Below are 56,477 nucleotides of genomic sequence, written 5' to 3' on the forward strand. Positions count from 1 at the left end.
ACCTCGACGCGTTGGCGGGCGCGTTCGCCACGGACGCCGAGCTCATCGACGTCGGACGGCGCTTCACCGGCCGCGCCGCCATCCGCGCCTGGGCCGAGGCCGAGGTCATCGGCGGTCGCCTGACCGTCATCAGGGTCGCCGAGAACCGCCCCGGCCACCAACGCCTCCTGGTGCGCTTCGCCCCCGGCGGACAAGGGGGCTTCGAGGCCTACTACGCCTTCACCGTGGACGGATCGTCCATCACCAGAGCCGAACTGACCTACGCGAACTGATCGAAGGAGCCGAACGTTCATGACCTCCAGGAAGAAGGTCGAGTTCCCCGCCGACGGTGTCACGCTGACCGGCAACCTGTTCCTGCCGGACGGCGCCGACCCGGCGCCGGGCATCGCCGTGGCGGGCACCTGGACGAGCGTCAAGGAACTGATGGCCGACCGGTACGCCGAACGGCTCGCCGACCGCGGGTTCGCCGCACTGTCCTTCGACTTCACCGGCTACGGCGAATCCGAAGGCGAGCCGCGCGACTACGAGTCGCCGGAGCTGAAGGTCCGCGACATCGAGCACGCGGTGACCTTCCTCGCCGGACATTCCGCCGTGGACGCCACCCGTCTCGGCGCCCTCGGCGTCTGCGCGGCCGCGATGTACATGAGCGGGAATGCCGTCCGCGACCCCCGCATCCGGTCGCTGGCACTCGTCGCGCCGTGGCTGCACGACCCCACGATCTGCCGGGACGCGTACGGCGGAGAAGAGGGTGTCGCGGCCAAACTCGCCGAGGCCGAGCGGGCGCGCGAGCAGTACGAGAAGACCGGCGTGGTCGAGTACGTGCCGGTCGTCAGCGGTTCCGACCCCCGCGCCGCGATGCCGTTCGACATCGACTTCTACCTGAACCCCGACCGCGGCGGCCTGCCGCAGTGGCCCAACCGCTTCGCGGTGATGGCCTGGGAGGGCTGGCTCCGCTACGACTCGATCTCCCTGGCGCCGCGCCTCACCCAGCCCGTCCTGCTCGTCCACAGCGAGGACGCCGCCATCCCCGACGGCGCCAAGCGCTTCCACGCCGCACTGGCCGGCCCCAAGGAGTTCGTCTGGACGGAGGGCGACCAGTTCGACTTCTACGACCAGGAACCACAGGTCACAACGGCGACGGACGCCGCGGCGGCCCACTTCACCCGCACGCTGTCCGCCGACTAGCCTGACGCGTCCGGACGACGTTCCGCCGCACACCGAACACCGGGCACGCGCACCTGGACGCCGGCGCTGTCCGGTTTCGGGGCGGTCGGCGTGATGGACGCCCCGCGGTAGACGTGTCAACGAAGGTCGACGGTGATATCCGCGTCGGTGAGGAACTCGAGGATGTCCCGCAGAGTGGTCCTGGGATGCCAGCCGCGGATGTCGTAGGACGGGCGGTCGTAACCCGGGACGAGGTGGCGGCGCGCCACGTCGGAGTGGTGCCAGCGCAGACGGAACGGAGGGGTCGCACCCCACTCGCCGCGCAGGCATTCACCAAGCCCTTGCGGATCCCAGCCGAAGTAGCCGCCGGGTCCGTTGACGGCCTCGCCGAGGGCGCAGTAGAAGCCTTCGAGGTCGGTGACGTAGCGGCCGTCCAGGTCGTAGGTGCGTCCCGGCGGCCGGTCCGGCTGGTCGTGGAGATGGTGACTCACCGCCGCCCGGCACCATTCGTTGCGCAGCGCCCGGTCGTAGCCGGACCACAGGTTCGGCCGGGTGGGACGGCCCTCGTGCCAGAGATCCCAGATCTCTCGGGCGCCGTGCGGAAGGGGATCGGCGAACCCGCTGTCCAAGTCGATGTCGACCAGTCCGACGCCCAGGGGGCTGGGACGCGTCCCGGTCACGGTCACCGAGAGCATGTGACTCGTGGAGACGACGTTCCCACCCCGGTCCACAGCGTGGATCATCGCCCGGAAATGGCTGCGCCGGGCTGATCTCCGTTCCAGCATGTCCTGCAGCGGAGGTGCGGGACGGCAACCGACGAGCGTCACCGGCCGGATGGGCGGACGAGCACGTTCCCGGAAGATCCCATCGGTCCTGTGACAGCGTCCCAGAGCACTTCCGTCCGTGTCGGAGAGCACGAACGCCTGCGCGGCCGGTGGCCGCGCGGGAGGCCAGTGGTCCTCGGGCAGTATTCGCAGATACCCGCGCAGGTCGATATCCATGAGCCCGGACCCGGCCGGCGAGGGGCGTTGGCCGATGACCGTGACGTCGCACAACTCTTCCATGCACGAGCAACCATGCGAATAGCGTTGGCAGCCGCGCGGGAGCGGCCGCTCCGGATCGTGTACCGGATCCAGAATGATGCTCGCCAGCCATGCCTGATCGGTTCCGATGAGGGATAGGACGTCCCGCAAGGTCCCCGCCGGCTCGCAGCCGATCAGCGTGTACAACTCCGCGACCGGAGCCGGCGCGGGCTCAACGAACAAACCGTCGATGTCGACGCACAACGCCAGAGATCTCTCTTGAGCGCTCTCCTCGTCACGTTCGTCGTCGACCAGCAGCCACCTCGGCGCGACGGGCTGCTCGACCCACTCCGACATGATCACGCCGCCAAGGCTAACCGCCGAGCCGCTCGCGCTTCCGGGCCTTCCTCACATGCGGCAGGTCACCGGCTCCACAGCGGCGGATCCGGCTGCGGGTTGACGCCTTCGCGAAGTGACTCTCGGGTGATTCGCCAGCGGACACCTCCACACGGCTGTGGCGGCCCGAGCGTTGCCGCGCGACCGTCGGCGGTCTGGGCGAACAGGTAGTTTCCCTCTCTGGGAATTCGATAACGACGTTTACAGTCATCTCCACCATCGACCGGCCGTTCTGCTCCGGGGGCGATCTCCAAGGGCATGGCGGTAGTTCGAAATCCCGTGGTCGCGTCGTAATGAGCGATGCGCACCGGACTACGGGTCTCATTTATTATGGTGACGTTCGTGTCAGGGAAGGCGTCCTCCTCTCTCCCCACCGGAAACATGGCGTAAAAGAATACAATAATGGCCAAGGCTGTAACAGAAAATAAAATGATCGATAATACGCACCCTATATCCTTCAGTGTTTGATACATGACTTTCCCTGCATGCCGGGTGACCAGGCCCCCGGAGGTCGCGTGTCATGGGTCCCCGTCGGGGGTCTTCGTCCGTCTGGTTTCGCACGAACTCTAGCGTTCCGCTCCGAAAACGGTCAGCCAGTCGGTCACGGTAATGGAATAGGGGTGGGCGTTCCTCAGACGAGCCCGATCCCGAAGTCGCGCCTGGGAGTGCACCGGTGCGGGGACCCATACAGCGTCCGCGTAATTCCAAAAATCTCGATCATCAACAGCGTGCGTGGCAGTGGCGATGGCCAGCCGCACCGCTGAAGAGAATTCCTCCTCGGGGCAGACTCGGAGCCTCCCGCATAGGGTTTCGGTCCGCGGAGGTGAACCGGGCGGCCGACGTCGACGGTCCGCGGGGGCTGCTGCATGTGGTCACCGACTGCCCGGCCCCTACCCGAAGGTCCACAGAGCGTCGGCGGGGTGAAGTCCGCAGGCGCGCGTCGGTGACGGCCGCATCGCCGGCCCACCCCACGCCGTCCCAAAAAACCCATTACGTCCCTGCCGACGGTCGGAAATCGACTGCGACCGATGAGTTTGCGGGACTGGGACGGTCAGTCCGTCCATGACGACAGAACCCAAGATCGAGGAACGGGCCGCGCAGCCGTACGTGGCGATCAGACGCCGGGTCACCATGCAGGCCATCGGCGAGATCGCCGACCGCATCCCGGAACTCTTCGGCTGGCTCGGCGCGCACGGGATCGCCCCGGCCGGAGCGCCCTTCCTCAAGTACAACGCGTTCGCCGCGGATGGCGAGATGGAGATCGAGGCGGGAGTTCCCGTCCTGACGCCGATCGAGCCCGACGGCGAGGTCCTCGCGGGAACACTGCCCGCCGGGCGATACGCGACCGTCACCTACATCGGCCACCCCGACGGGCTGCTGAAGCGCACCACCGAGTTGCTCGACTGGGCCAAGGCCGAACAGTTGACCTGGGACGTCACCAACGACCGCTGGGCCTGTCGCCTCGAAATCTACGAAACCGACCCCACCCGAGAACCCGACCTCACCAAGTGGGAGACCGAACTCGCCTTCAAACTCGCCGACCACTCCTAGCAAACCCGCCCCGCGACCACAGAGTCTGGGAGACGCCCCCATGGGCCTAATGGTTGTCCCCAGGCCAACTCCACGAAGCAGGAGTAGCGCGAGCGTGCAGCCCTTGGGCTGAGGGCCCGTCCGAACGATTGCGTCTCATCCGGGCCATCGGGCCGATATCGAGTTCCGGTGGCCCGTGGGCCGCATGCCGTGCAGGCGCTTGAACGCCACGCTCAAGGCGTATCCGTAGGAATAGCCGACCATTCAGACGATGGTGTCCACCGTGTGGCCGGCGCCGGAGCAGGTCCGCGGCCAGGGCGATCCTCCAACTCACCAAATAGGCCATCGGCGGCTCACCGACCAGCGCGATGAACCGCCGGGCGAGTACCGCCCGTGAGACCCCACCCTGACCGCCGGGTCCGCCATCGTCCCACCGGATCGTCCAGCGCACGGCACCATCCCGGAGCGTAGCCATCCGGGCGTCGAGCCGGCTACGCAGTGCCGACACCAACATCAGGTTCGCCCGCCGTTTTCCTCGTAGGTACCGCCCCATGTTCAGCACCAGGGGTCCAGTGATGCCCCCGTCACGATCAAAGATCGTGCGGGGATTACCTCCCGGGCACGCCGGAGCACCTCACCGCGCCCGCTCCTGCCGGTCATGCCGGTGACCAGTAGGAATCTGGCGGTAAATCGTTGAAGTTTGGCAGTTTCCCGGCTGTGCTCGGCGACTCATTGTGGCAATAATCGTGTTCACCGAAACGCGCGGTGCGCGTATTACCGGGACGGGGACCCTGATGAAACGTCGTATGTTCACGCTGCTCAGTGCCACCGGATTTCTCATGCTCGGGGCGCTGCCCGCCCATGCCGGATCACCTTCTCCGGCTCCGAGTAAAGAGCCGCAGGTATCGGCGTTCGCTTCGGTGGACGCTACGGATCTGCAGCGGAAGATCGATCGGCACATCGCCAAGTACAGCGGCAGGCAGAAGGGCAAGAACCAGATCGAATGGGCTGGCGGCAAGGTCGTCATGACCTTCCCCCTGCCGCAGAAGACCGATGACGTGTCCGCCTACGCTCGAATCCACTGCAGGTACGGATACTACTGCGTTTACGAGCACGCCCTTTGGGACCGTGAAGGCGGCGCGATGATCAACTTCTACGACTACGGTAAGTACAACCTGGAGCACTACGGCTGGTCCCGCCGGGCCAGCGCGCTTGAGAACAACCAGTCGGGCGCGGCCATAGGGGCGCTGACCGACGAGTATGACTCCACCGGGCGGTATCTGATCCACTGGTCGAACGCCTGGTACAAGGCCGATGCGCTGGCCGACTGGAGAAACGATAAGGCGACTTCGGTGACGCTGACGTCCTGAGCTGAGAAACTGCCGGGCCTCGCTGCTCGATGGGGTCGCTGACCCCGCCGGGCAGGATCGGGTCTGGGAGGAACTCATGGACGGAGCCCTGGAGGGCTAGAGCCTGCCCACACTTGGCACGCGCCCACCGTCATACGCGTCCCGTAGTGCACCCGATGCCACACGGCGGATGAACGAAATCGGCCGGTTTCCGCAGGCCAAGCGCGGAAACCGGCCGATCGTTCAGCGGTGCCCCCTGCAAAATTCGTACTTGCGCACCCGGCTCCGGGAGCCGCTGACCTGTTGTTGAGGGCTCTGAGGCCCTTGAACTGTCCCGATCTTCCTACTTCAAAATCACCTATCGTCTTTGTTCCGCGTTTGCTCCGGATCTTGATCAGTGTGCTGGTCATCCGTCTCGGTAGTGCGTGCCATCCTCCCGATCTCGAACGCTCGGGCACGCTCGCCTGTGTTCTCCGAGATTTGTTTGGCCAGGCACGCTCGGTGAGAGATGAACGTGCCGCTTCCTGGGCCGTCGTTGCTTCGAACGTCCAGGACAAGGCCGTCGCCTCCCGGGCTCAACGTGGCCTTCTCGCCGCAGAAGTCGCACGGCCAGGCGAAGCTCTCCAGGTCCGCGGATCGTATGCTGAGCCGGATCCAGGCAGGTGGGTGCAACCGACGAACCTGTTGAACCACGGCGTCAATCTCTGCGCCGACCGGATAAAGATTCAGCAATTCGTCACGACTGGTCGGAGTCCTACGAAACTGCTCCATCATGTCGATTGAGGCACCAAGATCTTCGTGCCCGATCAGCTTGACCATCACGCCCCATGGCTGATGACTGACTACCTCGGCTCGGACTCGCTCACCGGGGATGAGGGCAAGACTCGCGGTCTCAAAACGCTGCACGGCCGACATCATCTCAATACACAGGCTCCCGCTGCCTCGCCGTCCACCGACCGCCATAGACGCGCCGACCAGTCCGAAGGGCGCTCCCGCGCGAACGGAGCGCAACCCCGAGACGGACCGTCCCGCGCGCGAGGGCCCTCCCGGGCCCGGAGAACCACGGGGTTCCCAGTCGCGCAGCCAGTCGGCGCGCTAGACCCGATGCCCCATGTGGAACGGACCGCCATTCAGGAAATCCTCGGGCGAGATTTTTTACTTTTTACCATGCCGCTTAATCTAAGGAATCTAGATACCTTTTTATTAAGGATGGATGCGGCCTCTGGGGCGAGGGCGGCAAGTGGATGGCTTCGGAGGTTCCAGTGCCTGGAGATATTTCGGGCCGGATCGCTCCATGCCTAGCGATCGTAAGGTCTCTGACAGGCCTCGCTGAGCACATGGCTCTACGCCGGCGTCTCATCGGCGGGCGGCGCCGTCAACCAGCGTATCGAAGGACGGCAGACGGCTGATCATGCCGGTGTTTGACAGGCTTCACCGAGAGGGCGTCCGACCTGCGGATACTCGATGAGACGCCACGGGTGTATGTCCAATTCTTCCGAACTCGCCCATTTTGTCGTGCGTGCGGCATACGCTTAGCCGCATGGCGCTGGCAGACATCTCTCGCGACGACGTGCTCAAAGCAATCGCTGAATATCGAGAACTCGGTCGTGAACAATTCCTTGCCCGATACGGCTTTAAAGAGGCGCGTACGTATCTGCTTGTCCATGACGATGCCTTCTATGACTCCAAGGCCATCGCAGACGTTGCGCACCGGTACAGGACCGGTACGGCGCTCGCGGCCGGAGAGTTCTCAGGTGGAGAGAAGCACGCTGTCCGGGTGCTTAACCAGCTTGGCTTTGAGGTTCGCAGTACGCGCAACCCTCCGTGGGCGTGGGATGAACTCGTCCTCGCTTGCGACCTCGTTGCTTCCAATGGCTGGCGCTGGCTCAGCTCAACCGACAAGCGCGTACTTGAACTGTCTGACCTTCTTCAGCGCTTGCCGATCCATCCGCTCGCCGAGCGTGGTGCCAAGTTCCGCAATCCCAACGGGGTCGCGCGCAAGACGGCCGACTTGGCCACGCATCACCCCGGCTACAACGGCAAATCGACCAAGGGCGGCGCTCTGGACCTTAAAGTTCTGCAAGCGTTCCTCGATGAGCCAACGCGCATGAAGGCGTCGGCTGCACTCATCCGCGCAGGCATCGACTCGGGAGCGCTGCTTGATCTGGCTTGGGTAGAGGATCCGGGCGATGAAGATGTCAGTGCCCCGGAAGGGCGTCTCCTCCTGCGCAACCACTTCGTTCGGGAGCGAGACCGGAACCTGCGGAAGAAGCGAATCGATCAGGCTCGCAAGGAACACGGCGAACTCGCGTGTGAGGTCTGCGGCTTTAACTTCGAACGCACCTACGGACCTCGCGGAGCGGACTACATCGAGTGTCACCACGTCGTTCCCCTGCACGTCTCCGGCGAGACGAAGACACGCCTGAAAGACTTGGCCCTCCTGTGCGCCAACTGCCATCGGATGATCCACCGGGCGTCCCCATGGCCGACACCGGGACAGTTGCGCGCCCTCGTAGTGAAGCAGCGGAGCGGCAGGCCTGCCGAGGCACCTTGAGCCTGTCCGAGGAGCTCTCTCGTGGGTTGTGCCAGACATTGAGATGGGCGGGACTCAGGTGGACTGAGGTCCCGCCCGATTCCTTGGTGTCCGTGCTGGTCAGCAGTTAGTTCTCGCTGATCATTCGAGGGTGCCCCCGCAGGATTCGAACCTGCGCACACGGCTCCGGAGGCCGCGTACCTGATTACGCAGGGCAACCCGGTTGACCTGCGCACGAGCAACGTCAGTTCGTGCGTGCGTCCTCCTTCATTCCGCACATGTTCCGGATTTTGGAGCGCAGTGCCGAAGGGCTCAGGGGTGACTACAGTGCGGCCATGGCAGTACCGGATGTGATTCCGATCAAGCATGACCCTGGTTACCACACCGACACGATTGGCAGGTGCCGGGACGGGCAGTTCTTCGGCTCTGTGACCGGTGTTTACCCCAAGGACTACAAGGTCGGTCCGGACTGGCAGAGGCAGATGCGCTGGTATGCCGTCCTGCACAGCTTCGACGTCGAAGGCTTTCACAGCGGGTCGAAAATCTGGCTCGCGGGCACCAACAGGCAGGGCGCACGCGACGCGACGCAGCGCGCAGAAGCGAAGCTCCGCCAGTGGTTGGACGACGTGCCTGACCGCACGTACGGGGACGTGGCGGTGCGGCCCTTCCAGGTCGAGGTCGACGAGATCGTGTTCGGCCTGGTGGTCGAGAGGCGGCGGGGGCGTCGAAACTGGGCGGAACTGTATCCCCAAGAACTTGGGTTCGGCCCTCCCTGGGACGGCTTGTACAGCACGTGACCACGTGGTGCGCTTCGGACGCCAGATCGACGCCCAGGGCGTCATGGCCGACTCCGCCGACTCCCGCAAGCTTTCGGCAAACCCCCTCGACGGCACCGACGAACGGGACTGGAAGCCCCCGGAAGTCGTCCATGCGGTCGACCGGCGGCGGGTCCCTAACCCCAAACAAGTCGGTGCGCTGCTGGATGCCGTCCGCCAGGTCGGAAGGACACAGGGGCCTCGCCTCGTCGCCGTGTTCGGCTGCATGTACTACGGCATGCTCCGGCCGTCTGAGGCGGTGAACCTGCGTAAGGACGACTGCACGTTGCCCGCGTCCGGTTGGGGCCTGCTGGAGGTCGCCGAGGTGAAGTCCGCGGCCGGAAAGCAGTGGACGGACGACGGGGAAGTTCACGAGCACGCGGTCTCAAGGGCCGACCCTTCGACACTGTCCGGCCGGTGCCGATCCCTCCGGAACTTGTGGAGCTGCTCCGCGCACACCTGGACGAGTACGGCACTGGGCCAGAAGGCCGGCTGTTCCGCACCTACAAGGGCGGCGTGTATCAGCCGTCGACCCTCTGGCGCGTACTGGAAAGGGCACGAGAGAAGGCGCTCTCAGCCACACAGGCAAAGACGCCACTCGCGCGCAAGCCATACGACTTCCGCCACGCTGGCGTCTCGTGGCGGTTGAACGCGGGTGTCCCGGCCACACAGGTCGCCGAGTGGGCGGGCCACAGTGTGGAGGTCCTGCAACGGATCTACGCACACTGCCTGGACGGCGAGGACGGCCACTGGTTCCAACGGATGGACGCGGCCCTACGCCGCTAACCTGAGCCCCGGTTCCGTGCCGGGGCTCTTTTGCTGGGGGTGACCTGCACAGATGGCCTCAAAGCCGTTCCGCGTATGTTCCGGAAACGATGACAATCGGCGGCCTTCGCTGACACATGGCTGCATACGCAACAAACCCCGGCGACCGACAAACAGCCCGGTCAACCGGGGTTTTCGCAGATCTTGGAAGGTGCCCCCTGCAGGATTCGAACCTGCGCACACGGCTCCGGAGGCCGTTGCTCTATCCCCTGAGCTAAGGGGGCCCTGCGGCCTTGGTGGCGCGCGGTAGAAGGCTACCAGGGTTGGCGGGGGGACGCGCACGTGGACGTTCGCCGTGCGTCACGGGGGTGAGTGGGCTAACTTCGTGGCCGTGACCGAGCCACTGGGACGCGTGCTGGTCGTCGATGATGACGAGGTGATCCGCCAACTGATCGCCGTGAACCTGCAACTGGAGGGGTTCGAGGTGGCGACCGCGGTGGACGGTCAGGACTGTCTGGAGAGGGTCGCCGAGGTGCGGCCGGACGTCGTCACGTTGGACGTGATGATGCCCAGGCTGGACGGGTGGGTGACGGCGGTCCGGCTGCGGGAGGATCCGGAGACGGCGCACATTCGGGTCGTGATGATCACGGCGCGGGCGCAGGAGCATGATGTGCGCAGGGGGCATGAGATCGGGGTCGACGCGTACGTGACCAAGCCGTTCGACCCGAATCAGCTGATCCAGACCGTTCGGAAGCTGGCGGCGGTGTCCGGATAGTCTCACCGGTGTGACTCCAGCCGAGGTGGGCGATGCCCTGGTGGGCGCGGTGCGGGATGCCGTGGCCGAGGGTGAGCTTGATGTGGCGGTGCCGGGGGGTGTGGTTGTTTTCAGTCGGGGCGCGGGGGTTTTCGAGAGTCCTGTGGCGTTGCGGTTGGGGGTTGATCCGTGGGTGATCGCGCGGCGGGTCGGGGGGGCTGTGAGTGGGCCCGGGTTCGTGCGGGTCGTTGTGGGGGTGGAAGAGGTTGTGGAGGGGGTTTTGCGGGAGGAGTTCGGGGGTGTGCGGGTGCCGGGGGGGTGGAGTGAGTGGCCTCGGACGTTTGGCAATCCTGGGTTTTCGGTGCGGTACGCCTATGCGCGGGCTTGTTGGGTTGGGCGTTGGGCTGTGGAGCTTGGGGTGCGGCAGGGGCCGTTGGTGGGGGTGGGGGCGGAAGAAATCGAGTTGGTCGGGGCGTTGGGGGACGTTCGGGGGAGGGTGCTTCAGGCGGAGCGGGAACGGGATGCCAGGCCGCTGATGTTGTGTTTGGAGAGAGTGGCCGGGGCGTACCACGACGTCCATGAGCGTTGCCCGGCCGTGCCGAAGGGCGATGAGGAGCCCGAGGCGGTGCACGGAGGGCGGGTCCGGTTGGCCGAGGCGGTGAAGGTCGCGCTCGGCAACGGACTGAATGTGATCGGTGAGACCCCTAGAGAGCGGATATGAGTCGAGTACATCCTGCTGGGCCGCGGCATGCCGATGTTCTGCCGGAGGATCATCCGGCCGGGCCCGCGGACGACCTGAACGCGCTGGCGCCGGTGGTCTGGCCGAGGAACGCCAAAAGGGACGGCGGTGTTCTGACGGTCGGTGGCGTCGATGTGCGGGATCTCGCACGGGAGTACGGGACGCCCCTGTACGTCTATGACGAGGAGGACGTGCGGAGCCGTGCGCGGGAGTACGCGGCGGCGTTCCATGACGGTGACGTGCACTACGCGGGCAAGGCGTTTCTGTGTACGGCCGTCGCGCGTTGGGTGAAGGAGGAGGGGCTCGGCCTGGACGTGTGCAGCGGGGGTGAGCTCGCTGTGGCGTTGGCGGCGGATTTCCCTACCGAGCGCATCACCCTGCATGGGAGCAACAAGGCGACCTGGGAGATCGAGAAGGCGCTGGAGGTCGGGGTCGGACGCATCGTGCTCGATTCGTTCGAGGAGATCGCCCGGGTCGGGTATCTCGCCCAGGAGATGGGTGTGCGGCCCAAGGTGATGGTGCGCGTCACGACGGGTGTCGAGGCGCACACTCATGAGTTCATCGCGACCGCGCACGACGACCAGAAGTTCGGGTTCTCCAGGAGTTCGGGCGCGGCCTTGGAGGCGGTGCGGCGGGTTCTGGCGCTGCCGCAGTTGGAGCTGGTGGGGCTGCACAGCCATATCGGGTCGCAGATCTTCGAGGTGGACGGGTTCGAGGTCGCGGCGCACCGGCTGGCGGAGTTGCTGGTGGCGATCCGGGACGAGCACGGCGTCGAGCTTCCGGAGCTGGACCTGGGCGGCGGATACGGCATCGCGTACCTGCCGGACGAGGAGCCGCACGATCCGAAGTCGATCGCGGACGGGCTCAGGAACATCGTGGCGCGCGAGTGCAAGGCGTACGACCTGTCGATGCCGCGGCTGACGGTGGAGCCGGGGCGGGCGATCGTGGGGACGGGCGGCGTCACGTTGTACGAGGTGGGAACGGTCAAGGACGTCGAGGGCCTCCGGACGTACGTGTCCGTGGACGGCGGCATGAGCGACAACCTGCGGACCGCGCTGTACGGCGCCGAGTACACGGGCGTGTTGGCGAGCCGGTCGTCCGACGCATCCCCCATGCTCAGTAGGCTTGTCGGCAAGCACTGCGAAAGCGGCGACATTGTGGTGCGGGACCTCTGGTTCCCCGAAGATATTTCGGCGGGGGACCTGGTGGCGGTGGCGGGGACCGGTGCGTACTGTCGGTCGATGGCCAGCAACTACAACCACGTCCCGAAGCCCGCCGTGGTGGCGGTGAGGGACGGCAGGTCGCGCGTGATCGTTCGCCGGGAGGGCGCCGAGGACCTGCTGCGGCTCGATGCGGAGGTCGAAGCGTGAAACCCGCACTGCGCGTGGCGCTGCTCGGATGCGGAGTGGTCGGGACGGAGGTCGTCCGGCTGCTGAACGAGCAGGCGGCCGATCTGGCCGCGCGGGTCGGGGCTCCGCTGGAGCTGGCCGGGATCGCGGTGCGGCGCCCGGACCGGGTGCGGGAGGGCGTCGACCGGAGTCTGCTGACCACGGACGCGCAGACGTTGGTGACCAGGGACGACGTCGACATCGTCATCGAGGTCATCGGCGGGATCGAGCCGGCCAGGTCGCTGATGCTGGAGGCGATGAAGGCCGGGAAGTCGGTCATCACGGCCAACAAGGCGCTGCTGGCGGAGGACGGCGCGACGCTGTTCGCGGCGGCCAGGGAGTACGGCGCCGATCTGTACTACGAGGCCTCCGTCGCGGGCGCGATTCCGTTGCTGCGGCCGTTGAGGGAGTCTCTGGTCGGCGACCACGTGCATCGGGTGCTCGGCATCGTGAACGGCACCACGAACTACATCCTCGACCAGATGGACACGCACGGCGCGGGGTTCAACGACGCGCTGGAAGAGGCGCAGTCGCTCGGTTACGCGGAGGCCGATCCGACCGCCGATGTGGAGGGTTTCGACGCGGCGGCGAAGGCGGCGATCCTGGCGCAGCTCGCGTTCCACACTCCGGTGACGGCGGCGGACGTCCATCGTGAGGGCATCACCGAGGTGACCGCCGCGGACGTGGCCGGTGCCAAGGGCATGGACTGTGTGGTCAAGCTGCTCGCCATCTGTGAGCGGGTCCCTTCGGAGGACGGTCGGAACGGCCGTGGCGTATCGGTTCGCGTGTATCCGGCGATGATTCCCCGGTCGCATCCGTTGGCGAGCGTCCGTGAGGCTTACAACGCGGTGTTCGTCGAGGCGGAGTCGGCCGGTTCGCTCATGTTCTACGGCGCGGGGGCCGGGGGTGCGCCGACGGCGTCCGCCGTACTCGGCGATCTGGTGGCGGTGGCCCGCAACGTGGCCGGTGGTACGCCCGGTCCGGTGGAAGTGACGTACGCGAAGCTTCCAGTACTGCCGATGGGTGGGACGGTCACGCGCTACTACATCCAGGTGGACGTGACCGACGAGGCCGGTGTTCTGGCCACGGTCGCCGAGGAGTTCGCCAGGCACGGCGTCTCGATACAGGCCGTCCGGCAGGTCGGCCTGGGTGAAGAGGCACAGCTCGTCGTGGTGACGCACCGGGCCCCCGACGCGGCCCTCGCCGCGACGGTCAAGGGGTTGCGTGAACTCGACATCGTCCGAGAGGTCACGAGCGTCATGCGCGTCGAGGGCGAGGAGTAGAACGTTCTCTTTGCCCGAGTGGCGAGAAGAGCGTTCCTTTCGACACCGGTAGACTCCGGACAACATCGCAGGTCATTCAGGGAGACCGAACGTGAACGCGAACGCCCGCGCGTGGCGTGGCCTTATCGAGGAGTACCGTGACCGGCTTCCGGTGACGGACGCGACGCCGGTCGTGACGCTGCTGGAGGGCGGCACGCCGCTGCTGCCCGCCGGACGGCTGTCGCAGCTCACCGGCTGTGAGGTGTTCCTCAAGGTCGAGGGCGCGAACCCGACCGGTTCGTTCAAGGACCGCGGCATGACCGTGGCGATCAGCAAGGCCGCCGAGGACGGCGCCAAGGCCGTCATCTGCGCCTCGACCGGCAACACCTCGGCGTCCGCCGCCGCGTACGCGGTGCGGGCCGGGATGACCTGCGCGGTCCTCGTCCCCGCCGGGAAGATCGCGATGGGGAAGCTGGCGCAGGCGCTGGTGCACGGCGCGCGGCTCCTCCAGGTGGACGGCAACTTCGACGACTGTCTCGAACTGGCCCAGAAGCTGGCCGTCGACTATCCGGTGGCGCTCGTCAACTCCGTCAACAAGTACCGGCTACAGGGCCAGAAGACGGCCGCGTTCGAGATCGTGGACGCGCTCGGCGACGCCCCCGACGTGCACTGCCTGCCCGTGGGCAACGCGGGCAACATCTCCGCGTACTGGATGGGCTACAAGGAGTACGCCGCCGACGACGTCGCCTCGAAGACCCCGCGCATGCTGGGGTTCCAGGCGTCCGGGGCGGCGCCGTTCGTGAAGGGCGAGCCCGTCCTGAAGCCCCAGACCATCGCGACCGCGATCCGGATCGGCAACCCCGCGTCCTGGGATCTGGCGGTCGCCGCGCGGGACGAGTCGGGCGGCGCCATCGCCTCGGTCACCGACCGGCAGATCCTGGCCGCGTACCGGCTGCTCGCCCGGGAGGAGGGCGTCTTCGTCGAGCCCGCCTCCGCGGCGAGCGTCGCGGGTCTCCTCCAGGCGAGCGAGCAGGGCGGGGTCACGCCGGGGACGAGGGTCGTCTGCACGGTGACGGGCAACGGCCTCAAGGACCCCGACTGGGCGATCTCCGGCGCGCCCGCCCCGACCACCATCAAGGTCGACGCGCACTCCGCCGCGTCGGAACTCGGTCTCACCTGAGGTGGGCTGGACGGACGGCCCGGTCCTGGTACGGACCCCGGCCACCAGCGCCAACCTCGGTCCCGGATTCGATTCCCTCGGCCTCGCGCTGTCCCTGCACGACGACGTCGAGGTCGAGTTGACCGGCGGGGGGCTGTCCATCGAGGTGGACGGCGAGGGCGCGGAGGTCGCCGACCGGGGCGAGCGGCACCTCATCGTCAAGGTGGTGCGCCGGACCTTCGACCGGCTGGACGACCTGGCCGGAACCGGTCCGGGCGGGCGGCCCGCGGGCCTGCGGCTTCGGTGCCGCAACCGGATCCCGCACAGTCGCGGCCTCGGTTCGTCGTCCGCGGCGATCGTCGCGGGAATCGTCGCGGCACGGGCGTTGCATCCGGCGGGGGAACTCCTCGGTGACGACGAGGCGCTCCGCCTCGCCACCGAGATCGAGGGGCACCCCGACAATGTCGCGCCGTGCCTCGCGGGCGGCCTGACCGTCGCCTGGACGACCCCGGACGGGCCACGGCTCGTCCGCCTGGAATCACAGGTCACGCAGGTCACGGCCTATGTGCCGGAGCAGCGGCTGGCGACCGAGCGGGCGCGTGGGCTGCTGCCGGAGACCGTCCCGCACGGGGACGCCGCCGCCAACGCCGGACGCGCGGCGCTGCTCGTCGCGGCGCTCACCGGCGGACTGGGCGCGGACGTCCTGCTCGACGCGACAGAGGACCGCCTTCATCAGAATTACCGCGCCCCCGCCATGCCCGACTCCGCCGAACTGGTCGGGCGGCTTCGCGCGGCGGGTGTCCCGGCGGTGATTTCCGGGGCAGGACCTACTGTCCTGGCCTTCACAAGCGCATCACAAGTTGATTCGATAGCTCCCGAAGTGGGTAATGGGTGGCTCAAGCACCCGTTGGACGTCGCGACCCGCGGCGCACGCGTCGTGACCGGAGAATCGACGCTCCGGCCCTGATGGCGGCACCGCGGGCGGGGGCACACGCGTCGCGGCGGCCGGTGCGGGTTCCAGCGCGTTCCCGCTAGGTAAAATGCGAAGACATCGACCTCTGGGGAATAGCAGTGCGCCCTGGTGATGTTAGGCTGAATGCCGCACCAGATGCCCCGTTCGGGGCAGCGTGCTCGTCAGCCGCGCGTCATCTGATCGGCCTTCCGGCCGTGTCGGTTCCGCGTACTAGGCTTCCCGACACCGTGACTTCCCGTTGTCCGGCATTCCAGCGAAACTTCGGACGTGGCGGTAGCGGGGACGCCTGCGAGCGAACCGTCCCGTACACCATCTGGCTGTGCCCAGAAAACGCAGATCCCGGCCCCACCGTGATCAGCGGAGCCCGTCCCGGCGCCCCCGCCGGGCCGCACTACCGGGTCGGCTGGCCGAACACCGGCCAACGCCCGCTCCCTGGGAAGGACCCTTAGTGAGCGAATCCAGCGAACTCCTTACGGACGCATCGAGCACGGGACCCGTCGACGCCGCACAGGCCGCCGACGCCGCGCCCGCCACCCCCCGGCGCCGCCGGTCCGGCACCGGCCTGTCGGCCATGGTGCTGCCCGAGCTCAAGGCGCTCGCGTCCAGCCTCGGCATCACCGGTGTGACCGGGATGCGCAAGAGCCAGCTCATCGCCGCCATCCAGGAGAAGCAGGGCGGCGGCGTGCAGGGCTCGGCCGGGGGCGAGCAGGGAGCCGCTGCGACGGCCCAGCAGGAGCCGGCCAAGACCGAGCGTCCCCGGCGGACCCGCACCGCGGCAGCCAAGCGCCAGGTGTCCGACGAGCAGGTCGCGCTCACCGACGTCGCTCCCGCGGGCGAGCAGCCGGCGGCCGGCGGGCAGTCGGAGGCCCAGCCCCAGACGGAGCAGGCGGACAAGCCCGCCGACACCGAGACGACCGACAAGGCCGACAGGGCCGACAAGACCGAGCGGTCCGACAGGGCGGACCGCGGCGAGCGTCACGGGGGCCGGCAGCGCGGCGACCGGCAGGGCCGCGACCGCGACCAGGGGCGCGATCGTGACCAGGGCCGCGAGCAGAACGCCGAGGACGGCGAATCCCAGGGCGGACGTGACGGGCGCGAGAACCGCGACGGCGGGCGCGACGGCCGGGAGGGGCGCGAGGGCGGCGGGCGCCAGCGCCAGCGCGGCGGCCGTGAGCGCGGCGAGCGTGGTGACCGCGGAGAGCGTGGCGAGCGCGGCGAGGGCCGTGACCGCGGCGACCGTGGTGACCGCGGAGACCAGGGCGGCCGTCAGCGGGGCCAGAGCCAGGGCGGCGGCGGCCAGCACGACGACGAGGACGGCGGCGGCCGGAGCCGTCGCGGGCGCCGGTTCCGCGAGCGCAACCGCGGCCGTGGCCGTGAGCGCTACGAGGAGCCGGTGATCACCGAGGACGACGTCCTGATCCCGGTGGCGGGCATCCTCGACATCCTCGACAACTACGCGTTCGTCCGCACGACCGGCTACCTGGCGGGCGCGAACGACGTGTACGTGTCGCTGGCCCAGGTCCGCAAGAACGGGCTGCGCAAGGGCGACGTCATCACCGGCGCCGTCCGGCAGCCCCGCGAGGGGGAGCGGCGCGAGAAGTTCAACGCGCTCGTCCGGCTCGACACCGTCAACGGGATGGAGCCCGAGCAGGCCAAGAACCGCGTCGACTTCTCCAAGCTGACCCCGCTGTACCCGCAGGAGCGGCTGCGGCTGGAGACCGACCCCGGCATCCTGACGACCCGGATCATCGACCTGGTGTCGCCGATCGGCAAGGGGCAGCGCGGTCTGATCGTGTCGCCGCCCAAGGCCGGTAAGACGATGGTGCTGCAGGCGATCGCCAACGCGATCACCAAGAACAACCCGGAGTGCCACCTGATGGTCGTCCTCGTGGACGAGCGTCCGGAGGAGGTCACCGACATGCAGCGGACGGTGAAGGGCGAGGTGATCCACTCGACCTTCGACCGTCCCGCCGAGGACCACACCACCGTCGCGGAACTGGCGATCGAACGTGCCAAGCGGCTGGTGGAGCTGGGCCACGACGTCGTCGTGCTGCTCGACTCGATCACCCGGCTGGGCCGCGCCTACAACCTGGCGGCGCCCGCGTCCGGCCGGATCCTGTCCGGTGGTGTCGACTCGACGGCGCTGTACCCGCCGAAGCGGTTCTTCGGCGCGGCTCGCAACATCGAGAACGGCGGTTCGCTGACCATCCTCGCGACCGCGCTGGTGGAGACCGGGTCCCGCATGGACGAGGTCATCTTCGAGGAGTTCAAGGGCACCGGCAACATGGAGCTGAAGCTCAACCGGGGCCTGGCCGACAAGCGGATCTTCCCGGCGGTGGACGTGGACGCGTCCAGCACCCGCAAGGAGGAGATCCTCATGGCGCCGGAGGAACTTCGCATCGTGTGGCAGCTCCGCCGCGTCCTGCACGCCCTCGACATGCAGCAGGCGCTGGAGCTCCTCATCGAGAAGATGAAGGAGACCAAGTCGAACGCCGAGTTCCTGCTCCAGGTGCAGAAGACCACGGTCTCCGACGACCGCTGAGCGGCCTCCCGGCCCTGGCTTGACGGTGTCGGCGCCCCCGTCCGGAACGGTCCGGGCGGGGGCGTTCGTCGTCCCTCCCCGCGATGGTGGGGTTAGCCCCACCCCCGAATGGGCGGCGCACATCATGGTCCCTCCACCTGGGCCGGGGCACGCTTGGACCGTAGGTTGGAACGGGCATGGAGGGACGTCGTGAGCGAGCTGAGCAGGAAGGCCGAGGGCGGGGGAGCGACCGCCGCCGGGGCCGCCGCGCGGTGGGCGGCGGCGCGATGGGCCACGGTGCTGAACGCCGGGGGAGACGCGGCGTCGACCGTCGCGAACGGCCCGTGGACGCCGCTCGGCATGCTGAAGTCGTCGCTGACCTGGCGTTCGGCGGTCTATCTGGCGGCCGGACTGGCCTTCGGGCTCGGCTGGCTCGTCGTGCTGGTCGTCGGGCTCGTCGCGTCGGTCAGCCTGCTGATCATCTGGGTGGGGCTGCCGCTGCTGGCGCTGCTGATGGTGGCGTGGCGGTTCGGCGCGGTGCTGGAACGGCAGCTCGTCCGGGCGGCGTTCGGTGTCAGGATTCCCAGCCCGTACCGGCCGCTGCCGGAGGGGCGCAACCCGCTGTTGAAGCTGAGGAGCATGGCGGCCGACCCGGCCACCTGGAAGGACCTGGTCTACCTCCTGGCGCTGTTCCCCATCACGCTGCTGGAGTTCGTCGTGTCCACGGTGGTCTGGGCGGGGTCGGCCATGCTGCTGTTCATGCCGGTGATCGTGGCGGGGGACGGAACCGGCGCCGAGGTCAGCGCCGGGTTCGTCTCGTACTGGGCCGGTAACCCGATCGAAGCGCTGCCGATCTCCCTGATGGGGCTGTTCGGCCTGGTCGTGGCGATGTACGTGACGCGGGTGATGGCGATCGCCCATTCGGCGTTCGCGGGGCTCATGCTCGGCCCGAGCCCGGCGCAGAAGGAGAACGTGGAGTTGCGGAAGCGGACGGAGCATCTGCGGGCCAGCCGCGCCCGCGGCGTCGACGCGGCGGAGTTCGAGCGCCGCCGTATCGAGCGCGACCTGCACGACGGGGCGCAGCAGCGGCTGCTGGCCGTGGCCATGGACATCGGCCGGGCCCGCGCCAAGCTGGAAGAGGACCCGGAGGGCGCGCGGGCCCTGATCGAGCAGGCCCACGCCGGTACCAAGGAGGCGATCTCCGAGCTGCGCGACCTGGCCCGCGGCATCTACCCGGCGATCCTCACCGACCGGGGCCTGGACCCGGCGCTGTCGGGTCTCGCGGGCCGCGCGCCCGTCCCGGTGGAGGTCGATGTGGATCTGCCGGAGCGTCCTCCGGCGGCGGTCGAGAGCATCGCGTACTTCATCGTCGCGGAGTCGCTCGCGAACATCGCCAAGTACGCCCGGGCGACCCGCGCGTCCGTCCGGGTCGTCCGGGAGGACCGGTGGGTGGTCGTCGAGGTGATCGACAACGGGGTCGGCGGCGCGTCCGCCCGGCCCGGGGGCGGTCTGGCGGGCCTGGCCGACCGGGCCGCCACGATCGACGGGATGCTGATCGTGGACAGCCCGCCCGGCGGTCCGACGATCATTCGCGCGGACCTGCCGTGCACCTGGTGATCTTCGACGTCCGGTGAACCAAGCCCGTTCCCGCTTCCGAATGAGGCCGTCCGCGACCGCGGGCGGCCTCATTCCGTCGTCACAGGCCCGATAATGGGCTGATGCGGGTTGTCATCGCCGAGGATTCGGTGCTGTTGCGCGAAGGGCTCGTCCGGCTGCTCGACGACGCCGGGATCGAGACGGCGGGGACGGTCGGGGACGGCCCCGGCCTGCTCGGCATCGTCGAGGAGCACGAACCCGATCTCGCCATCGTGGACGTGCGAATGCCGCCGTCGTTCACCGATGAGGGCCTGCGGGCGGCGCTGGCCGTCCGGGAACGCCGTCCGGGCACCCCGATCCTCGTCCTGTCGCAGTACGTGGAGGAGCGGTACGCGACCGACCTGATCGGCGGCGGCGCCGAGGGCGTCGGATACCTGCTGAAGGAGCGGGTGGCGGACGTCGCCGAGTTCATCGACGCGGTCCGCCGGATCGCCGCGGGCGGGACGGTCATCGACCCCGAGGTGATCGGTCAGCTGTTGGGCCGCCGCCGCAACGGCGACCCGCTGGACGCGTTGACCCCGCGGGAGCGGGAGGTGCTGGCGCTGATGGCGCAGGGACGGTCGAACGGCGCCATCGCCAAGGACCTCGTCGTCACCGAGGGCGCCGTGGAGAAGCACATCTCCAACATCTTCATGAAACTGGACCTGCAACCCGCGCAGGGCGGCCACCGCCGGGTCATGGCGGTCCTGACCTACCTGGGCCGCGCCGAGGTCTGAGCGGCCGCCCCGGGACGTCGAAGATCGGGAATGCCCGGTGACGTCGGCACGTTCACGTATCTGGCACACTTGGGGCCGAGTGGTTCTGAGAACCGCTTGGAAACCCAACCGCTCGGAACCAACCGCTGCGGCACCGGTTCACGTTTCCACTTCTCTCATGGCTCCGCGGCTGCGCGAACGGCCATGCGAACCATGCGAGGCGGAGCGCCCGGTACCGCCAGAAGCGAGGAGAACCCGTGAAGCCCGACATTCACCCGAACTACGTCGTCACGACCGTGACGTGTACGTGCGGCAACACGTTCGAGACCCGCAGCACCGCCGAGAACGGCGTGATCCACGCGGACGTCTGCTCGAACTGCCACCCGTTCTACACGGGCAAGCAGAAGATCCTCGACACCGGCGGTCGGGTGGCGCGCTTCGAGCAGCGCTTCGGCAAGAAGAAGGCCGACAAGTAGGACGAGCGCCGCATCCAGCGACCAGATGACGGCCCGGGGACTCACCAAGGGTCTCCGGGCCTTCCGAACCGGCCAGGACACATCGTGAATCTCGACGAACTGATCAGCGAATACGCGGGCATCGAGGAACGGCTCGCCGATCCGTCCGTCCATGCCGACCAGAGCCTGGCGCGCAAACTCGGAAAGCGCTACGCGGAGCTGCGGCCGATCGTCGAGACGCACCGTGAGTTGGCGTCGACCGAGGACGACCTGGCCACCGCGCGGGAGCTGTCCAAGGAGGACGAGGCGTTCGCCGCCGAGGCCACCGACCTGGAACGGCGGCGCGGGGAGCTTGAGGGGCGGCTGCGGCGGCTGTTGGTGCCGCGCGACCCGAACGACGCCAAGGACGTCATCCTCCAGGTGAAGGCGGGGGAGGGCGGCGAGGAGTCGGCGCTGTTCGCCGGCGATCTGCTCCGCATGTACCTGCGGTACGCCGAGCGCGCCGGCTGGAAGACCGAGATCATCGACTCGCACCCGTCCGACCTCGGCGGGTACAAGGACGTCACCGTCGCCGTCAAGGCCAAGGGCGGGCAGGACGAGGGCGTCTGGACGCGGCTGAAGTACGAGGGCGGCGTCCACCGGGTGCAGCGCGTTCCCGCGACCGAGTCGCAGGGCCGCATCCACACCAGCGCCGTCGGCGTGCTCGTCACCCCCGAGGCCGAGGACGTCGACGTCCAGGTCGACCCGAACGACCTGCGCATCGACGTGTACCGCTCGTCCGGGCCCGGCGGGCAGAGCGTCAACACCACCGACTCCGCGGTCCGCATCACGCACCTGCCGACGGGCGTGGTCGTCTCGTGCCAGAACGAGAAGAGCCAGCTCCAGAACAAGGAGCAGGCGCTGCGCATCCTGCGGTCGCGCCTGCTGGCGATGGCGCAGGAGGAGGCCGACGCCGCCGCGGCCGCCGAACGCAAGAGCCAGGTCCGCACCGTGGACCGCTCGGAGCGGGTGCGCACCTACAACTACCCGGAGAACCGGATCTCCGACCACCGGGTCGGCTACAAGGCCTACAACCTCGACCAGGTCCTGGACGGCGACCTCCACAACGTCACGCAGGCGCTCGTCGACGCCGACATGGAGCGCCGTCTGGCCGAAGCCCAACAATCATGAGCGCAGCGATTCGGGGGGTGTGTGGGGTCGTCTCCCCACATGAGGCTCGCCTGAGCGGAGCGAACCGGGAGGTGTGTGGGGTCGTCCCCTCACATGAGGCTCGCATGAGCGGTGTGAACCGGGGGGTGTGGGGAGTCGACCCCTCACTCAGGGCACGCATGGGCGGAGCGAATTCGGGGGGCGTTCCCCCTCGAGAGGCAGGGTCATGAACCTGCTGCTCGACGAGATCGCCAGGGCGACCGCGCGGCTCGCGGACGCGGGTGCCGCCTCGCCGCGCGCGGACGCCGAGGAGCTCGCCGCGGCCGTGCACGGGGTGAAGCGGTCGGAGCTGCACAACGTCCCCGACAGTGCGTTCGACGCCCGGTTCTGGGAGTTCGTGGCGCGCCGGGAGGCGGGCGAGCCGTTGCAGCACATCACGGGCCGCGCGTTCTTCCGCTATCTGGAGTTGAAGGTCGGGCCCGGCGTGTTCGTCCCGCGCCCGGAGACCGAGGTCATGGTCGGGTGGGTGCTGGACACGTTGCGGGACATGGACGTCCGCGACCCCCTGGTCGTCGATCTCGGTACGGGCTCGGCGGCGATCGCCCTGTCGGTCGCGTTGGAGGCGCCGCGCGCCCGCGTCCACGCCGTGGAGAAGGATCCGACGGCGTTCGTCCACGCCACCCGTAACGTCGAGGAGTTGGACGAGCGGGGCCGTGTCCGGCTGCACCTGGACGACTTCGCCACCGCGCTGCCGGAGCTGAACGGCACCGTCGACCTGGTCGTGTCGAACCCCCCGTACATTCCGATGAGCGAGTGGGAGTACGTGCCGCGCGACGTTCGCGACCACGACCCCGCGGACGCGCTGTGGGGCGGCGGTGACGACGGTCTGGACGCCATCCGCGTGGTGGAGCGCACGGCCCGGCGCCTGCTGCGTCCCGGCGGTTACGTGGCGGTCGAGCACAGCGACCTCCAGGGCAACGACGTCTACTGGGTGTTCGCGGAGGAGAACGGTTGGCGGGACGTCCGCAACCGCCGCGACCTCACCAACCGGGACCGGTTCGTCACCGCCCGGACGGCGTCCGACTAGCGCCCCGCACCGCGCCGACCGGCTCCGACCAGCGTTGATCATGGGCGCAGACGGGGCGCGCCGTGGCGCGGCTATCCTTGGCGGTGCCATACCGGACGAGCGCTGCGCAGATGGGAAGACGGGCGACCGTGAGCCGACGTTATGACTGCTCCGATCCGATGGAGCGCACCCGCGGGATCGCCGAGGCCGTGTCGGCCGTGCGGCGCGGCGAGTTGATCGTCCTCCCGACCGACACCGTGTACGGCGTCGGCGTGGACGCCTTCCTGGCGTCGGCGGTGGAGAAGCTGCTGACCGCGAAGGGCCGGGGACGGGAGATGCCGCCGCCGGTCCTGGTCGGCTCGGTGCGGGCCGCGACCGCGCTGACCGATGACCTCGGCGTGTACGGGCAGGACCTCATCGAGGAGTTCTGGCCGGGTGCGCTGACCCTCGTCGTCCGCGCGAACCCGAGCCTCATGTGGGATCTCGGCGACACGAAGGGCACCGTGGCGCTGCGGATGCCGATGCACGATCTGGCGGTGGAGCTGCTGAAGGAGACCGGCCCGATGGCGGTCAGCAGCGCCAACCTCAGCGGCCGTCCCGCCGCCCGCGACGTCGAGGAGGCCGAGAAGATGCTCGGCGACTCCGTCTCCGTCTATCTGGACGGCGGTGTGGCCGGGCACGTCGAGCCGTCGACGATCGTGGATCTGACCGGCTCCGTGCCGCGGTTGCTGCGCGCGGGCGCCATTCCCGAGGACAAGATCCGCGCGGTGGTGGGCGTGCTCCTGACCGACGAGGACGACGAGGACGGGGAGCCCGCAGAGCCCCCGTCGAGCGCCGACGTTCCCAGGCCTTCCCTCACCAAGGAGTCGCGGTCCGGATCCCCGGACGAGCCCGCTGAGGCCCCCACCGACCCCACCGGGCGCCCCTCCGGCTCCGCCGACGAGCCCGCGACCCCCGCCACGACCAACGACGCCTGACCCGACGCCGACGAACGTCGCCCGACCCGCGGGTCGTTCCGGACCGGAAGTGGTCTGTGACCTGGGGGGAGTATCGGCGTCGTTACACGGGCCGTTGGGCGGCAACGGTGAAAGCATGCCTGACGTGCGTGGCCGTGTCCGGGGGCCCGCGATCGTCGCGGGTGTGCTCGTCCTGTTGACCTTTGGGCTCGCGACGCCCGTCGGCGCCGACGGGAGGTCGCGGGAACGCATCCCGACGTACGACGTGGTCCTGTCCATCGGCGTGGACGGCGTCCTGTACGTCCGGGAGACGATCACCTATGACTTCGACGAGGAGGGCGAGCACGGGATCGTCCGGAAGGTGCCGTTCCGGCAGGGCGACCGCCTGTACGACGTGCGGGGCGTGCGGAGCAGCTCGTCCACCGGCGCCCCCTCCCGGGTCCGGACGACGAAGTTCCTGAACGACGTGCGGATCAGCGTCGGCGACCGGGGCCACGAGGTCAGCGGGCGGCAGGCGTACGTGATCGAGTACGAGGTGGCGTGGGCGTTCACCCCGCGCGACCGCCATGACGAGCTGGTCTGGGACGCGATCGGCACCGGCTGGAACGTGCCGATCGGGCATGCGGCCGTCCGGGTGGAGGCGCCGGTGCCGCTGCGGCACGCGACCTGCCGGGCGGGCGTCCCCGGGGCGACGACCCGGTGCCTGCGCGACCGCGACGGGCCGTTCGCCGTGGACTTCCTCCAGGGCGGGCTCGCCCCGCGCGAGGGCATGACGATCAGGGTCAGGCTGCCGAAGCGGGCGATCGCCGTGCCGCCGCCGCGGTACGTCCCGCCGCGCTGGACGGGCGACTGGACGGGCACTGCGCTGCTCACCCTCTCCCTCGCGGCGGTGGCGCTGCTCGCGCGCCGCCCGGCGCCGCCCCGGCAGGTCGGGACGGGCCTCGGCGCGGCCGGGTTCGTGCTGCTCGTCGCCGACGCGGTCGACGATGTCGCGACACACGGGCCCTGGGCGTTCTCGCTGGGAGACCATTCCCTCGCCGGCCTCGCGCTCATGATCGTCGGAGCGGGGATCGTGTGCGGGCGGCGGCACGGGTTCGGGTGACCGGCCGCGTCCGGTCCATCGGGGGACTACAGTTGATCGGTCCCGATGTGAACAGATCGTCCCGGCGGGCCGTCTACCAAGGTGACGACCCGAGCGGACGGGGTACGGGGCGTGCGCGGGCGACGGCGACCGGTGAGGGGAGGCGCGGGGGAATGCGGGAGTACCTGCTCAGCATCCTGGTCGCCGCCCTGGTCGCCTACCTGCTGACCCCGATCGTGCGCGTGTTCGCCGTCTGGTTCGGCGCGCAGGCCGTCCCCCGCGACCGCGACGTGCACGTGATCCCGACGCCCCGGCTCGGCGGGCTGGCGATGTTCGGCGGGATGGTGGCGGCGCTGGTGGTGGCGACGGGGCTGCCGGAGATGCGCAAGGTCCTCGCGGACGGCGACATCAACGTGACCCGGGCGCTGCTGCTGTCCGGTGGGCTGCTCGTGCTGATCGGCATCGCGGACGACCGCTGGGAGGTGGACGCCCTCACCAAGTTCGCCGGCCAGGTCGCCGCGGCCGGGATCTTCATCATGCAGGGCATCCAGATCTATGTGATCCCGCTGCCGACGGGCGAGTCGCTGACGTTGCCGCCCGCCTACGGGGTGCCGCTGACCGTCCTCGTCGTCGTCGCCACGATCAACGCGGTCAACTTCATCGACGGTCTGGACGGCCTGGCCGCGGGCGTCGTCGGGATCGCCGCGCTGGCGCTGTTCTCCTACGCCTACCTGCTGTCGCGGGAGGAGGGGCTGAGCACCCTGACCGCCGCGACCCTCATCGCCGCCATCCTGTTCGGGATGTGCCTGGGGTTCCTGCCGCACAACTTCAGCCCGGCCAAGATCTTCATGGGGGACACCGGCTCGATGCTGATCGGGCTGCTGCTCAGCGCGTCCACGATCATGCTGACCGGCCAGTTCGACCCGGCCATCCTCGCCAACGGGCTGTTCCCGTTCTTCGTCCCGGTGCTGCTGATCCCGGCGGTCGCGGCGGTCCCGTTCATCGACATGCTGCTGGCGGTGTGGCGGCGCACCAACCAGGGCAGGTCGCCTTTCGCGCCCGACAAGCAGCACCTGCACCACCGGCTGCTGGAACTCGGCCACTCCACCCGCCGCGCCGTGCTGATCATGTACTGCTGGGTCGGTCTGCTGGCCTCCGGACTGGTCGGGCTGGCCGTGTTCGACGCCGGTTGGGTCACCCTCGGCATCACCCTGGTCGTCGCGGTCACCGGTGTGCTGCTCATGTTGACCAAGCCCCGGCGCCGACCCCGGCGGGGCGTCGCCGCGGAGCCGTCGCCCGCGGACCACTCCTCGCGGCACCGCGCGGGCGTGCCGTGAACGCGTCGCCGTGAACGCGCCGACCCTGTGCGCGCCGACCCTGTGCGCGCCGACCCTGTGCGCGCCGACCCTGTGCGCGCCGACCCTGTGCGCGCCGACCCTGTGCGCGCCGACCCTGTGCGCGCCGACCCTGTGCGCGCCGACCCTGTGCGCGCCGACCCTGTGCGCGCCGACCCTGTGCCTATCGACCATGCGCCTATCGACCATGGACGCGCGATGACCATGAACTCGCGCTGACCATCGGGTGAACTCGGTTAGAGTCCGTGGTGCCGACCACGAGGTCGGTACGATCCGGAGTTCGCATTACCTCTAGGGTAATTGTGGACATTCCGGACGCTTGTGATACCTTTCACGAACAAGAGCCGACCACTCAACGTGACCAGCCGGAGCCCTCATGCACACCTCCGACGCCCGGATGCTCCGCGGCGCCGCGATCCCGGCGGCGGCCGCCGGGGTGGGCGCCGTCCTCATCGGCCTGCTGACCGCGGGCGGCAAGGGCGCCCTCGCCGCGGCGCTGGCCTCCGTCGTGGTGATCGCGTTCTTCTCGATCAGCGCGCTGGTGGTCTCCTGGGCCGCCAAGATCTCCACCCAGACGATGATGCTGGCCGCGCTCGCGAGCTACGCGGTGAAGATCCTCGCGGTGATGGTCCTGGTCAGGGCCATGGACGAGGTCACGATCTGGAACACCACGGTCTTCGGCTGGACGGTCATCGCGCTCGCGCTGCTGTGGATCGCGGCCGAGTTCCGCATCGCCATGCAGCAGAAGCTGTACATCGACGAGCCCGAGAACGTCCTGGACCGGAGTCCGTGATGACTCCTCCACGGACGGTGCCGGTACCGCCGGACTACTCCAATATGACCACTGCCTGGATGGCCTGCTATCGTCCGGAGCGCGATGAGCGAGCAGAAGCGTCGGCCGGAGGACGGCCAACGGGAATTCGCCGATGCCGCCTGGTCCGTGCCCAGCTACCTTCTCTCCGGGATGATCATCTGGGGCGGTCTCGGGTGGCTGCTGGCCGAGTGGACCGGCCAGAGCTGGCTGATCCCCATCGGTGTGATCATCGGCGTCGGGCTCGCCATCTACCTGGTCTACGTGAAGTACGGTCGCCACTCCCTCTGAGCGGCCCCGCCGTCGAGGAAGCCGCCGAGGAAGCCTTCGTGAAACATCACCACATTGATGAAGGGAACGCCGCGTGAACGCGCAGACGGTTCTCGCCTCCTCCGGGGAAGAGTTCAAGGCCCCGGGGCCGGAGCTGTTCGAATTCCCGCCCCTGTTCGCCGGTGGCCCCGAGTGGCTGACCAAGCCGGTCGTCTTCGCGGTCTTCGGCTCGCTGGTCGTGGTCGTGTTCTTCTGGAGCGCGTTCGCCAACCCGAAGCTGGTGCCGCGGGGCGTCCAGAACATCGGCGAGGTCGGCTACATGTTCGTGCGCGACCAGATCGGCCGCCCCTTCCTCGGTAAGAACACCGACCAGTGGATGCCGCTGCTCATGTCGGTGTTCTTCCTGATCTGGGTCTGGAACATCTTCGCGGTCGTCCCGATCATCCAGTTCCCGATCGCCTCGCACATCGCGTTCCCGGCGGTGCTGGCGGCGTCCATCTACATCATCAAGATCTACCTGGGCATCAAGCACCAGGGTCCGGTGAAGTACTTCACCAACATGATCCCCCCGGGCCTGCCGTTGCCCGTGTACTTCCTGCTGGTGCCGATCGAGTACCTCTCGACCTTCATCCTGGCGCCGTTCACGCACGCGGTCCGGCTCTTCGCCAACATGTTCGCCGGACACACGATCCTGGCGTTCTTCAGCCTCGTCGGCTTCTGGTTCCTGTTCGAGAAGCCCACGGTGGCCGGGTTCAGCGTCGGCATCATCGGCGTGCTCGTCACGATCGTCATGACCGCGTTCGAGCTGCTGATCCAGTTCCTGCAGGCGTTCCTGTTCACGATGCTCGCCGCCATGTACATCCAGAGCGGTCTGCACGCGGAACACTAAGCCCGCGGCGGCGCCTCGGTGATCCGCCCGCGTCGAACCATCTCGTCAGCCGAGACCGGCGAACACACTCGCCGGCCGACAGTAAAGGAATGAAAGCAATGGGAGTCCTCGCCGCCGAGCTCAGCGGTAACGTCACCTCGATCGGCTACGGCCTCGCGGCCATCGGCCCGGGTATCGGCGTCGGCATCATCTTCGGCCAGGGCGTGAACGCCATCGCCCGCCAGCCCGAGCTGACCGGCGTGATCCGCACCAACATGATGCTGGGCTTCGTCCTCACCGAGGCGCTGGCCCTGATCGGTCTGGTCGCGCCGTTCATCTTCCAGGGCATCTGACCCGGATCCCATCTGAGGAAGGGCTGCAGACATGATCCAAGCAGCGTCCGTCCTTGCGGCGGAAGAGAACAACCCTCTCGTTCCGCATGCGTTCGAGCTCGTCGTCGGCATCTTCTCGTTCGCCGTCGTCGTCATCTTCCTCGGCAAGGTCCTCACCCCGCGTATCCAGAAGACGCTGGAGGAGCGCACCGAGGCGATCGAGGGCGGTCTCCAACGGGCCGAGCAGGCGCAGCAAGAGGCCCAGCAGGTACTCGACGAGTACAAGGCCCAGCAGAAGGCGGCCGCGCTCGAGGCGTCCAACGAGCGGCGCAAGGCCGAGGAGCAGGGCGCGCAGATCATCGCCCAGGCCAAGGAGCAGGCTCAGGTCGAGGCGCGCCGGATCGTCGAGAACGCCAAGGCGCAGATCGAGGCGGAGCGGCAGCAGGCGTTGCAGTCGCTGCGCGCCGAGATCGGTGCCCTGTCGGTCGAGCTGGCCGGACGTGTCGTGGGCGAGTCCCTTGAGGACAGCGCGCGGCAGAGCCGGGTCGTCGACCGGTTCCTCGAGGAGCTTGAGGAGCGCGCTCGCACGCAGGAGCAGATCACATCATGACCATCACGGGAGCGGTGAGCAGGGCGTCGCTGGCCGAGGCCAGGGAGCGGTTCGAGGCGGTCGTGCCGTCGGCCGACCTGGCGCGGCTGGGCGGCGACCTGTTCTCGGTGCTGCACCTGTTCGACAACGAGCACGGCCTGCGCCGGGCGGTCTCCGACCCGGCGCGGGACGGTGCCGACAAGGCGCAGCTCGTCCAGATCCTGCTGGAGGGCAAGGTGTCGTCGGCCGCTCTCGGGCTGGTCGCCGATGTCGTCCGGCTGCGCTGGTCGAAGCCGTCGGAACTCGCCGACGCGTTGGAGACCCTCGCGGTGACCGCCGAGGCCGCACGCGCCGAGGCGGACGGCAGGATCGACGACCTGGAGGACGAGCTGTTCCGGTTCTCCCGGGTCGTCGAGGGCGAGGCCGAACTGCGCGGCGCGCTCGCCGGTCCCGGCCTGCCGGACGAGCGCAGGCTCGGCCTGGTCGAGGCGCTGCTGGACGGCAAGGTCACGGCGTCGACGCTGACGCTCGTCACCGAACTGGTGCTGCGCCCGCGAGGACGTAGCCTGGAAGGCGGGCTGGCCGAATACGGCAGGATCGTCGCCCAGCGGAGGCAGCGGCTGGTCGCGCTCGTGCGCACCCCCGCCGAACTGCCGGAGGCCCAGCGCACGCGGCTCGCGGCGGTGCTCGCCGCCGCCTACGGCCACGAGGTACACCTGAACATCGAGATCGACCCCACGGTGATCGGCGGACTGTCGATCCAGCTCGGGGACGAGATCATCGACGGCACGATCGCCGGACGGCTGGACGACGTCCGTCGGCGGCTCGGCACCGGCTGAGGCCGGCAGAGCGGACTTCTGAGGGAGCAAGAGAGGAATCATGGCGGAGCTGACGATCCGTCCGGATGAGATCCGGAACGCGCTGGAGCGCTTCGTCCAGTCGTACGAGCCCGACGCCGCCGCGCGCGAGGAGGTCGGCACCGTCGTCGATTCCGGCGACGGCATCGCCCACATCGAGGGGCTGCCGTCCGCGATGGCGAACGAACTCATCGAGTTCGAGGACGGTACCCGGGGTCTGGCTCTGAACCTGGACGTGCGCGAGATCGGTACCGTTGTCCTGGGTGACTTCAGCAAGATCGAGGAGGGCCAGAAGGCCCGGCGGACCGGCGAGGTCCTGTCGGTGCCCGTCGGCGACGCCTTCCTCGGTCGCGTCGTGGACGCGCTGGGCAACCCGCTGGACGGCAAGGGCCCGATCGAGTCCACCGAGCGCCGCGCGCTCGAACTGCAGGCCCCGACCGTCGTGCAGCGCCAGTCGGTGAGCGAGCCGCTCCAGACCGGCATCAAGGCCATCGACGCGATGACCCCCATCGGCCGCGGCCAGCGGCAGTTGATCATCGGTGACCGGCAGACGGGCAAGACGACCGTCTGCGTGGACACCATCATCAACCAGAAGGAGAACTGGGAGTCCGGCGACGAGAGCAAGCAGGTCCGCTGCATCTACGTCGCGGTCGGCCAGAAGGGCTCCACGATCGCGAACGTGCGCCGCTCCCTGGAGGAGGCCGGCGCGCTGGAGTACACGACGATCGTGGCGGCGCCCGCGTCCGAGCCGGCGGGCTTCAAGTACATCGCCCCCTACACCGGGTCCGCGATCGGGCAGCACTGGATGTACCAGGGCAAGCACGTCCTGATCATCTTCGACGACCTGTCGAAGCAGGCGGAGGCCTACCGCGCGGTGTCGCTGCTGCTGCGCCGCCCGCCGGGCCGCGAGGCCTACCCCGGTGACGTGTTCTACCTGCACTCCCGGCTGCTGGAGCGCTGTGCGAAGCTGTCGGACGACATGGGCGGCGGCTCGATGACGGGTCTGCCGATCATCGAGACCAAGGGCAACGACGTGTCGGCCTACATCCCGACGAACGTCATCTCCATCACCGACGGGCAGTGCTTCCTGGAGACCGACCTGTTCAACCAGGGCGTCCGGCCGGCGATCAACGTCGGTATCTCGGTGTCCCGGGTCGGTGGCGACGCGCAGATCAAGGCGATGAAGCAGGTCGCCGGTACGCTGCGCCTCGCGCTGTCGCAGTTCCGTGACCTGGAGGCGTTCGCCGCGTTCGCGTCCGACCTGGACGCGGCGTCCCGCGCGCAGCTCGACCGCGGTTCGCGGCTGGTGGAGCTGCTGAAGCAGCCCCAGGGGTCGCCGTTCCCGGCCGAGCAGGAGGTCGTGTCGGTGTGGGCGGGCACGTCCGGTGAGCTGGACGACGTGCCGGTCGAGGACATCCGCCGGTTCGAGCGCGAGTTCCTCGACTTCGTGGAGCGCGAGCACGGCGGCGTCCTGACCACGATCCGCGAGACGGGCAAGCTGTCCGACGACGAGCTCACCCACCTCAAGAACGCCATCACGGAGTTCAAGAAGGGCTTCCAGACCAGCGAGGGTGAGATCCTCGCGGAGGAGCCGGTGGAGCCGATCGACAAGAAGGCCGTGGGTCAGGAGACGATCACCCGCGTCAAGAAGGACTGACGGCGATGGCCGCACAGCTTCGCCAACTCCGGCAGCAGATCAAGTCGGTCAAGTCGACCGCCAAGATCACGCGTGCCCAGGAGATGATCGCCACGTCGCGGATCGTCAAGGCCCAGCAGGCGGTGACGGCCTCCAAGCCCTACGCCGACCAGATCACCCAGGCCCTGACCGCGCTGGTGAGCCATCATGTCGGGATCGACCATCCGCTCCTCCAGGAGCAGCCGACCGACCGGCGCAGCGCCGTCCTGGTCATCACCAGTGACCGCGGGTTCTGCGGCGCCTACAACGCCAACGTGATCCGCGAGTCCGAGGCGCTGATGAGGCGGCTGCGGGACGAGGGCCGCGAGCCGATCCCGTACGTGATCGGCAACAAGGGGATCACCTGGTACCGCTTCCGGGGCCGGGAGGTCGCCGAGACGTGGCACGGGTTCAGCGACCGGCCCGACTTCGCGAACGCGGAGCGGATCGGGCGACGGCTCACCGAGGACTTCCTGAAGACCGACGCGGAGGGCGGGGTCGGTGAGATCCATGTGGTCTACACCGAGTTCGTCTCGATGCTGACGCAGGCCGTCCAGGTCAAGCGGCTGCTGCCGCTGGAGATCGAGGAGACCGAGTCCGGGAAGGTCCCCCCGGCCTACGAGTTCGAGCCGTCCGCGTCGGCGGCGCTCGACCTGCTGCTGCCGAACTACGTCGAGAGCCGCATCTTCCACATGCTGCTCCAGTCGGCGGCGTCGTTCCAGGCGTCCGTCCGGCGGGCGATGAAGTCGGCGACCGACAATGCCAACGAACTGCTCGGGGTCTACACGCGCCAGATGAACCAGGCGCGGCAGGCCGCGATCACCCAGGAAATCAGCGAGATCGTCGGTGGCGCTGACGCGCTCGCCGAGTCTGGCGGGGAGTGATAATGACTGCTCAGGTAGAGACGGCGACCGCGACCGGGCGCGTCGCCCGTGTCATCGGCCCGGTCGTCGACGTGGAGTTCCCCGCCGACGCCATTCCGGAGATCTACAACGCGCTGCACGTGCAGGTCACGTTGGGCGGCGAGGAGAAGACCCTGACGTTCGAGGTCGCGCAGCACCTCGGCGACAACATGATCAGGGCCATCTCGATGCAGCCGACCGACGGCCTGGTCCGCGGCGCCCCGGTGGTCGACACCGGTTCGTCCATCACGGTCCCGGTCGGTGACATCACCAAGGGCCACGTGTGGAACACCCTCGGCGACGCGCTGGACGTTCCGACGGCCAGCCTGGAGGTCACCGAGCGCTGGGGCATCCACCGCGGCGCCCCGCCGTTCGACCAGCTGGAGTCCAAGACCGAGATGCTGGAGACCGGCATCAAGGTCATCGACCTGCTGGCCCCCTACGTCAAGGGCGGCAAGATCGGTCTGTTCGGCGGCGCGGGCGTCGGCAAGACCGTGCTGATCCAGGAGATGATCCGCCGGGTCGCGCTGAACTTCGGTGGCACCTCGGTGTTCGCCGGTGTCGGCGAGCGCACCCGTGAGGGCAACGACCTCTGGGTCGAGATGGACGAGATGGACGTCCTCAAGGACACCGCCATGGTGTTCGGGCAGATGGACGAGCCGCCGGGCACCCGTCTGCGGGTCGCGCTGTCCGGGCTGACGATGGCGGAGTACTTCCGCGACGTCCAGAACCAGGACGTGCTGCTGTTCATCGACAACATCTTCCGGTTCACGCAGGCGGGCTCGGAGGTGTCGACGCTGCTCGGCCGGATGCCGTCCGCGGTGGGCTACCAGCCGACGCTGGCGGACGAGATGGGCGTGCTGCAGGAGCGGATCACCTCGACGCGCGGTAACTCGATCACCTCGATGCAGGCGATCTACGTGCCCGCCGACGACATCACCGACCCGGCGCCGCACACCACGTTCGCGCACCTGGACGCCACCACGACCCTGTCGCGGAGCATCTCGGAGAAGGGCATCTTCCCGGCCGTGGACCCGCTGGACTCCACGTCCCGGATCATGGACCCGCAGATCCTCGGCAACGAGCACTACCAGGTGGCGCAGGAGGTCAAGCGGATCCTGCAGAAGTACAAGGAACTGCAGGACATCATCGCGATCCTCGGTATCGACGAGCTGTCGGAAGAGGACAAGGTCACCGTCCAGCGGGCGCGGCGCATCGAGCGTTTCCTGTCGCACCCGATGTACGTGGCGGAGAAGTTCACCGGTATCGCCGGTGTGACGCTGTCCAAGGACGACACCGTCGCCTCCTTCAAGGCGATCGCCGAAGGCAAGTACGACCACCTGCCCGAGCAGGCGTTCTTCATGTGCGGCGGCATCGAGGACGCCGAGAAGAAGGCCCGCGAGCTGGAGAAGTGATCCGCTCCGGAGGGGCCGCCCGGGTTCGGGTGGCCCCTCCGGATTCGAGGAGGAAGCAGACGTGGCAAACCTGAGAGTCGGGCTGGTCTCGCCGGAGCGCGAGATCTGGTCCGGCGAGGCCAAGATGGTGGTCGCCCAGACCGTCGAGGGCTCGCTCGGCATCCTGCCGGGCCACGCCCCGGTGCTGGGCGTCCTCCTCGACGGCAGTGTGGTGAAGATCGAGCCGGCGGACGGCGGTGAGCCGATCCGCGCGATGGTCGGCAGCGGCTTCTTCTCCGTCGCCGCCGACGAGGTGTCGGTGCTGGCCGAGCAGGCGGAACTGGGCAAGGACATCGACGTCCAGGACGCCCGGCAGGCGTTGGAGAACGCGCTCGCGGCCGAGAACGACGACGCGACGCCGGAGCGGCGGGCCCGGGCACGGCTGCGCGCGGCGGGCATCGAAGCCTGAGGCTTCGGCGGACGGCGGGAGATTGGGCGAGCACCTGGCGGTGGACGCGGGCGGGGTGCTCGCCGCGGTCGTCCTGCTCGCGGTACTGCTGTACGTGGGAATGGTGGTGCGGCGCCGGCTGTTCGCCCGCGGCGGCGGCACCGTGGAGTGCAGTCTGCGTGAGCTGCCCCGGGACGCGGAGGTCCCGGGTGCGTGGCGTCTCGGCTTCGGCCGTTACAAGGGCGATGTGCTGCAGTGGCATCGTGTCTTCGGTTTCCGGACCAGGCCCCGGCAGGTGATTCACCGCCGGGGCCTTGTCGTGGCCAACCGGCGCGGCCCAGGCCCGGAGGAGGCGGAGAGCCTGCCCCCGGACGTGACGATCATCGAGGTCAGGGACGGTGACCTGACGGTGGAGCTGGCGATGGGCGCGGAGGCGCTCACGGGTTTCCTCGCCTGGTTGGAGGCGGCGCCACCGGGGTTCCCGGTCGACCTGCATCCCCCGGAGTGAGGCTGGCGAGGTTCGACGGGAAGACGGTCGGCGGGCGGTAAGGCTTCGGTATTGGGTCGGTGCCGTGACGGCGTGCCGATCATGGCGGGTCGGGCTGTGCGGCGAGGATCGCTGCTGGTCCGTCTCCGTCCACGGGAGTCCCTGTGCGCAAGCTGCTCATCGGCGCCGCCGTGGCGCTGCCCGCCGCCTGCCTGCCCGCCGCCTTCCTGTCCGTTCCGGTCCTGTCGGGGGTGCCGACCTCGGCGGGCACGAGCGTCGAGGCACGTCCCGATCTCGCCGCGCTCGTCCGGGCGAAGGACGTCGAGGCGCACCTCAGGGCGTTCCAGGAGATCGCCGACTACAACGGCGGGAACCGCGCGTCGGGCGGCGCCGGATACGACGTGTCGGTGAAGTACGTGGTGGGGCGGTTGCGGAAGGCGGGTTTCACCCCGCGGATCCAGAGGTTCACGCACCCGTACTGGCGGGAGCGGTCGGACGCGGTGCTGGCCCGGACGGAGCCGTCGAAGGCGACCTACCAGGAGGGCCGGGACTTCCGCACGTTCGCGTACTCGGGTTCCGGTGATGTGACCGCGCGGGTGACCGCCGTCGACCTGCCGTCCAAGGGCGACGGGACGAGCGGCTGCGAGAAACGCGACTTCGCCGACTTTCCGAAGGGCTCGATCGCGCTCCTCCAACGCGGGTCCTGCACGTTCGAGGCGAAGGCCGCCAAGGCGAAGGACGCGGGCGCGTCCGCCGTCGTGATCTACAACGGGCCCGGGGAGAGGGGGCCGGTGAACGGCACCCTGAGCGCGCCGTCGACGCTTCCGGTGGTCGGGCCGTCCCACAAGGTCGGCGCCGCGTTGGCGAAGGCGGCGGACAAGGGCGGGCTCCACCTGCGGGTGCGGACCGACACCGTGCACGGCAAGCGGCGCACCGCCAATGTCATCGCCGACACCGAGCAGGGACGCGGCGACAACGTCGTGCTGGTCGGCGCGCATCTCGACAGCGTTCCCGCGGGCCCGGGGATCAACGACAACGGCACCGGCGCGGCCGCCCTCCTCGCCATCGCCGCGAAGATCAGGGAGCTGGGCGAGGACGGTCTGCGCAACCGGGTCAGGTTCGCGTGGTGGGGCGCCGAGGAGGAGGGGCTACGGGGCTCCACGCACTACGTGAAGTCGCTGTCGCCGTCCGACCGGAAGTCGATCGCGCTGGCCCTGAACTTCGACATGCTCGGCTCGGTCAACGGCACCCGTGGCGTGTACGACGGGGATCACTCCGTCCGCGCCGGGGTGCGGGCGCCCGCCGGTTCCGGCGCGATCGAGAAGATGTTCCGGGACTACTTCGAGCGCCGCCACCTGCCGACCACCGAGCACGTGTTCGACGGCCGTTCCGACTACGGCCAGTTCGTCGAGGCCGGCATCCCGGCCGGGGGAATGGCGACCGGGGCCGAAGGCGTGAAGACGGCCGAGGAGGCCAAGGCGTTCGGCGGCAGCGCCGGTAAGCCGTACGACCCGTGCTACCACAAGAAGTGCGACCGGCTGAAGAACGTGAACCTCAAGCTCCTCGACTCCAATGTCGACGGAATCGCGCACGTCACGCAGCATCTGGCCAGGACGACCGTCGCGGTCAACGGCGGTGCCCGCCTGAGGGTCGGCGACGGCCCGTCCGATGCCCCCGTCCGGCGGGGGTCTCGCCAGGTCCGTTAGGCGGGCAGGACGGCGACGTCGCCGTTGGCGCTGCGCACGTGGATGCTACGGCCTGACGTCGAGTCCTGGCGGAAGGCCGAGTCGATCTGTTCGCCGCCGTTGATGCTGGACGCGCTGATGGCGTAGCTCTGGCCGGTCGGGACGCGGACCTGGACCGTGCCGTTGGCACTGGTCGCGCGGACGCCCGACGGCGGTGTGGTGAGCCGCAGGTCGACGCTGCCGTTGTCGGTCTTGGCGGTGAGCCTGTCGGAAGTCAGACCGCCCGCCTCGATCGACCCGTTGGCGGTGCTGACGTCGGCGACGGTGGCGCGTCCGCCGAAATCGATGTCGCCGTCCCTGGTCCGGGCGGTCAGCCTGTCGGTGGTGAGGCCGGTGGCGGAGATGGCGCCGTTGTCGCTGTACAGGTCGGCGATCTTGGCATGGCCGGAGGCGTGGATCGCGCCGTCGTTGGTGCTGAGCGACACCGACGTGGCGCGCAGGTCGGTGACGCGCAGCGCGCCGTTGTCGCTGTGCAGCTTCACGGTTCCGCCGAGGCCGGACGCGGTGATCGACCCGTCCTCGGTGTCGACCTCCACCGGCGTCGCCTTCGGCACCTGGACGCGGTAGGAGACACCGCACTGGGTGACCCCGATCGTGGCCCTGGCGCACTGGTTCGACAGCGTCACCGTGTCGCCCTTGGTGACGTGTCGCAGCGTCGGCTTGTTCTTGTCGTTCGACCAGCGCAGCCGTTCCCGCACCTTGATACCGGGAGAGTCGGACGTCGTGATCTGCACATCGCCCCCGCCCCTGATCTTCAGGGTGGTGACGTTCGCGGGCGCGGAGTAGGTGCGGTCCTCGTGATGCGTCCCGAAGCTCAGGTTGCCGCAGCCGGTCAGCGTCGCGGCGGCGGCCGCCGTCAGCGCGGCCGTGATCGTCAGGGTCCTCACGTGGTCACTCCTGTGGTCGCTTTTCCACCCGTAGGAACCAGACTGCTCAATACGGGACGCCGTCACCAGGAGGGGAACCGGTCTTCGGGGGGTGGGGCTAACCCCACCCCCCGACGGTCAGCGTTCCCCGCCGGGCTTCCACAGAACATCGCCGTGCCCGGCGTTGGCGAGGCGGCACAGGATGAACAGCAGGTCGGACAGCCGGTTCAGGTAGCGGGCCGTCAGCGGGTTCACCCCGCCCACCGCCGCGTCCGGGTCGCCGTCGGCGGCGGCGCCGTGCGCCTCGATCGCCGCCCACGCGGACCGTTCGGCCCGCCGGGACACCGTCCGCGCGACGTGCAGCAGCGCCGCGCCCGGGGTTCCGCCGGGAAGGACGAAGCTCCGCAGCGGCGCCAGTGACTCGTTCTGCTCGTCGCAGTCCGCCTCCAGCCGGTCGATGTACGGCTGGTCGATGCGCAGCGGCGGGTACTCCGGGTCGGGCACGACCGGCGCGCACAGGTCGGCGCCCACGTCGAACAGTTCGTTCTGGACGCGGGCCAGCAGCGCGACGACGTTCTCCGGCAGGGACCCGAGCGCGATGGCGGCGCCGATCGCGGCGTTGGCCTCCTCCACGTCGGCGTAGGCGGCGAGCCGCGGATCGGTTTTACGGGTCCGGGACGCGTCGCCCAGCGCGGTCGTGCCCTCATCACCCGTCCTGGTGTAGATCCGCGAAAGGACGACGGGGTTCTCCCTGTTCTTCGCCATGGCGATCACCCTAGCCGCGGCCGCGGTCAGAAGCCCGTTCGGTAGGGTTTCGGGAAATGACCCGGAGGACCGCCGTGTACGACTACATCATCGTGGGTGCGGGCAGCGCGGGATGTGTTCTCGCCGCCAGGCTGACCGAGGACCCCTCCACCACGGTCCTGCTGCTGGAGGCGGGCCCGCCCGACGACGCGCCCGAGATCCACATTCCGGCCGCCGTCGGCTCGATGATGAAGGGCCCCTACGACTGGGACTACGCCACGGTTCCGCAGGAGCACGCCGCGGGACGTTCGGTGTACTGGCCGCGGGGCCGCACGGTCGGGGGGAGTTCGTCCACCAACGCGATGGTCTACGTGCGCGGGGCCCGGCACGACTTCGACACCTGGCGCGACGTGTACGGCTGTGACGGTTGGGCCTACGAAGACCTGCTGCCCTACTTCTGCCGCGCCGAGGACCAGCAGCGCGGCGAGCTTCCGTACCACGGCGTCGGCGGCCCCCTCCGCGTCGAGGACCTGCGCTACAAGCACGCCCTGACCCGCGCGTGGGTGCAGTCGGCCAAGGCGTACGGCCTCGCCGCGAACCCCGACTTCAACGGCGCCGACCAGGACGGCGTCGGCTTCTACCAGGTGACGCAGAAACGCGGCCGTCGCTGGTCGGCCGCCGACGCCTACCTCCACCCGGTCGCGGACCGTCCGAACCTCACGGTCGTCACCGACGCGCTGGTCACCCGGGTCCTGGTCGAGGACGGTCGCGCGACCGGCGTCCGGTACGAGGCGCGCGGCGAGACCCTGTCGGCCCGCGCCGGCGCCGAGGTCGTCCTGTCGGGCGGGGCGGTGAACAGTCCGCAGCTCCTCATGCTGTCGGGCATCGGCCCCGCCGACCATCTCCGCTCCCTCGGCATCGACGTCCTCGTCGACTCCCCGGTCGGGCAGGGCCTCCAGGACCACCCGTTCGTGAACGTCATGTTCGCGACGCCCCGGTCCAAGCCCCTGTGGGAGCTGGCGAACGCCCGTGCCCTCGCCCTCTACCAGGCGGTCGGGCGCGGCCCTTACGCGTCCAATGTCGCCGAGGCGGGCGGGTTCGTCCGGACGGTCGAGGGCCTGCCCGCGCCTGACCTGCAGTACCACGTGATGCCCTCGCCCTACGTCGACCAGGGCCTCACCGAGACGTCGGAGCGCCTGTTCTCCGTTCTGGTCACGGCGGTGGCGATCGAGAGCCGGGGCGCGCTCACCCTCCGTTCCACCAGCCCGCACGCCAAACCGCTGATCGATCCGGCCTACCTCGCCGCCAAGTCCGACCTGGACATCCTGGTCGCCGGGGTCCGCCAGGCCCGCGAGATCGCCGCGACCGGCCCGCTGGCGTCCCTGACCGGCGGTGAGTGGGCCCCCGGCGAGCAGGTCGACACCGACGAGGCCCTCGTCGACTTCGTCCGCCGGGAATGCGCGACCCTGTTCCATCCCACGAGCACCTGCGCGATGGGCGCGGACGGCGCGGTCTGCGATCCCGAACTCCGCGTCCGCGGTGTCGAGGGGCTGCGCGTGGTGGACGCGTCCGTCATGCCCGCCGTCCCGCGCGGCAACACCAACGCCGCCACCATCGCCCTGGCCGAACGCGCCGCCGACCTCATCCGCGGCCACACGCCCCTCAAGCCCGCCACCGCCCGGACCTGACCTCCGGCCCGGGGGTCGCCGCGCACGAAAAGCGCCCCCGTCCGTTCGGACGGGGGCGCGGGACCGCTTGGACAGGCCGGGGGCGTCACCGCTTGAGGGCCTTCGCGGCGCGGACGCGGCGGGCCTTCTTGGCCTCCTTCCGCAGCGCGCTGACGCGGTCGTTGATGATGACGTTGCTGAAGTCCGGACGCATCATGTCGCTCTCCTTGTCTCCGCCGGGCCCTCTCGGCCCGACATGTACAAGGTTCGTCCTAAGGCGCCACCCCTCACATCGGTACGACGCCTTATCTAGGCCGCCGCGGAGCGCCTTAGTGGCTCAGCGGGGCCTCATGCGGCGCGGCTCAGCGCTTGTAGCGGCGGGCGTGCAGCATGTTGACCAGGCCGAGGACGCGGGCCATGTCCCTGTCGGTCCGGGTGAACGACGCCAGGTTCATGGCCGCGAAACGCTGCCGGGTGATGGCCTTCGGGCGGGAGAACTCGCGCAGGCCGTCCGGGCCGTGGACGCGCCCGAACCCGGAGTCGCCGACACCACCGAACGGCAGCGCCGGGATCTGCGCGTACGAGCCGAACGCGTTGATCGACGCCATGCCGGTGCGCATCCGGCGGGCGGCGTCCATGGCGCGGGACCGGTCGCCGGAGAAGACCGCCCCGGCGAGGCCGTAGCCGGTCGCGTTGGCCTTCTCGACGGCCTCGTCGAGGTCCCCGACCCGGTGCACGGTGATCGTCGGGCCGAAGGTCTCCTCGCGGACGGCGGACGAGTCGTCCGGCACGTCCGCCAGCACGACCGGCTCCACATACGGCCTGCGCACGGACTCGGCGCCGCCCACGACCGCCGTCGCGCCCCTGGCGAGGGCGTCCTTGATGTGGCGTTCGATGACGTCGAGCTGTTCGGGCATCGTGATCGGGCCGTAGGCGGCCTCGCGGTCGAAGCCGGGCCGCAGCTCGCGGGCCCTGGCGGTGAGCGCGTCGAGGAACGCGTCGTAGACCTCGTCGACGACGTAGATCCGTTCGATGGCGATACAGGTCTGGCCCGCGTTGGCCATGGCGCCCCACAGGGCGGCGTCGGCGGCGGCGTCGAGGTCGGCGCCCGCGTCCACGACACAGGCGTCCTTGCCGCCGCACTCGGCGATGATCGGGGTGAGGTTCTCGGCGCAGGCGGCCATGACGCGCCTGGCGATCCGGGCCGAGCCGGTGAAGGCGACCTTGTCGACGCCGGGGGAGGAGGCGAGCGCCGCGCCGGTCTCCCCGAGCCCGGTGACCGTCTGCAGGACGGGATGTTCGGGGACGACCGCCGCGACCAGCTCAGCCAGGAACACCCCGACGCCCGGGGTGAACTCCGACGGTTTGAACACCACGGTGTTCCCGGCCGCCAGCGCGTAGGCGATCGAGCCCATCGGGGTGACGATCGGGTAGTTCCACGGGCCGATCACACCGACGACGCCGAGCGGCTGGTACTCCAGCACGCACTTGTGGTTGATCGCCATCAGCCCGGGATAGACCGTGCGCGGCCCGAGGACCTTGTGCGCGTTGCGGGCGGCCCAGTCGACATGCGTGATCGCGATGATCGTTTCAAGCTGGGCGTCCTGGAGCGGTTTGCCGGTCTCCTGGTGGATCAGCTCGGCCATCCGGTTGAGGTTCCGGGCCAGCGAGCCCTTGACGTTCAGCAGCCGGAGCCTGCGTTCCTTCCAGCCGAGCGCGCTCCACCAACCGGCCGCCTCCCGGGCGCGTTCGACGGCCGCGGCCACGGCGCCGGCGTCCCGGACGGGATGTTCGGCGACGACCTCGCCGGTGGCCGGGTTCAGGGACGCGAACGTCTCGGCGCTCTCCGTGGCCACGGACATCAGGAACCTCCCGGGAGGGCGAAGGGTACTCGCTGGTAATCCACTGTATGCCCCGGGCCCCGGCGGGCCGGATCAGCGGAAGTCGGCGGCGTGGTCGACGGCCCAGGAGGCGAAGGTACGCGCCGGACGGCCGGTGATGCGCTCGACCTCCGGAGACGGTTCCGGTGGGTGGTCGACCGACCAGGCCCGCAGCTTGAGCAGGGCGTCCACCACGCCCGGACGCATGTGCGGGTGGGCGAGCATCTCCGTTCGCGCCTCGTCCGGCGTGATCTCCTCGAAGCACGTCGGGCGGCCGATCGCCTCGCCGACGAGCCGGACCTTCTCCGGGACGGTGATCGACTCGGGGCCGCTGAGCACGGGTCGGGTGCCGACGAGGTCGTCGGTGAGCAGGGCACGGGCGACCACGGCGGCGATGTCGCGCTCGTGGATCGGCGTGGTGCGCGCGGCGGCGTACGGTCCGCGCACGGCGGCACCGGCGCGGATCGTCTGCCGCCAGGCCAGGGCGTTGGACGCGAACTCGCCGGGGCGCGCGAACGTCCACTCCATCCCGGAGTCCTCGATCGCGCGCTCGATCGCCAGATGGTGCACGGCGATCTCGTTGGACGGGTCGGGGTCGACGGCGGCCGACGTCGACAGCATGACGACACGCCGGACGCCGTGCTCGACCGCGCGGGCCAGCAGGTCGTCCACGCCGCCCCAGAACACGGCCGGGTTGAGGAAGATCGCGGTGATGCCGTCCAGGGGCGACTCGTCGGTGCGAGCCACCTCCGCGCCGCCCGGCAGCCGCGCCGTGGCGGGATCGCGGGTGAGGGCTCGGACCTTCGCGCCCGCGCGGAGCAGTTCGTCCACGACAGGGCGGCCGACGTTTCCGGTGGCTCCGGTGACAAGGATCATGCGACCCATCGTCAACCGATTGGTTGAAGATGTCAAACAGTCGGATGGATGAGCTGGTCAGGCACGCGGTTAGCATGGGGGCGTGACGGACACCACGCGGCGGCCCCGGCGGTCCCCGGCCCCGGACGAGCGCAAACTGGACGCCGAGCGGTCGCGGCGGCTGCTGCTGGACGCCGCGCTTGAGGAGTTCTCCGCCCGGGGCTTCGCGGGCGCCCGCGTCCAGGACATCGCCGACCGGGCGGGCCTCAACAAACAGCTGATCAACTACTACTTCGGCGGCAAGGAGGGCCTGTACCGGGCGCTGAGCCGCCGCTGGCTGGAGCGGGAGGTCGAGTTCAACGACCCGGTCGTGCCGCTGGACGAGATCGTCGTCCGGTATCTCGACCATGTGCTGGACGACCCGCGCGGAACGCGGCTGAACGCGTGGCGCGGCCTCACCGAGGACCTCGACGACATCCCCGGAGACCGCGAGGACCTGTCCGACCTGGAACGCCGCCAGGCCGCCGGAGAACTCGCCGACGACCTGGACCCCGCCGCGGTCATGCTGGCGATGACGGCGATGGTCTCGGCGCCCGTGACCATGCCGCTGGCCGTGCGCCGCGTCTTCGGGCTGGACCCGGACTCACCCGAGTTCCGGGAACGCTACGCCGAGCAACTCCGCCGCATCACCCGACACCTGTCGGGCTGAACGGCCGTATCAGTCGTTCCACCACTGGAACAGCGTGTGTCCGAACTGGATCGGCAGCTCGTCCAGGCCCAACACGTCGGTGACGTTGAAGACCAGATCGAAGAAGGCCTCGTTGATCGGGTCGATCCAGAGCAGCGCGACCAGGACGAGGAAGGCGTATCCGCTGTAGGCCTGGGCCTGGTCCACCAACCGGCGCGGCAGATACGGCTCGATGATGCCGAAGCCGTCCAGCCCCGGGATCGGCAGCAGGTTCAGGATCGCGGCCGTGACCTGGAGGAACGCGAGGAACGCCACGCCCAGCCAGAACACGCCGTGATCCTGGTGCGCGAAGTTCTTGTAGAAGACCGCGAGCATCACGGCGAACGCCGCGTTGGACAGCGGACCCGCCGCCGAGATCAGGCTGTGCCGCAGCTTCCCCTGGATCAGATGCCGGTCGATCCACACCGCGCCGCCCGGCAGACCGATCCCGCCGAGCAGGATGAACACCACCGGGATCACGAAACTGAGGAGCGTGTCGGAGTACTTCAGGGGGTTCAGCGTGAGGTACCCCTTTTTGACGACGCCGTAATCTCCCGACCGGAACGCCATGTAGGCGTGCCCGAACTCGTGCAGACACAGCGACAGCACCCACGCCGACAGGACGAACCCGAACAGCGCGAGCCGTGCCGTCCTGGACGGATCGTTCCCGTACCGCCACGCGAGCAGCCCGCACAGGACGGTCGCCGCCACGATCGCGAGGAACACCGGGCTCGGCCGCACCGCCGCGGACCCTCGCGTCCCGTGCGCAGTTCCCTTCATCGCTCCCGGCCCCTCTCGCCACACCGCCGTTCCCCGGGCGTCCCGTCTAAGTCGACCGTCGTCGCGTCGGTGGGGACCGGGGGCATAGGTGAACATTACCGGGCGTGCGGCGCCGTCCCGTCCCTAGTCGAGGGTGTACTCCAGCGCCCAGGAGTGGCCACCGTCCTCGCCGACGGTGATCTGACCGACCCCGCGGATGCCCGCCAGCTCCCCGGTGCCGGACGTGGGGACGATCAACCATCGCAGCCACTGCGTGTCGGCCGTGCCGTCCTCGCTGCCCGCGCTGTGCTGCAGGACGAACGTCCCCTCGCGCCCGTGCAGGATCCCCTGGAGATACTCGACGCCCACATAGGCGACGGGCCCGGCGGCGGTCTCCACGGTGATCAGTTCGGTGCTGCTGGTCCCGACCAGGTCGCCGTGAAAGGTCTTGCCGACGTGGATCCGGGTCAGCTTGGTGCCGCCCTGCTCCTCGTAGGGCTTCTCCGCGTCCCAGGCGTCGATGTCGAAGGTGCCGCTGGCTTGAAACGTCATGCCCGCAATGATGCCGCTTCCCCACCCACCACACGGAGCGCCCTCAGAAGAGGGTGCCCTCGTGTTGGATGCCGCGGAGGGCGTCGTAGTCGAGGGTGACGCAGTCGATGCCGCGGTCGATGGCGAGGACGCGGGCCTGGGGTCTGATCTCCTGGGCGGCGAAGACGCCTCGAACGGGCGCGAGATGCGGGTCGCGGTTGAGCAGTTCCAGGTAGCGGGTGAGCTGTTCCACGCCGTCGATCTCGCCGCGGCGCTTGATCTCGATGGCGACGGTGGCGCTGTCGGCGTCGCGGCACAGGATGTCGACGGGGCCGATCGCGGTCGGGAACTCGCGGCGGATCAGTGTCCAGCCGTCGCCGAGGGTGGTGATGTGCTCGGCGAGCAGCTCCTGGAGGTGCGCCTCCACGCCGTCCTTCTGCAGGCCCGGGTCGAGGCCGAGTTCGTGGCTGGTGTCGTGCAGGATCTCCTCGATGGTGAGGATCAGCCGTTCTCCCGACTTGCCGTGGGTGACCGTCCAGCGGGCGATGGCGCCGTTCTCCTCGTGGGGCTCCTCGCGCAGGGAACAGGGCGGGTTCATCCAGTTGAGGGGCTTGTAGGCGCGGTCGTCGGCGTGGATGCTCACGCTGCCGTCCGCCTTGATCAGGATCAGGCGGGGTGCCATCGGCAGATGGGCGGTGAGCTTGCCGGCGTAGTCGACGCTGCAGCGGGCGATAACGAGACGCACGCCGACCAACCCTAGTGGTGGACGTCGGCTAAGGCGTGCGGATGCGGGATCTAAGGCGTCCTGCCGATGTGGGGGAGGGGGCCTTAGGACGAGTCTCTTCACTGCCGGGTCGTGCCGTTCGACCCGGGAGACGGGGAGGGGTCTTGTACCACCACGACATCATGCGGTCGGTCATCCGGGAGCGGGAGCGCGAGATGCGGGCCGAGGCGGACGCGGTCCGGGCCGGTCGGCTGGCACGGCGGGCCCGTGACTTCTGGGCCGAGCGGGCCGAGCGGGTCGCCAGGCCGATCAAGCGGCGGACGTCCCGGCAGGGCACCGCGCCCGCGCGCTGACCCCGTCCCGGCGCGCGGGGGCCGCCGGGGAGCGTTCGCGTAGCGGAATGAAAATCTTTGTCAAGCCTGGAATCGGCGGGGGCCCTGATCTAGCGTCGAGAGCGGATCCGACGACTGCGAAAGGACCCCCGCATGTCTCTTGACGTGACCCCGGAACTCCTGGAGAGGGCGCAGCAGGGCGAGGTCGACGACGCGGCGTTCGTCGAGTGCATCAAGACGTCCCTGCCCTACGCCTGGGAAATGATCAGCGGACTGGTGGCGCGGCTCCAGGTCGACGGCGGCGAGTTCGCCGACAACGTGGAACCGCCGCCCGACGAGCAGGCCCGCGGCCAACTGCTGCGGGTGCTCGCCAGCGACTCCATGCGCGGGACGCTGGAGCGCTACTTCGGCGTCAAACTGGCCTTCCAGAACTGCCACCGCGTCGCCGTGTTCCCGAGCGGTGACTCCGGCGCCTACCGCACGTTCGTGACCCCCCGCGAACAGATCCTCAACCAGTCGCCCGAACTGCGCGACTGCTGAACCCGGCGCGGCGCGCTCCGGCGCGCCGCGTGTCAGCTCGTGGCGGCGCGGACCTTCGGCAGGACGTCCGCGCCCAGCCGCGCGATGTTCTCCAGCGTGGCCGAACGGGACCCGGCGGCCTCGACCAGCAGGATCAGATGCCGGATGCCGGTCCGTTCGACGGTGGTCACCAGCGACTCGACGCAGTCGTCCGGTGAACCCACGGGGTGCAGATCGCACAGGTGCCGCGTGTAGCCGACCGGGTCCGGGGACGGCCGCGGACGATCGTCGACGGCGACGTACCCCTCCAGCCCAGGGCCGAGCCAGCGCGGCATCTCGGTCATGAGGGTCGCGACGGCCTGCTCCCGGGTGTCGGCGACCTGGGCGACATGGGTCGAGATGTGTGGGGCGGCGGGAACTCCGTGGCGGGCGACGGCGGCGGCCTTCTCGTCCGGGCCGACATGCATCCCCAGCAGCATCGGCAGCCCCCGCGCCGCCGCGAGGGCCTCCGTGGCCGGTGATGTGCACGCGACGGCCACGGGCGGCGGGACGGCGGCACGCGGCACCACCGGAACGTCCCGGAAGCGGAACCGTTCTCCCGACCACCCGACCCGGTCGGAACGCAGCCACGCCAGAAGAAGGTCGAGGGACTCGGCGAAACCGTGTTCGTAACGGTCGAGGCCGGTGCCGAACACCTCCAGATCGCGCCATGGTCCGCCGCGTCCCACGCCCAGCCGGAAACGGCCGCCCGAGAGTAGGGACAGCATCGCCGCCTGCTCGGCGAGCGCCACCGGATGCTGGGTGGATAGCACGCTGACCGCCGTCCCGACCTCGATCCGGTCGGTGACGGCCAGCAGATGCCCGGCCAGCACGGTCGCCGACGGGACGACCCCGTACGACATGAAGTGGTGTTCGGCGAGCCACACGTCGTCGAACCCGGCGCGTTCGGCGGCGACGGCCGCCTCGACGGTGCGGGTTAAAGCGGAGGCGTCGTCCTGGTCGGGGAACCGGGCGGTGAGAAGGAAGACTCCGAGGCGCACACCCCCGTCGTACCCGGCATCGTGCGGCCGTGCGCGCTCTGCGAGACTGCCGTTCATGACTGGTCGTTCGTTCAGCAAAGTCGGGGTGGTCGGACTGGGCACCATGGGCGCCGGCATCGCCGAGGTGCTGGCGCGCGGGGGCCTCGCCGTGGTGGGCGTGGAGGTGAACGAGGAGGCGCTGGAACGCGGGCGCGGGCATCTGAGACGCTCGACCGGACGGGCCGTCGAACGCGGCAGGCTCACCGAGGAGGAACAGCGTGCCGTCCTCGACCGGATCGCGTTCTCCGTCGACTTCACCGACCTGTCCGCATGCGATCTCGTCGTCGAGGCCGTCCCGGAACGGCTCGATCTGAAACGCGCGGTGTTCGCCGAACTCGACCGGGTGTGCGGCGACGACGCGGTCCTCGCCACGAACACGTCCTCGCTGTCGGTCACCGGCATCGCGGCCGGGACGAGCCGTCCCGCGAAGGTCGTCGGGGTGCACTTCTTCAACCCCGCGCCCGTGATGAGACTGGTCGAGGTCATCGGGACCGTCCTCACCGAGCCGGACGCGGTGTGCCGTGTCGCCGAACTCCTCAAGGGCCTCGGCAAGACGCCGGTCGCGGTCGGCGACCGCGCCGGGTTCGTCGCGAACCGGCTGCTCTTCGGCTACCTGAACCAGGCCGCCGCGCTCCTCGACTCCGGGCACGCGACCCGCGACGACATCGACACCGCGATGAAGGTCGGCGCGGGCCTGCCGATGGGCCCGTTCGCCCTCATGGACCTGATCGGCCTCGACACCTGCCTCGGGGTGCTGGACGCGATCTACGCCGAGTCCCGCGACCGTCGCCACGCCGCCGCGCCGCTGCTCCGCCAGCTCGTCACCGCAGGGCTCCTCGGCCGCAAGACCGGCCGCGGCTTCCACACCCACGACGGTTCTCCGGCCCCCAAGGCGGAACCCGTCGACGGCCCGCCGCCGGTCGTCGGCCTCGTCGGCGTCGGCCCGCTCGCCGACGCGATCGCCGCGCTGTGCGACCGGGCGGGCAGCCCCGTCCGCGACTCCGCCGCCGGGCTCGCCGACTGCGACCTGGTGATCGAGGCCGCGGAGGACGCCGATGCCGGCCGGGCACTGCTGTCGGCCGTCGCCCAGGCCGTCAAACCGGGCACGGTCCTCGCCGTCACGTCCGTGGACGGGTCGGTGGTCCGGCAGGCGATGGCGACCGGACGTCCCGCCGACGTCGTCGGGCTGCACCTGCCCGACCCGGCCGGACCGCTCGCCGAGATCGCCGTCACCGTCGCGACCGCCCCGGACATCGCCGACCGGGCCACGGACGCCGCCCGACGGCTCGGCCTCACCGCCGTCCGCTGCCGCGACCGGGCCGGGTTCATCGTGGACGCGCTCCGCTTCCCGTACCTGAACGACGCCGCCGCCATGCTCGACGCCGGATACGCCCACGCCGACGCGATCGACGACGCGATGACGCTCGGCTGCGGCTACCCGACCGGCCCGATCGCCGAACTCGACCGGCTCGGCCTGGACCGCGCGGTCGGCGTCCTGCGGGCCCTGTACGCCGAGACCCGCGACCCCGCGCTCGCCCCCACACCGCTGCTCGTGGAGCACGTCACAGCCGGTGTCCCGCTGCGCTGAATATCCTCGAAACATGAGCCCCCGCAAGAACCGTCGCGCCGTCCACGGCCGTCCCGCCGGCAGCGGCGGCGGCCCGTGGGCCCAGGACACCGAGGAAGGCCCGGACGGGGAGTGGATCGTCCGGGCCGTGTCCGGGGCCGCGGCGGTCAAGGCGTACCGGTGCCCCGGATGCGACCAGGAGATCCCGCCGGGCGTCGGGCATGTCGTCGCCTGGCGGGTCGACGACCGGGACGGCGAGGACCGGCGGCACTGGCACCGTCCCTGCTGGCAGGCACGGACCCGGCGCGCGCCGCGCGTCCAACGCTCACGCAACGCACCGCGTTACTGAAGGAGACACATGGCGGAGATCAGGGCGTCCTCGGTGCTGCCGGCGCGGCGTGAGGACATCACGCTGCACACCTCCGACGGCCTGGAACTGGTCGGCGAACTGGCGTCGCCCCTCGAACGGCCGCCGGTGGCGACACTGGTCTGCCTGCATCCGCTGCCGACGGCCGAGGGCATGATGGACAGCCATGTGCTGCGCAAGGCGTCCTACCGGCTGCCCGCGCTCGCCGACATCGCCGTGCTGCGGTTCAACACCCGCGGGACGACCTCGGCGCGCGGCACGAGCCAGGGCGAGTTCGGCGAGGGCGAGACCGAGCGGTTCGACGTCGCGGCGGCGCTGGAGTACACCGAGTACCACGACCTGCCACGGCCATGGCTGCTCGGCTGGTCGTTCGGCACCGAGCTGGCCCTTCGATGGGGACGCGACCCGCTGGTCGAGGGGGCGATCCTGCTGTCCCCGCCGCTGAAACGCGCGGGCGACGCCGACCTGGACGCCTGGGGCGCCGACGGACGGCCCCTCGTGGCGCTCGTCCCGGAGTTCGACGACTTTCTCCGCCCGGCGGAGGCACGGAAACGGTTCGAACGCGTGCCACAGGCCGAGGTGATCGCGGTCGACAACGCCAAACACCTGTGGGTCGGGGAACCGTATGTGCGGATCGTTTTGAACGAGATCGTGCAGCGGGTCGCCCCGGCCGCCGCCCCCTTGCCCACCGAATGGGATGAAACGGGCGGATAGCGTCGGACGGTTTTGCGGCGGCCGGTCACGGCCACTCCCGTCGGTCCCGACCCGAGAGCGGGTAGACGAAGGGCGAGCCGCCACGTCCCCGGCGGCCCTTCGATGAACTCCGTCCGGAAGGACCGCCTATGACCGTGCAGCTGTACGCCAGGGATGTCGGTTCCGGCACGCCGCTCGTTCTGCTGCACGCGTTCCCGCTCTCCTCGGCGATGTGGCTGGCCCAACGGGAGGGCCTCGCCCCACGGTTCCGCGTCATCACCCCCGACCTGCGCGGCTTCGGCGGCTCCCGGCTCGGCGACGACGAACCCTCGGTCGACGCGATGGCCGACGACATCGCCCGCCTGTTCCGGCGCCTCGGTATCGGACGGGCCGTCGTCGGCGGGCTGTCCATGGGCGGCTATGTGGCGATGGCACTGTGCAGGCGCCACCCCGACCTCGTCCTCGGGCTCGTGCTGGCCGCCACCCGCGCCGCCGCCGACAGCGAGACCGTCCGGGAGAACCGGTTACGGCAGGCGAGCCGCCTCGACGGCGACGACGGCACACAGGTCCTCGTGGAGGAGGTGCTGCCGAACCTCGTCGGACCGACCACCTACCGGCAGCGCGCCCTCGTCTACGGACGCGTTCGCGGCCTCGTCCAGGCGACCCCGCCGCACGCCGCCGCATGGGCGCAGCGCGCCATGGCGGACCGCCCCGAGTCGTTCGCCACGCTCCGCGGCCTCGGCGTACCCGCGCTCGTCATGATCGGGGACGAGGACGCCCTGGCCACCGAGGAGGAGGCCCGCGCCATGTCCGAGGCGATACCGAACGCGGAACTGCTCGTCATCCCGCGCGCCGGACACCTGTGCGCCGTCGAGCAACCCGACCTGTTCAACCAGGCCGTCGCCGAGTTCACCGCCGCGCTGGCCCGCACCAGCCACTGAGCCGGCCCGGGGGGCGCACGGGCCGCTACATCGTCTCCTGACGCGGCATGACGACCTCGCGGATCAGCAGCGAGATCGCCGCGGCCGTCGGGATCGCGAGCAGCGCGCCGACCACACCGAGCAGCGTCCCGCCGATCAGCGCCGCCACGATCGTCACCGCGGGCTGGACGTCGACGGTCCGCTTCATCACACGCGGATAGACGACGTAGTTCTCCACCTGCTGGTAGATCAGATAGAACACCGCACAGATGATCAGATCGGTGAGGTTTCCGGTCAGGAACGCGAGCAGGCAGACGACGACCGCGCCGATCGTGGCGCCGATCAGCGGGATCAGGTCCGTCACCGCGACGATCAGCGCGAGCGCGAGGGCGTACTTCACCCCGACGATCGACAGGAAGACATAGGACGTCGTGCCCGCGATGAACGCGATCGTGAACTGCCCCGCGACATAGCCGCCGATCCGGTCGAGGATCTCGTCGCCGAGCAGCGCGACCCTGGCCCGCCGGGACCGCGGCGCCAGCTGGTAGAAGAACGTCTTGATCTGCGGCAGCGAACTCATGAAGTACAGCGTCAGGATCAGAATGGTGATCGTCTGGAAGACGCCGTTGACCGCGACCTTGCCGATACCGGTGGCGATGTCGGTGAGGCCGTCCTGGAAGCCGTCGCTGTTGACGGTCTTCTCGGCGCGTTCCAGCAGCCCGTACCGCTTGTCCCAGTCGGCCAGCGTCTTGTTGTCCTGCAACTGCCCGACGAACTCGGGGATCTTGGTGCGCAGCTCGGTGACCTGCTCGGACACCGGCTGGACGAGTGAGGCGACGAACCCGGCGAAGAACAGGATCACGCCCATGAACACCGTCGCGACCGCCGCTCCGCGCGGCAGCCCGAACCTGCGCAGCCGCTCCACCGCCGGATTCAGCCCGACCGCGAGGAACATCGCGACGACGATCATCACGATCACGGACTTGGCGTTGGTGGCGGCCTGCACCAGCATCCACGCGGTGATGACACCGAGCGCGGCGGTGAACCCGAACACGAACGGGTGGGCCCGGCCGAGCGGCTCGCCGGGCCGTCCGAACGGGAAGCGGTGGTCGACGCCCGCCTCGCGCCTGCGCTGTTCGACATCGTGCGCCGGGTCGGGCGCCTCCGGCTCATGCGCCACCCGCCGGCGCGTCAGCCGTTCGCGGACCAGCCGTCCGCCCGCCGGGGGCTCCGCCGGGAGGTTGACGGGACCGCCGGTCGCGGGGTCACGTTCCCCGACGGGCTCGTCGGTCTCCTCGGGAATCAACGCCCCGCTGTCCGCGACGGCCTCCTCGGACTCTTCATCGGCTCCGACGGCGGCCTCGCCCGTCCGGCCCGGCGCCGTCCGGCCGTGAGGCTCGGTGTCGGTGTCGCTGCCCGCGGCGGGCTCCTCGGCAGGGTCTCTAACGGGTTCGGTGGCGGCCTTGCCCGTTCGGCCTGGCTGCGTTCGGCCGTGAGGCTCGGTGTCGGCGTCAGTGTCGGTGGCGGCCGCTTCGGGGGCGTCGGTGGCGCTGTCCGCGACCGGCTCCTCGACAGGGTCTCTAACGGGTTCGGGGGCGGCCTCGCCCGTCCGGCCCGGCTGCGTCCGGCCGTGAGGCTCGGCGTCGGTGTCGCTGCCCGCGGCGGGCTCCTCGGCAGAGTCTCTAACAGGTTCGGTGGCGGCCTTGCCCGTCCGGCCTTGCTGCGTCCGGCTGTGCGGCTCGGTGTCGGTGTCGCTGTCCGCGACCGGCTCTTCGGCAGGGTCTCTAACAGGTTCGGTGGCGGCCTTGCCCGTCCGGCCCGGCTCCGTCCGGCTGTGAGGGTCGGTGTCGGCGTCCGCCTCAAGGGCCTCGGTGCCGGGGGCGTCGGTGGCGCTGTCGGCGGTCTCGGTGTCGTCGGCGGGTGGGGTGGGAGCGGGCACCCTGCCGTCGGTGGCCGGGCGTGCGTCATCGGCTCGCGCCTGCGCGCCTTTGTCGTTGGCGGTCTCGTCGGGCACGCCGCTCTCCTCTTCCGTCCGGCCGCGGTCGCTCACCCGGCCCGCCGGCCGGGTCCCGGATCAAGCACTACGTGGTGAGACGTAGGAAAGCCTAGAGGCGTTCGCGACCTCTAGGCTTTCCTGTTGCTCGTCGACCGTGTCACACGGCCGGTGGGATCACTCCTGCCACCAGTCCTCGTCGTCCTCCTCGGACTTCTTGGCCTGGCTCTGCTTGGCGGGTGCCGCCTTGCCCGCGGGCTGGGCGGCGGGCTGCTGCTTCGGCTGGGCCTGCTGCGACGGGGCCGGCTTGGGGTCGGCCGCGGGAATGGCGGCCTTCTCCGGGGGCGCGGCCAGCTCGGCGTCGCCGCCGAGGTTCGGTGCGACACCGCCGATGAGCTGGCGCAGCTGGTTGAGGTGGCTGGTGATGCTGTCGCGCTGCCGGGTGAGCTCGTCGACCTGGCGCTGCGCCGCCGTCCGGACGCGGTCGGCCTCGGCCTTGGTCTCGGCGAGCAGCTGCTCGGCCTGCGACTTGGCCTCGGCGATGACGTTGTCGGAGTTCTTGCGGGCGTTGGCCATGAGCTGCTTGGCGTGCGAGTCGGCCTCGCGCCGGGTCTGCTCGGCCTGCTGGGTCGCCTTGGCGGCCCGCTGCTCGGCGGACGCGGCGCGCTGCTCGGCCTCGGCGACGAGCTTCTGCGTGGCGGCCTGGGCGGCGGAGTGCCGTTCGGCGTCCTGCCGGTCGGCCTCCTCGCGGCGGGCGGCCAGCTGGATCTCGAACTCGGCCTCCGCCTGGGCGCGCTGGGCCTCGCTCTCCTCCAGGATGCGCTGCGCCTGCGCCCGCATCTCGTCGGCCTGCCGCTTGGCGGTCGTGAGGATCTCGTCGCGCTCCCGCTTGGTGGACGCCCGGAGCTGGGCGACCTCCCGCTCGGTCGTGGTGCGCAGCTTGGCGATCTCGCGTTCGGCACCGGCGCGCTTCTCGGCGACCTCGTGGTCGGCCGTGGCGCGCAGCTTGGCGACCTCCCGTTCGGTCGTGGAGGTCAGCTCGTCGGCCTCCCGCCGGGCCGAGGTGCGCACGTCGTCGGCCTCGCGCTCGGCCGCGTTGCGCATCTCGTCGCACTCGCGCTGCGCGATGGCGCGCAGCTCGGCGGCGTCGTTCTCGGCGTTGGCGCGCTGCTCGGCGGCGTCGACCTTGGCCGCCGCCTTGATCTCGTTCGCCTCGGACCGCGCGGCCTGGACGAGTTCGGTGGCCTGCTCCTCGGCGAGCCGGAGCAGCTGCTCGATGCGGGCGCCGAGACCGGAGTAGGTGGGACGCTCCTGTTCCTGGAGCTGGCGATGCGCGTCCGACAGCTCCCGCTGGAGCGCCTGGGTCTGCTCGCGGGTCTGCCGTACCTCGTTGTCGAGCGATTTGATGTGCTCGTCGACCTGGTGCCGGTCGTAGCCGCGAAGCACCACGTCGAACTCGCGTGGGGGCGTGTCCTCAAAGAAATTGCTGAGCTGGGCGTCGATGTCGGACTGCATGTGGCTCAATCCTGATGTGACGGGGCTACCAGTGGTTCCGGGGACCGGTTGATCGCCTGGCACGACGGCATGACGGGCTCCATGAACGGGCTCAGTGCCCCAGACCTCTTCCGGCAGATGAAGCCTACTCCCGACACTGCCGTGTTGGGGGTTCATCTTGACACGCTGCGTGGTTTGTTCGTGTTTGTGAGCGCCCTCACCAGCCCCGGGACGGCCCACGGAAGGGTCGAGCAAATGCACCAGAAGTGTCCGAACAGTCACAGAGCAGCGGTCCGGGGCGTCCGGCCCGACTCCGTGTATCGAACACGTCACGATCGGGCCGGACCCGCCCGCAGGCCCCGTGCCGGTTGGCCTGGGAAGATCATGTAGGGCGTCGGCGCTTCTGCACGAGCTCGGTCAGCACGCCGTGGCAGTCCTTCGGATGCAAAAAGTTGATCAAAGAACCCATCGATCCGCCGCGCGGCGCGTCGTAGAGCACGCGCACGCCCTTGCCCGCGATCCCGGCCGCCTCGTCGGCGACGTCCCCGTCCGTTCCGAACGCGATGTGATGGACGCCCTCACCGTTTTTCGCCAGCCACTTCGCGACCGCCGAGTCCTCCCGAATCGGCTCGATGAGCTGCAAATACGTCGCCGCGCCGTCCCCGGTGTCGTTGATCTTCAACATGCACTCCCGGACGCCCTGCTCCTCGTTCACCTCGAAATGTGCATTCGTGAAGCCGTAGGTGGACCGGTAGAACTCGACGGTCGCCTCGAGATCGTGACAGGCGATGCCGATGTGGTCGATACGCGTCAACATGGGTCTTCTCCCTACTCGGGCATACAGAGGGGGCCGGACGGAACCGAACGGTGTTCTCCTGGGTATGGTGACAAACGTCGCCGCCCTTCGCTCTGGAGGCCCCACATGATCTCCACATCCGTGATCGTCGCCGGTGCGCGCACCCCGATCGGCCGCCTGATGGGCGCGCTGAAGGACTTCTCCGCGGTCGACCTCGGCGCGCATGTCGTCAGGGCGGCGTTGGAGCGCGCCGGGGTGTCCGGCGACCAGGTGCAGTACGTGATCCTCGGGCAGGTGCTCCAGGCGGGGGCCGGGCAGATCCCGTCCCGGCAGGCGGCGGTCAAGGCGGGCATCCCGATGAGCGTCCCGTCGCTCACCATCAACAAGGTGTGCCTGTCCGGGCTGGACGCGATCGCGCTCGCCGACCAGCTGATCCGCGCGGGCGAGTTCGACATCGTCGTGGCGGGCGGCATGGAGTCCATGACCCAGGCCCCGCACCTGCTGCCGAAGTCGCGCGGCGGCTACAAGTACGGATCCGTCGAGCTTCTCGACCACATGGCCCACGACGCGCTCACCGACGCCTACGAAGGCATCTCGATGGGCGAGTCGACCGAGCGCTACAACGCCAAGTTGAACATCTCCCGCGAGGAGCAGGACGAGTTCTCCGCCCGTTCGCACCAGCGCGCCGCCGCCGCCATCAAGAACGGCGTGTTCGACGCCGAGATCGCCCCCGTCGAGGTACCGCAACGGCGCGGCGAGCCGGTCGTGTTCGCCACCGACGAGGGCGTGCGCGGCGACACCAC

Annotated in this window: 58 protein-coding genes and 2 tRNA genes (2 of these 60 cut by a window edge); 44 read left to right on the forward strand and 16 right to left on the reverse strand. The window is 69.5% G+C overall.

Annotation, left to right across the window (positions count from 1 at the left end):
• Together BZB76_RS10150 and BZB76_RS10155 are read left to right on the forward strand one after the other, a co-directional pair.
• Positions 1-272: the final stretch of an MBL fold metallo-hydrolase gene (locus BZB76_RS10150; protein WP_170180569.1), read on the forward strand. The gene continues 1,057 nt to the left of window position 1, outside the view; the window shows 272 of its 1,329 coding nt (coding positions 1,058-1,329); its start codon lies off the left edge, out of view; the stop codon is at positions 270-272.
• 19 nt (positions 273-291) lie between these two features.
• Positions 292-1,185 carry an alpha/beta hydrolase gene (locus BZB76_RS10155; protein ID WP_121434028.1) on the forward strand — a complete coding sequence of 298 codons (894 nt, stop codon included), beginning with the start codon at positions 292-294 and terminating at the stop codon, positions 1,183-1,185.
• A gap of 116 nt (positions 1,186-1,301) precedes the next feature.
• Here the strand turns inward: BZB76_RS10155 and BZB76_RS10160 are convergent, their stop codons facing one another.
• Both BZB76_RS10160 and BZB76_RS34195 read right to left on the reverse strand, forming a co-directional pair.
• A complete protein-coding gene (locus tag BZB76_RS10160) occupies positions 1,302-2,543 on the reverse strand; it encodes a barstar family protein (protein ID WP_121434612.1) in 1,242 nt (413 codons plus the stop codon).
• 65 nt (positions 2,544-2,608) lie between these two features.
• On the reverse strand, positions 2,609-3,055 hold the full coding sequence (locus BZB76_RS34195) for a hypothetical protein (RefSeq protein ID WP_147449399.1): 447 nt from the start codon (positions 3,053-3,055) through the stop codon (positions 2,609-2,611).
• Between the two features lie 589 nt (positions 3,056-3,644).
• Between BZB76_RS34195 and BZB76_RS10165 the strand changes: the two genes are divergently transcribed.
• Both BZB76_RS10165 and BZB76_RS10170 read left to right on the forward strand, forming a co-directional pair.
• Positions 3,645-4,133, forward strand: coding sequence for a GyrI-like domain-containing protein (locus tag BZB76_RS10165; RefSeq protein WP_121434029.1), 489 nt, complete (start codon positions 3,645-3,647; stop codon positions 4,131-4,133).
• Between the two features lie 725 nt (positions 4,134-4,858).
• A complete protein-coding gene (locus BZB76_RS10170; RefSeq protein WP_147449400.1) occupies positions 4,859-5,482 on the forward strand; it encodes a hypothetical protein in 624 nt (207 codons plus the stop codon).
• A 333-nt stretch (positions 5,483-5,815) separates the two neighbouring features.
• On the opposite strand, the gene BZB76_RS10175 is transcribed toward BZB76_RS10170, so the two are convergent.
• On the reverse strand, positions 5,816-6,367 hold the full coding sequence (locus BZB76_RS10175) for a hypothetical protein (protein ID WP_211342929.1): 552 nt from the start codon (positions 6,365-6,367) through the stop codon (positions 5,816-5,818).
• Between the two features lie 634 nt (positions 6,368-7,001).
• On the opposite strand from BZB76_RS10175, the gene BZB76_RS10180 reads away from it, so the two are divergent.
• Positions 7,002-8,015: an HNH endonuclease gene (locus BZB76_RS10180; protein ID WP_121434031.1), complete on the forward strand. Its 1,014-nt coding sequence runs from the start codon at positions 7,002-7,004 to the stop codon at positions 8,013-8,015.
• A 131-nt stretch (positions 8,016-8,146) separates the two neighbouring features.
• Here BZB76_RS10180 and BZB76_RS34685 read toward each other — a convergent pair.
• A tRNA-Ser gene (locus BZB76_RS34685) sits at positions 8,147-8,210 on the reverse strand.
• A 119-nt stretch (positions 8,211-8,329) separates the two neighbouring features.
• On the opposite strand from BZB76_RS34685, the gene BZB76_RS10185 reads away from it, so the two are divergent.
• Together BZB76_RS10185 and BZB76_RS10190 are read left to right on the forward strand one after the other, a co-directional pair.
• A complete protein-coding gene (locus BZB76_RS10185) occupies positions 8,330-8,791 on the forward strand; it encodes a hypothetical protein (RefSeq protein ID WP_121434613.1) in 462 nt (153 codons plus the stop codon).
• Positions 8,792-9,226: 435 nt separating this feature from the next.
• Positions 9,227-9,595, forward strand: a complete 369-nt coding sequence (locus tag BZB76_RS10190) for a site-specific integrase (protein ID WP_170180570.1) — start codon at positions 9,227-9,229, stop codon at positions 9,593-9,595.
• Between the two features lie 191 nt (positions 9,596-9,786).
• Here the strand turns inward: BZB76_RS10190 and BZB76_RS10195 are convergent.
• Positions 9,787-9,858: transfer RNA gene (locus BZB76_RS10195), tRNA-Arg, on the reverse strand.
• A 128-nt stretch (positions 9,859-9,986) separates the two neighbouring features.
• Here BZB76_RS10195 and BZB76_RS10200 point away from each other — a divergent pair.
• The 28 genes from BZB76_RS10200 (at position 9,987) to BZB76_RS10335 (ending at position 37,122) form a co-directional block, all read left to right on the forward strand.
• A complete protein-coding gene (locus tag BZB76_RS10200) occupies positions 9,987-10,349 on the forward strand; it encodes a response regulator transcription factor (RefSeq protein WP_117403946.1) in 363 nt (120 codons plus the stop codon).
• Positions 10,350-10,359: 10 nt separating this feature from the next.
• Positions 10,360-11,049 (forward strand): DALR anticodon-binding domain-containing protein, encoded by a 690-nt coding sequence (locus BZB76_RS10205; protein ID WP_121434033.1) that lies wholly within the window; start codon positions 10,360-10,362, stop codon positions 11,047-11,049.
• A complete protein-coding gene (gene lysA / locus BZB76_RS10210; protein ID WP_121434034.1) occupies positions 11,046-12,437 on the forward strand; it encodes a diaminopimelate decarboxylase in 1,392 nt (463 codons plus the stop codon). The genes BZB76_RS10205 and lysA overlap by 4 nt, the downstream gene beginning before the upstream one ends.
• Positions 12,434-13,738: a homoserine dehydrogenase gene (locus tag BZB76_RS10215; RefSeq protein ID WP_121434035.1), complete on the forward strand. Its 1,305-nt coding sequence runs from the start codon at positions 12,434-12,436 to the stop codon at positions 13,736-13,738. The genes lysA and BZB76_RS10215 overlap by 4 nt, the downstream gene beginning before the upstream one ends.
• Before the next feature lie 91 nt (positions 13,739-13,829).
• Positions 13,830-14,897 (forward strand): threonine synthase, encoded by a 1,068-nt coding sequence (gene thrC, locus BZB76_RS10220; RefSeq protein WP_121434036.1) that lies wholly within the window; start codon positions 13,830-13,832, stop codon positions 14,895-14,897.
• 1 nt (position 14,898) lies between these two features.
• Positions 14,899-15,843, forward strand: a complete 945-nt coding sequence (thrB, locus tag BZB76_RS10225; protein WP_121434037.1) for a homoserine kinase — start codon at positions 14,899-14,901, stop codon at positions 15,841-15,843.
• Positions 15,844-16,297: 454 nt separating this feature from the next.
• On the forward strand, positions 16,298-18,391 hold the full coding sequence (rho, locus tag BZB76_RS10230; RefSeq protein ID WP_121434038.1) for a transcription termination factor Rho: 2,094 nt from the start codon (positions 16,298-16,300) through the stop codon (positions 18,389-18,391).
• 189 nt (positions 18,392-18,580) lie between these two features.
• The gene (locus BZB76_RS10235) at positions 18,581-19,987 is read left to right on the forward strand and encodes a sensor histidine kinase (RefSeq protein WP_246006860.1); all 1,407 of its coding nucleotides are present in this window, start codon (positions 18,581-18,583) and stop codon (positions 19,985-19,987) included.
• 101 nt (positions 19,988-20,088) lie between these two features.
• Positions 20,089-20,742: a response regulator transcription factor gene (locus tag BZB76_RS10240; RefSeq protein WP_121434039.1), complete on the forward strand. Its 654-nt coding sequence runs from the start codon at positions 20,089-20,091 to the stop codon at positions 20,740-20,742.
• Positions 20,743-20,978: 236 nt separating this feature from the next.
• Complete coding sequence (gene rpmE, locus BZB76_RS10245; RefSeq protein WP_121434040.1) at positions 20,979-21,197, forward strand: 50S ribosomal protein L31; 219 nt, start codon at positions 20,979-20,981, stop codon at positions 21,195-21,197.
• A gap of 84 nt (positions 21,198-21,281) precedes the next feature.
• Positions 21,282-22,346, forward strand: coding sequence for a peptide chain release factor 1 (gene prfA / locus BZB76_RS10250; protein WP_121434041.1), 1,065 nt, complete (start codon positions 21,282-21,284; stop codon positions 22,344-22,346).
• A gap of 205 nt (positions 22,347-22,551) precedes the next feature.
• Positions 22,552-23,412, forward strand: a complete 861-nt coding sequence (prmC, locus tag BZB76_RS10255; RefSeq protein WP_121434042.1) for a peptide chain release factor N(5)-glutamine methyltransferase — start codon at positions 22,552-22,554, stop codon at positions 23,410-23,412.
• A 128-nt stretch (positions 23,413-23,540) separates the two neighbouring features.
• Positions 23,541-24,368, forward strand: a complete 828-nt coding sequence (locus BZB76_RS10260; protein WP_121434615.1) for an L-threonylcarbamoyladenylate synthase — start codon at positions 23,541-23,543, stop codon at positions 24,366-24,368.
• 115 nt (positions 24,369-24,483) lie between these two features.
• The gene (locus BZB76_RS10265) at positions 24,484-25,449 is read left to right on the forward strand and encodes a DUF2207 domain-containing protein (RefSeq protein ID WP_121434043.1); all 966 of its coding nucleotides are present in this window, start codon (positions 24,484-24,486) and stop codon (positions 25,447-25,449) included.
• A gap of 152 nt (positions 25,450-25,601) precedes the next feature.
• A complete protein-coding gene (locus BZB76_RS10270; RefSeq protein ID WP_121434044.1) occupies positions 25,602-26,765 on the forward strand; it encodes an MraY family glycosyltransferase in 1,164 nt (387 codons plus the stop codon).
• A gap of 10 nt (positions 26,766-26,775) precedes the next feature.
• Entirely contained in the window at positions 26,776-26,985 is a 210-nt protein-coding gene (locus BZB76_RS10275) for a hypothetical protein (RefSeq protein WP_147449401.1), read from the forward strand.
• Positions 26,986-27,159: 174 nt separating this feature from the next.
• Positions 27,160-27,576 carry a Cg1360 family ATP-synthase-associated protein gene (locus BZB76_RS10280; RefSeq protein WP_117403801.1) on the forward strand — a complete coding sequence of 139 codons (417 nt, stop codon included), beginning with the start codon at positions 27,160-27,162 and terminating at the stop codon, positions 27,574-27,576.
• 84 nt (positions 27,577-27,660) lie between these two features.
• A complete protein-coding gene (locus tag BZB76_RS10285) occupies positions 27,661-27,885 on the forward strand; it encodes an AtpZ/AtpI family protein (RefSeq protein WP_121434046.1) in 225 nt (74 codons plus the stop codon).
• 73 nt (positions 27,886-27,958) lie between these two features.
• Positions 27,959-28,753, forward strand: a complete 795-nt coding sequence (gene atpB, locus BZB76_RS10290; protein WP_121434047.1) for a F0F1 ATP synthase subunit A — start codon at positions 27,959-27,961, stop codon at positions 28,751-28,753.
• A 98-nt stretch (positions 28,754-28,851) separates the two neighbouring features.
• Positions 28,852-29,085: an ATP synthase F0 subunit C gene (gene atpE / locus BZB76_RS10295; protein ID WP_211342930.1), complete on the forward strand. Its 234-nt coding sequence runs from the start codon at positions 28,852-28,854 to the stop codon at positions 29,083-29,085.
• Between the two features lie 31 nt (positions 29,086-29,116).
• A complete protein-coding gene (locus BZB76_RS10300; RefSeq protein WP_121434049.1) occupies positions 29,117-29,674 on the forward strand; it encodes a F0F1 ATP synthase subunit B in 558 nt (185 codons plus the stop codon).
• Complete coding sequence (locus BZB76_RS10305; protein WP_121434050.1) at positions 29,671-30,492, forward strand: F0F1 ATP synthase subunit delta; 822 nt, start codon at positions 29,671-29,673, stop codon at positions 30,490-30,492. The genes BZB76_RS10300 and BZB76_RS10305 overlap by 4 nt, the downstream gene beginning before the upstream one ends.
• A gap of 40 nt (positions 30,493-30,532) precedes the next feature.
• Positions 30,533-32,167, forward strand: a complete 1,635-nt coding sequence (gene atpA / locus BZB76_RS10310) for a F0F1 ATP synthase subunit alpha (protein WP_121434051.1) — start codon at positions 30,533-30,535, stop codon at positions 32,165-32,167.
• Between the two features lie 5 nt (positions 32,168-32,172).
• Complete coding sequence (locus tag BZB76_RS10315; RefSeq protein ID WP_121434052.1) at positions 32,173-33,069, forward strand: F0F1 ATP synthase subunit gamma; 897 nt, start codon at positions 32,173-32,175, stop codon at positions 33,067-33,069.
• 2 nt (positions 33,070-33,071) lie between these two features.
• Entirely contained in the window at positions 33,072-34,502 is a 1,431-nt protein-coding gene (gene atpD, locus BZB76_RS10320) for a F0F1 ATP synthase subunit beta (RefSeq protein WP_117403786.1), read from the forward strand.
• Positions 34,503-34,563: 61 nt separating this feature from the next.
• On the forward strand, positions 34,564-34,950 hold the full coding sequence (locus BZB76_RS10325; RefSeq protein WP_121434053.1) for a F0F1 ATP synthase subunit epsilon: 387 nt from the start codon (positions 34,564-34,566) through the stop codon (positions 34,948-34,950).
• A gap of 22 nt (positions 34,951-34,972) precedes the next feature.
• Positions 34,973-35,437: a DUF2550 domain-containing protein gene (locus tag BZB76_RS10330; protein WP_121434054.1), complete on the forward strand. Its 465-nt coding sequence runs from the start codon at positions 34,973-34,975 to the stop codon at positions 35,435-35,437.
• Between the two features lie 143 nt (positions 35,438-35,580).
• A complete protein-coding gene (locus BZB76_RS10335; protein ID WP_246006861.1) occupies positions 35,581-37,122 on the forward strand; it encodes a M28 family peptidase in 1,542 nt (513 codons plus the stop codon).
• On the opposite strand, the gene BZB76_RS10340 is transcribed toward BZB76_RS10335, so the two are convergent.
• Both BZB76_RS10340 and BZB76_RS10345 read right to left on the reverse strand, forming a co-directional pair.
• Positions 37,119-38,048 carry a DUF4097 family beta strand repeat-containing protein gene (locus BZB76_RS10340; RefSeq protein ID WP_170180571.1) on the reverse strand — a complete coding sequence of 310 codons (930 nt, stop codon included), beginning with the start codon at positions 38,046-38,048 and terminating at the stop codon, positions 37,119-37,121. The two genes, BZB76_RS10335 and BZB76_RS10340, sit on opposite strands and share 4 nt — an antisense overlap.
• 117 nt (positions 38,049-38,165) lie before the next feature.
• On the reverse strand, positions 38,166-38,792 hold the full coding sequence (locus tag BZB76_RS10345) for a cob(I)yrinic acid a,c-diamide adenosyltransferase (RefSeq protein WP_121434617.1): 627 nt from the start codon (positions 38,790-38,792) through the stop codon (positions 38,166-38,168).
• A 74-nt stretch (positions 38,793-38,866) separates the two neighbouring features.
• On the opposite strand from BZB76_RS10345, the gene BZB76_RS10350 reads away from it, so the two are divergent.
• Complete coding sequence (locus BZB76_RS10350; RefSeq protein ID WP_121434618.1) at positions 38,867-40,459, forward strand: GMC family oxidoreductase; 1,593 nt, start codon at positions 38,867-38,869, stop codon at positions 40,457-40,459.
• A gap of 341 nt (positions 40,460-40,800) precedes the next feature.
• Here BZB76_RS10350 and BZB76_RS10355 read toward each other — a convergent pair whose 3' ends face one another.
• Together BZB76_RS10355 and BZB76_RS10360 are read right to left on the reverse strand one after the other, a co-directional pair.
• Positions 40,801-42,300: an aldehyde dehydrogenase family protein gene (locus BZB76_RS10355; protein ID WP_121434056.1), complete on the reverse strand. Its 1,500-nt coding sequence runs from the start codon at positions 42,298-42,300 to the stop codon at positions 40,801-40,803.
• Positions 42,301-42,372: 72 nt separating this feature from the next.
• Positions 42,373-43,194, reverse strand: coding sequence for an SDR family oxidoreductase (locus tag BZB76_RS10360; protein ID WP_211342931.1), 822 nt, complete (start codon positions 43,192-43,194; stop codon positions 42,373-42,375).
• A gap of 82 nt (positions 43,195-43,276) precedes the next feature.
• On the opposite strand from BZB76_RS10360, the gene BZB76_RS10365 reads away from it, so the two are divergent.
• On the forward strand, positions 43,277-43,882 hold the full coding sequence (locus BZB76_RS10365) for a TetR family transcriptional regulator (RefSeq protein ID WP_121434058.1): 606 nt from the start codon (positions 43,277-43,279) through the stop codon (positions 43,880-43,882).
• Positions 43,883-43,891: 9 nt separating this feature from the next.
• Here BZB76_RS10365 and BZB76_RS10370 read toward each other — a convergent pair whose 3' ends face one another.
• From BZB76_RS10370 to nucS, 3 genes are all read right to left on the reverse strand, one after another.
• On the reverse strand, positions 43,892-44,680 hold the full coding sequence (locus BZB76_RS10370) for a site-2 protease family protein (protein ID WP_121434059.1): 789 nt from the start codon (positions 44,678-44,680) through the stop codon (positions 43,892-43,894).
• 123 nt (positions 44,681-44,803) lie between these two features.
• Positions 44,804-45,211 carry a DUF3224 domain-containing protein gene (locus tag BZB76_RS10375; protein ID WP_246006862.1) on the reverse strand — a complete coding sequence of 136 codons (408 nt, stop codon included), beginning with the start codon at positions 45,209-45,211 and terminating at the stop codon, positions 44,804-44,806.
• A 43-nt stretch (positions 45,212-45,254) separates the two neighbouring features.
• The gene (nucS, locus tag BZB76_RS10380; protein ID WP_121434619.1) at positions 45,255-45,935 is read right to left on the reverse strand and encodes an endonuclease NucS; all 681 of its coding nucleotides are present in this window, start codon (positions 45,933-45,935) and stop codon (positions 45,255-45,257) included.
• A gap of 143 nt (positions 45,936-46,078) precedes the next feature.
• Between nucS and BZB76_RS10385 the strand changes: the two genes are divergently transcribed.
• Positions 46,079-46,267, forward strand: coding sequence for a hypothetical protein (locus tag BZB76_RS10385; RefSeq protein ID WP_121434061.1), 189 nt, complete (start codon positions 46,079-46,081; stop codon positions 46,265-46,267).
• Positions 46,268-46,399: 132 nt separating this feature from the next.
• Complete coding sequence (locus tag BZB76_RS10390; protein WP_121434062.1) at positions 46,400-46,786, forward strand: SCO5389 family protein; 387 nt, start codon at positions 46,400-46,402, stop codon at positions 46,784-46,786.
• Positions 46,787-46,818: 32 nt separating this feature from the next.
• Here BZB76_RS10390 and BZB76_RS10395 read toward each other — a convergent pair whose 3' ends face one another.
• Positions 46,819-47,805 carry an LLM class flavin-dependent oxidoreductase gene (locus BZB76_RS10395; protein ID WP_121434620.1) on the reverse strand — a complete coding sequence of 329 codons (987 nt, stop codon included), beginning with the start codon at positions 47,803-47,805 and terminating at the stop codon, positions 46,819-46,821.
• A gap of 55 nt (positions 47,806-47,860) precedes the next feature.
• Between BZB76_RS10395 and BZB76_RS10400 the strand changes: the two genes are divergently transcribed.
• The 4 genes from BZB76_RS10400 (at position 47,861) to BZB76_RS10415 (ending at position 51,412) form a co-directional block, all read left to right on the forward strand.
• Positions 47,861-49,432, forward strand: coding sequence for a 3-hydroxyacyl-CoA dehydrogenase family protein (locus BZB76_RS10400; protein ID WP_121434063.1), 1,572 nt, complete (start codon positions 47,861-47,863; stop codon positions 49,430-49,432).
• A 13-nt stretch (positions 49,433-49,445) separates the two neighbouring features.
• A complete protein-coding gene (locus BZB76_RS10405; protein ID WP_121434064.1) occupies positions 49,446-49,760 on the forward strand; it encodes an ATP/GTP-binding protein in 315 nt (104 codons plus the stop codon).
• Between the two features lie 9 nt (positions 49,761-49,769).
• Entirely contained in the window at positions 49,770-50,492 is a 723-nt protein-coding gene (locus tag BZB76_RS10410; RefSeq protein WP_121434065.1) for an alpha/beta hydrolase, read from the forward strand.
• A gap of 128 nt (positions 50,493-50,620) precedes the next feature.
• On the forward strand, positions 50,621-51,412 hold the full coding sequence (locus BZB76_RS10415) for an alpha/beta fold hydrolase (RefSeq protein WP_121434066.1): 792 nt from the start codon (positions 50,621-50,623) through the stop codon (positions 51,410-51,412).
• A 25-nt stretch (positions 51,413-51,437) separates the two neighbouring features.
• On the opposite strand, the gene BZB76_RS35810 is transcribed toward BZB76_RS10415, so the two are convergent.
• The 3 genes from BZB76_RS35810 to mce all read right to left on the reverse strand — a co-directional run bounded on the left by BZB76_RS35810 (position 51,438) and on the right by mce (position 55,695).
• Complete coding sequence (locus BZB76_RS35810) at positions 51,438-53,405, reverse strand: AI-2E family transporter (RefSeq protein WP_246006863.1); 1,968 nt, start codon at positions 53,403-53,405, stop codon at positions 51,438-51,440.
• Between the two features lie 156 nt (positions 53,406-53,561).
• Positions 53,562-54,899 carry a DivIVA domain-containing protein gene (locus BZB76_RS10425; protein ID WP_121434067.1) on the reverse strand — a complete coding sequence of 446 codons (1,338 nt, stop codon included), beginning with the start codon at positions 54,897-54,899 and terminating at the stop codon, positions 53,562-53,564.
• Between the two features lie 361 nt (positions 54,900-55,260).
• Positions 55,261-55,695 carry a methylmalonyl-CoA epimerase gene (gene mce, locus BZB76_RS10430; protein ID WP_121434068.1) on the reverse strand — a complete coding sequence of 145 codons (435 nt, stop codon included), beginning with the start codon at positions 55,693-55,695 and terminating at the stop codon, positions 55,261-55,263.
• Positions 55,696-55,803: 108 nt separating this feature from the next.
• Between mce and BZB76_RS10435 the strand changes: the two genes are divergently transcribed.
• A protein-coding gene (locus BZB76_RS10435; RefSeq protein ID WP_211342982.1) for an acetyl-CoA C-acetyltransferase crosses the window boundary here: on the forward strand, positions 55,804-56,477 show its 5' portion. The gene runs 514 nt beyond the window's last position; only the first 674 of its 1,188 coding nucleotides appear in the window; it begins with the start codon at positions 55,804-55,806; the stop codon falls past the right edge of the window.

Source organism: Actinomadura pelletieri DSM 43383 (genome assembly GCF_003634705.1).
Lineage (GTDB): Bacteria > Actinomycetota > Actinomycetes > Streptosporangiales > Streptosporangiaceae > Spirillospora > Spirillospora pelletieri.

Excerpts from the sequence above, each read along its gene's own strand:
- BZB76_RS10155 (WP_121434028.1), top strand. The coding sequence starts at position 292 with ATGACCTCCAGGAAGAAGGTCGAGTTCCCCGCCGACGGTGTCACGCTG.
- BZB76_RS10160 (WP_121434612.1), bottom strand. The coding sequence starts at position 2,543 with ATGTCGGAGTGGGTCGAGCAGCCCGTCGCGCCGAGGTGGCTGCTGGTC.
- BZB76_RS34195 (WP_147449399.1), bottom strand. The coding sequence starts at position 3,055 with ATGTATCAAACACTGAAGGATATAGGGTGCGTATTATCGATCATTTTA.
- BZB76_RS10165 (WP_121434029.1), top strand. The coding sequence starts at position 3,645 with ATGACGACAGAACCCAAGATCGAGGAACGGGCCGCGCAGCCGTACGTG.
- BZB76_RS10180 (WP_121434031.1), top strand. The coding sequence starts at position 7,002 with ATGGCGCTGGCAGACATCTCTCGCGACGACGTGCTCAAAGCAATCGCT.
- BZB76_RS10185 (WP_121434613.1), top strand. The coding sequence starts at position 8,330 with ATGGCAGTACCGGATGTGATTCCGATCAAGCATGACCCTGGTTACCAC.
- lysA (WP_121434034.1), top strand. The coding sequence starts at position 11,046 with ATGAGTCGAGTACATCCTGCTGGGCCGCGGCATGCCGATGTTCTGCCG.
- BZB76_RS10240 (WP_121434039.1), top strand. The coding sequence starts at position 20,089 with ATGCGGGTTGTCATCGCCGAGGATTCGGTGCTGTTGCGCGAAGGGCTC.
- prmC (WP_121434042.1), top strand. The coding sequence starts at position 22,552 with ATGAACCTGCTGCTCGACGAGATCGCCAGGGCGACCGCGCGGCTCGCG.
- BZB76_RS10265 (WP_121434043.1), top strand. The coding sequence starts at position 24,484 with ATGCCTGACGTGCGTGGCCGTGTCCGGGGGCCCGCGATCGTCGCGGGT.
- BZB76_RS10270 (WP_121434044.1), top strand. The coding sequence starts at position 25,602 with ATGCGGGAGTACCTGCTCAGCATCCTGGTCGCCGCCCTGGTCGCCTAC.
- BZB76_RS10280 (WP_117403801.1), top strand. The coding sequence starts at position 27,160 with ATGCACACCTCCGACGCCCGGATGCTCCGCGGCGCCGCGATCCCGGCG.
- BZB76_RS10285 (WP_121434046.1), top strand. The coding sequence starts at position 27,661 with ATGAGCGAGCAGAAGCGTCGGCCGGAGGACGGCCAACGGGAATTCGCC.
- atpE (WP_211342930.1), top strand. The coding sequence starts at position 28,852 with ATGGGAGTCCTCGCCGCCGAGCTCAGCGGTAACGTCACCTCGATCGGC.
- BZB76_RS10300 (WP_121434049.1), top strand. The coding sequence starts at position 29,117 with ATGATCCAAGCAGCGTCCGTCCTTGCGGCGGAAGAGAACAACCCTCTC.
- BZB76_RS10305 (WP_121434050.1), top strand. The coding sequence starts at position 29,671 with ATGACCATCACGGGAGCGGTGAGCAGGGCGTCGCTGGCCGAGGCCAGG.
- atpA (WP_121434051.1), top strand. The coding sequence starts at position 30,533 with ATGGCGGAGCTGACGATCCGTCCGGATGAGATCCGGAACGCGCTGGAG.
- BZB76_RS10315 (WP_121434052.1), top strand. The coding sequence starts at position 32,173 with ATGGCCGCACAGCTTCGCCAACTCCGGCAGCAGATCAAGTCGGTCAAG.
- atpD (WP_117403786.1), top strand. The coding sequence starts at position 33,072 with ATGACTGCTCAGGTAGAGACGGCGACCGCGACCGGGCGCGTCGCCCGT.
- BZB76_RS10345 (WP_121434617.1), bottom strand. The coding sequence starts at position 38,792 with ATGGCGAAGAACAGGGAGAACCCCGTCGTCCTTTCGCGGATCTACACC.
- BZB76_RS10355 (WP_121434056.1), bottom strand. The coding sequence starts at position 42,300 with ATGTCCGTGGCCACGGAGAGCGCCGAGACGTTCGCGTCCCTGAACCCG.
- BZB76_RS10360 (WP_211342931.1), bottom strand. The coding sequence starts at position 43,194 with ATGATCCTTGTCACCGGAGCCACCGGAAACGTCGGCCGCCCTGTCGTG.
- BZB76_RS10370 (WP_121434059.1), bottom strand. The coding sequence starts at position 44,680 with ATGAAGGGAACTGCGCACGGGACGCGAGGGTCCGCGGCGGTGCGGCCG.
- BZB76_RS10375 (WP_246006862.1), bottom strand. The coding sequence starts at position 45,211 with ATGACGTTTCAAGCCAGCGGCACCTTCGACATCGACGCCTGGGACGCG.
- BZB76_RS10390 (WP_121434062.1), top strand. The coding sequence starts at position 46,400 with ATGTCTCTTGACGTGACCCCGGAACTCCTGGAGAGGGCGCAGCAGGGC.
- BZB76_RS10400 (WP_121434063.1), top strand. The coding sequence starts at position 47,861 with ATGACTGGTCGTTCGTTCAGCAAAGTCGGGGTGGTCGGACTGGGCACC.
- BZB76_RS10405 (WP_121434064.1), top strand. The coding sequence starts at position 49,446 with ATGAGCCCCCGCAAGAACCGTCGCGCCGTCCACGGCCGTCCCGCCGGC.
- BZB76_RS10410 (WP_121434065.1), top strand. The coding sequence starts at position 49,770 with ATGGCGGAGATCAGGGCGTCCTCGGTGCTGCCGGCGCGGCGTGAGGAC.
- BZB76_RS10415 (WP_121434066.1), top strand. The coding sequence starts at position 50,621 with ATGACCGTGCAGCTGTACGCCAGGGATGTCGGTTCCGGCACGCCGCTC.
- BZB76_RS10425 (WP_121434067.1), bottom strand. The coding sequence starts at position 54,899 with ATGCAGTCCGACATCGACGCCCAGCTCAGCAATTTCTTTGAGGACACG.
- mce (WP_121434068.1), bottom strand. The coding sequence starts at position 55,695 with ATGTTGACGCGTATCGACCACATCGGCATCGCCTGTCACGATCTCGAG.